At 43.6% G+C, this 47889-nt stretch carries 42 protein-coding genes; 24 read left to right on the top strand and 18 right to left on the bottom strand.

The window, feature by feature from the left end:
* The 3 genes from L1286_RS22600 to L1286_RS22590 form a co-directional block, all read left to right on the top strand.
* Positions 1-2218, top strand: a 2218-nt coding sequence (locus L1286_RS22600) for a non-ribosomal peptide synthetase (RefSeq protein ID WP_235409306.1), incomplete at its 5' end; no start/stop codon positions are given.
* 49 nt (positions 2219-2267) lie between these two features.
* Positions 2268-3824 (top strand): flavin-containing monooxygenase, encoded by a 1557-nt coding sequence (locus tag L1286_RS22595; RefSeq protein ID WP_235409305.1) that lies wholly within the window; start codon positions 2268-2270, stop codon positions 3822-3824.
* A gap of 22 nt (positions 3825-3846) precedes the next feature.
* Positions 3847-4845, top strand: a complete 999-nt coding sequence (locus tag L1286_RS22590) for a cupin-like domain-containing protein (RefSeq protein WP_235409304.1) — start codon at positions 3847-3849, stop codon at positions 4843-4845.
* 72 nt (positions 4846-4917) lie between these two features.
* On the opposite strand, the gene mnmE is transcribed toward L1286_RS22590, so the two are convergent.
* Positions 4918-6282 (bottom strand): tRNA uridine-5-carboxymethylaminomethyl(34) synthesis GTPase MnmE, encoded by a 1365-nt coding sequence (mnmE, locus tag L1286_RS22585; protein ID WP_235409303.1) that lies wholly within the window; start codon positions 6280-6282, stop codon positions 4918-4920.
* Positions 6283-6407: 125 nt separating this feature from the next.
* On the opposite strand from mnmE, the gene L1286_RS22580 reads away from it, so the two are divergent.
* Positions 6408-8576 carry a winged helix-turn-helix domain-containing protein gene (locus tag L1286_RS22580; RefSeq protein WP_235409302.1) on the top strand — a complete coding sequence of 723 codons (2169 nt, stop codon included), beginning with the start codon at positions 6408-6410 and terminating at the stop codon, positions 8574-8576.
* Here L1286_RS22580 and L1286_RS22575 read toward each other — a convergent pair.
* From L1286_RS22575 to rpmH, 7 genes are all read right to left on the bottom strand, one after another.
* On the bottom strand, positions 8568-9320 hold the full coding sequence (locus L1286_RS22575) for a TlpA family protein disulfide reductase (RefSeq protein WP_235409301.1): 753 nt from the start codon (positions 9318-9320) through the stop codon (positions 8568-8570). The genes L1286_RS22580 and L1286_RS22575 overlap by 9 nt on opposite strands.
* Positions 9320-9772 (bottom strand): TlpA disulfide reductase family protein, encoded by a 453-nt coding sequence (locus L1286_RS22570; RefSeq protein WP_235409300.1) that lies wholly within the window; start codon positions 9770-9772, stop codon positions 9320-9322. The genes L1286_RS22575 and L1286_RS22570 overlap by 1 nt, the downstream gene beginning before the upstream one ends.
* A 22-nt stretch (positions 9773-9794) precedes the next feature.
* Positions 9795-10466, bottom strand: a complete 672-nt coding sequence (locus L1286_RS22565) for a cytochrome c biogenesis protein CcdA (RefSeq protein ID WP_235409299.1) — start codon at positions 10464-10466, stop codon at positions 9795-9797.
* 355 nt (positions 10467-10821) lie between these two features.
* Complete coding sequence (gene yidC, locus L1286_RS22560; RefSeq protein ID WP_235409298.1) at positions 10822-12453, bottom strand: membrane protein insertase YidC; 1632 nt, start codon at positions 12451-12453, stop codon at positions 10822-10824.
* Positions 12454-12461: 8 nt separating this feature from the next.
* Positions 12462-12725, bottom strand: coding sequence for a membrane protein insertion efficiency factor YidD (yidD, locus tag L1286_RS22555; RefSeq protein WP_235409308.1), 264 nt, complete (start codon positions 12723-12725; stop codon positions 12462-12464).
* 148 nt (positions 12726-12873) lie between these two features.
* Entirely contained in the window at positions 12874-13287 is a 414-nt protein-coding gene (rnpA, locus tag L1286_RS22550; protein ID WP_235409297.1) for a ribonuclease P protein component, read from the bottom strand.
* Between the two features lie 5 nt (positions 13288-13292).
* Positions 13293-13427 (bottom strand): 50S ribosomal protein L34, encoded by a 135-nt coding sequence (gene rpmH, locus L1286_RS22545; RefSeq protein ID WP_005492430.1) that lies wholly within the window; start codon positions 13425-13427, stop codon positions 13293-13295.
* A gap of 682 nt (positions 13428-14109) precedes the next feature.
* On the opposite strand from rpmH, the gene dnaA reads away from it, so the two are divergent.
* The 7 genes from dnaA to L1286_RS22510 all read left to right on the top strand — a co-directional run bounded on the left by dnaA (position 14110) and on the right by L1286_RS22510 (position 23825).
* Positions 14110-15516 carry a chromosomal replication initiator protein DnaA gene (dnaA, locus tag L1286_RS22540; RefSeq protein WP_235409296.1) on the top strand — a complete coding sequence of 469 codons (1407 nt, stop codon included), beginning with the start codon at positions 14110-14112 and terminating at the stop codon, positions 15514-15516.
* 10 nt (positions 15517-15526) lie between these two features.
* Positions 15527-16630: a DNA polymerase III subunit beta gene (dnaN, locus tag L1286_RS22535; RefSeq protein ID WP_235409295.1), complete on the top strand. Its 1104-nt coding sequence runs from the start codon at positions 15527-15529 to the stop codon at positions 16628-16630.
* 18 nt (positions 16631-16648) lie between these two features.
* Positions 16649-17737 (top strand): DNA replication/repair protein RecF, encoded by a 1089-nt coding sequence (gene recF / locus L1286_RS22530; RefSeq protein WP_235409294.1) that lies wholly within the window; start codon positions 16649-16651, stop codon positions 17735-17737.
* Positions 17738-17749: 12 nt separating this feature from the next.
* Positions 17750-20167: a DNA topoisomerase (ATP-hydrolyzing) subunit B gene (gene gyrB / locus L1286_RS22525; RefSeq protein ID WP_235409293.1), complete on the top strand. Its 2418-nt coding sequence runs from the start codon at positions 17750-17752 to the stop codon at positions 20165-20167.
* Between the two features lie 172 nt (positions 20168-20339).
* Complete coding sequence (gene glyQ, locus L1286_RS22520) at positions 20340-21239, top strand: glycine--tRNA ligase subunit alpha (RefSeq protein ID WP_235409292.1); 900 nt, start codon at positions 20340-20342, stop codon at positions 21237-21239.
* A gap of 2 nt (positions 21240-21241) precedes the next feature.
* The gene (glyS, locus tag L1286_RS22515; RefSeq protein WP_235409291.1) at positions 21242-23311 is read left to right on the top strand and encodes a glycine--tRNA ligase subunit beta; all 2070 of its coding nucleotides are present in this window, start codon (positions 21242-21244) and stop codon (positions 23309-23311) included.
* Positions 23312-23375: 64 nt separating this feature from the next.
* A complete protein-coding gene (locus L1286_RS22510) occupies positions 23376-23825 on the top strand; it encodes a hypothetical protein (protein WP_235409290.1) in 450 nt (149 codons plus the stop codon).
* Between the two features lie 37 nt (positions 23826-23862).
* On the opposite strand, the gene tusA is transcribed toward L1286_RS22510, so the two are convergent.
* From tusA to fadB, 3 genes are all read right to left on the bottom strand, one after another.
* Positions 23863-24102 carry a sulfurtransferase TusA gene (tusA, locus tag L1286_RS22505; protein ID WP_235409289.1) on the bottom strand — a complete coding sequence of 80 codons (240 nt, stop codon included), beginning with the start codon at positions 24100-24102 and terminating at the stop codon, positions 23863-23865.
* A gap of 187 nt (positions 24103-24289) precedes the next feature.
* Entirely contained in the window at positions 24290-25456 is a 1167-nt protein-coding gene (gene fadA, locus L1286_RS22500; RefSeq protein ID WP_235409288.1) for an acetyl-CoA C-acyltransferase FadA, read from the bottom strand.
* A 1-nt stretch (position 25457) separates the two neighbouring features.
* Positions 25458-27620 carry a fatty acid oxidation complex subunit alpha FadB gene (gene fadB / locus L1286_RS22495; RefSeq protein ID WP_235409287.1) on the bottom strand — a complete coding sequence of 721 codons (2163 nt, stop codon included), beginning with the start codon at positions 27618-27620 and terminating at the stop codon, positions 25458-25460.
* 336 nt (positions 27621-27956) lie between these two features.
* Between fadB and L1286_RS22490 the strand changes: the two genes are divergently transcribed.
* The 5 genes from L1286_RS22490 to L1286_RS22470 all read left to right on the top strand — a co-directional run bounded on the left by L1286_RS22490 (position 27957) and on the right by L1286_RS22470 (position 34434).
* Positions 27957-29867 carry a transglycosylase SLT domain-containing protein gene (locus L1286_RS22490; protein WP_235409286.1) on the top strand — a complete coding sequence of 637 codons (1911 nt, stop codon included), beginning with the start codon at positions 27957-27959 and terminating at the stop codon, positions 29865-29867.
* 102 nt (positions 29868-29969) lie between these two features.
* Positions 29970-31292, top strand: coding sequence for a Xaa-Pro dipeptidase (gene pepQ, locus L1286_RS22485; RefSeq protein WP_235409285.1), 1323 nt, complete (start codon positions 29970-29972; stop codon positions 31290-31292).
* Positions 31293-31375: 83 nt separating this feature from the next.
* Positions 31376-31990 (top strand): YigZ family protein, encoded by a 615-nt coding sequence (locus tag L1286_RS22480; protein ID WP_235409284.1) that lies wholly within the window; start codon positions 31376-31378, stop codon positions 31988-31990.
* An 83-nt stretch (positions 31991-32073) separates the two neighbouring features.
* Complete coding sequence (locus tag L1286_RS22475) at positions 32074-33525, top strand: TrkH family potassium uptake protein (RefSeq protein ID WP_235409283.1); 1452 nt, start codon at positions 32074-32076, stop codon at positions 33523-33525.
* Between the two features lie 231 nt (positions 33526-33756).
* The gene (locus tag L1286_RS22470; protein ID WP_235409282.1) at positions 33757-34434 is read left to right on the top strand and encodes a PilZ domain-containing protein; all 678 of its coding nucleotides are present in this window, start codon (positions 33757-33759) and stop codon (positions 34432-34434) included.
* A 45-nt stretch (positions 34435-34479) separates the two neighbouring features.
* Here the strand turns inward: L1286_RS22470 and trkA are convergent, their stop codons facing one another.
* Genes trkA through def form a run of 4 tightly spaced genes read right to left on the bottom strand, consistent with a single transcriptional unit; the run spans position 34480 to position 38642 of the window.
* Positions 34480-35856 carry a Trk system potassium transporter TrkA gene (trkA, locus tag L1286_RS22465; protein WP_235409281.1) on the bottom strand — a complete coding sequence of 459 codons (1377 nt, stop codon included), beginning with the start codon at positions 35854-35856 and terminating at the stop codon, positions 34480-34482.
* An 18-nt stretch (positions 35857-35874) separates the two neighbouring features.
* Positions 35875-37158, bottom strand: coding sequence for a 16S rRNA (cytosine(967)-C(5))-methyltransferase RsmB (gene rsmB, locus L1286_RS22460; protein WP_235409280.1), 1284 nt, complete (start codon positions 37156-37158; stop codon positions 35875-35877).
* Positions 37158-38102, bottom strand: a complete 945-nt coding sequence (fmt, locus tag L1286_RS22455) for a methionyl-tRNA formyltransferase (RefSeq protein WP_235409279.1) — start codon at positions 38100-38102, stop codon at positions 37158-37160. Before fmt ends, rsmB begins: the two co-directional genes overlap by 1 nt.
* 30 nt (positions 38103-38132) lie before the next feature.
* Positions 38133-38642 (bottom strand): peptide deformylase, encoded by a 510-nt coding sequence (gene def, locus L1286_RS22450; protein WP_235409278.1) that lies wholly within the window; start codon positions 38640-38642, stop codon positions 38133-38135.
* Positions 38643-38758: 116 nt separating this feature from the next.
* Here def and L1286_RS22445 point away from each other — a divergent pair, with 116 nt between their 5' ends.
* The 6 genes from L1286_RS22445 to hemF all read left to right on the top strand — a co-directional run bounded on the left by L1286_RS22445 (position 38759) and on the right by hemF (position 43814).
* Complete coding sequence (locus tag L1286_RS22445; protein WP_235409277.1) at positions 38759-39871, top strand: LysM peptidoglycan-binding domain-containing protein; 1113 nt, start codon at positions 38759-38761, stop codon at positions 39869-39871.
* A gap of 26 nt (positions 39872-39897) precedes the next feature.
* On the top strand, positions 39898-40977 hold the full coding sequence (dprA, locus tag L1286_RS22440; protein ID WP_235409276.1) for a DNA-processing protein DprA: 1080 nt from the start codon (positions 39898-39900) through the stop codon (positions 40975-40977).
* A gap of 2 nt (positions 40978-40979) precedes the next feature.
* Positions 40980-41453, top strand: coding sequence for a DUF494 family protein (locus L1286_RS22435; RefSeq protein WP_235409275.1), 474 nt, complete (start codon positions 40980-40982; stop codon positions 41451-41453).
* Positions 41454-41745: 292 nt separating this feature from the next.
* Positions 41746-42324: a DNA topoisomerase family protein gene (locus tag L1286_RS22430; protein ID WP_235409274.1), complete on the top strand. Its 579-nt coding sequence runs from the start codon at positions 41746-41748 to the stop codon at positions 42322-42324.
* Entirely contained in the window at positions 42311-42886 is a 576-nt protein-coding gene (locus tag L1286_RS22425; protein WP_235409273.1) for a Sua5/YciO/YrdC/YwlC family protein, read from the top strand. The genes L1286_RS22430 and L1286_RS22425 overlap by 14 nt, the downstream gene beginning before the upstream one ends.
* A 4-nt stretch (positions 42887-42890) precedes the next feature.
* The gene (hemF, locus tag L1286_RS22420; RefSeq protein ID WP_235409272.1) at positions 42891-43814 is read left to right on the top strand and encodes an oxygen-dependent coproporphyrinogen oxidase; all 924 of its coding nucleotides are present in this window, start codon (positions 42891-42893) and stop codon (positions 43812-43814) included.
* 73 nt (positions 43815-43887) lie between these two features.
* Here the strand turns inward: hemF and L1286_RS22415 are convergent, their stop codons facing one another.
* On the bottom strand, positions 43888-45495 hold the full coding sequence (locus tag L1286_RS22415) for a methyl-accepting chemotaxis protein (RefSeq protein ID WP_235409271.1): 1608 nt from the start codon (positions 45493-45495) through the stop codon (positions 43888-43890).
* Between the two features lie 103 nt (positions 45496-45598).
* Complete coding sequence (locus L1286_RS22410; RefSeq protein WP_235409270.1) at positions 45599-46060, bottom strand: group II truncated hemoglobin; 462 nt, start codon at positions 46058-46060, stop codon at positions 45599-45601.
* 26 nt (positions 46061-46086) lie between these two features.
* On the opposite strand from L1286_RS22410, the gene aroE reads away from it, so the two are divergent.
* Together aroE and L1286_RS22400 are read left to right on the top strand one after the other, a co-directional pair.
* Entirely contained in the window at positions 46087-46896 is an 810-nt protein-coding gene (gene aroE, locus L1286_RS22405) for a shikimate dehydrogenase (RefSeq protein ID WP_235409269.1), read from the top strand.
* 2 nt (positions 46897-46898) lie between these two features.
* Complete coding sequence (locus L1286_RS22400; protein WP_235409268.1) at positions 46899-47138, top strand: DUF1488 domain-containing protein; 240 nt, start codon at positions 46899-46901, stop codon at positions 47136-47138.
* Here L1286_RS22400 and L1286_RS22395 read toward each other — a convergent pair.
* Positions 47124-47657, bottom strand: a complete 534-nt coding sequence (locus L1286_RS22395) for a gamma carbonic anhydrase family protein (protein WP_235409307.1) — start codon at positions 47655-47657, stop codon at positions 47124-47126. The genes L1286_RS22400 and L1286_RS22395 overlap by 15 nt on opposite strands.
* Positions 47658-47889: the final 232 nt, after the last annotated feature.

Below are 47889 nucleotides of genomic sequence, written 5' to 3'. Positions count from 1 at the left end.
GGTTGTTGCGCAGCTACAGCAATGTGAGACAGAGAACCGCAAGGTTGCAGGGCTACAATCCACTTCTCTTGCGTATGTGATTTACACTTCTGGGTCAACCGGCAAGCCAAAAGGGGTGATGATAGAACACTGTAATACCATTGCTCTTTTGAGTTGGGCACAGCAGTGCTTTGGGCCAGATGAACTTAAGTGCGTCCTCGCATCCACGTCAATTTGTTTCGACCTCTCTGTATTTGAGTGCTTTGCTCCGTTGTCGGTAGGTGGAGAAGTGGTAATTGTTCAGAATATTCTGGAGTTACCTAATTTGGAGCACTCCCAATGTTTGACCCTAATAAATACCGTACCGTCGGCTGCTGAGTCACTACTTAACGTAACAGGATTGTGTTTTGACAATATGGTGATCAATTTAGCAGGAGAACCTTTAAAACAGAATCTCGTAGATAAGTTATATGATGCGGGTTTCATAACAGTAAATGACTTATATGGACCATCTGAAGATACAACCTATTCAACCTTCGTTACACGTACATATGGCGGAGACATGAGTATTGGAAAACCGATAGCGAATACACAATGCTACGTACTCAACGACAGGTCACTGGCTCCTTTCGGCACCTCTGGAGAGCTATATATTAGTGGTGCAGGGGTTGCCAGAGGGTATTTGAATGACCCTGAATTAACCGCGGATAAGTTCATAGATAACCCTTATTACAACAGTCATGACACCAATAGCTTTGAGCGTCTTTATAAGACAGGTGATATCGTACGCTATTTACCTAATGGGAATCTAAAATACATAGGACGTATTGATTATCAAGTTAAAATTCGAGGGTTCCGGATTGAGCTTGGTGAAATTGAGCAGCAGCTTCTTTCATACAGTGATATCGAAAATGTAACGGTTGTTGCTTCTAACTTGGAAGGAGGAGCTCAGTATTTAGCCGCTTATGTTACTCACACCGACGCGGTTCAAATAAATGCAGATGAGGACAAATTACGAAGCTTCGTGGACACTATTAGGGATCGTCTCGCTCGGGATGTTCCTTCTCACATGGTACCAGCAGCTTTCATTGTACTTCCGCATTTACCTTTGACTCCCAATGGTAAAATTGATCGGGCTGCGCTACCAGCGCCTAGTCAGGCGTTTCAAAAAAATTCTCGAGTTGAGCCGACAACAGAGACAGAAAAGTCATTGTGCAATATATGGAAAGACGTATTGGGAGTCGAACAGCTAGGAATTACGGACAACTTTTTCGATCTGGGTGGTCATTCGCTGTTGATATTACCACTAGTTAAGAGGTTGGTAGAAAACAACCTTCCTAGTTTAGAGATACAGGATCTATATCAAGGAAAAAATATTCAACAAATCGCAAGATCTATTGATGAAAAAAGGAATGCAAAGAAGGCGCATACTTCCACGATTGTAAACTTGAACGACAGTCAGGCCGCGGCAAAAGTATTCGCAATTCATCCGATATTAGGACATGTAGACCCGTATAAAGAATTTGCCCATGCTTTGAGAAAGCATGCAACGGTGTACGGTATTCAATCTCCTTGTATTGCTGGTGAGGAATTTAGGTTCAACTCAATGTTAGAGCTGGCTCAATTATATTTGAATGATATTCGGGCGGTTCAGCCCAAAGGGCCTTATCGAATTATGGGATGGTCAGCAGGTGGGTTAATAGCATTCTACCTGATCCACCTAATACAACAGCAAGGAGATGTTGTTGAATATTACATGAATTTGGATTCGGAAGTTCCTTTTGATGGTACGAAATTAACGCGCAACCAATCTCTGTTCTACTTTTTTGAGCAATTATCCTACGATTGCTTATCAGAACGAGAGTTGGAACAAGTGAAAGTACAGATTGAAGAAAGTGGATCAGAGCAAATCGCAATTGATATGTGTGCTGAATACTTACAGAGCGCAGGGAAGGATATTTTTGAGAGCTTCAAGTTTAACAAGCTGATTCTACAAGCTGGGACAGATTATTTTAGCGCTGAAAGGCCTGTCGTTAAGTTAGATGGAGTTGCTCGAACCGATATTATCGTTTCAAAAAATAAACCTGAAAAAGAAAGATATGAAGCATCTTGGCGCGAACGAGTACAAGGTGATGTCAGCTTTACTAGAGTGTCTGCTTGCCATGAAGAATTATTGGAAGGTGACGTTCTCAAACTTGCCATCGGCAAAGTTCTAGAGGGTTTAACCTTGATGGCTTAGTCATCAAGTGATCTAAATTAAATTACTGAATTAGAAGGAAGTAAAACTAATGGTAAGTAAAAAAGTATGCGTTGTTGGGGCTGGCTTATCAGGCTTATGTACAGTAAAAGAATTGAAAGAAAAGGGACACCAAGTAACTTGCTTCGAAGCCTCTTCATCTGTTGGGGGGAGTTTTTCCTCAGATGCTAAGTCAAGTAAGGTATATGATTCTTTGCTTTTGACTGTGTCGAATTTCTTCATGGCATATTCTGGCTTTCCTATTGATGTAAAGGAGAAAAGACGTTATTGGTCTGCGACCGAGTACCTTTCCTATCTAGATCGTTATGTTGAACACTTTATGCTTTCTGAAAGTATTTTACTCAACACTATGGTGCAAAACATTGAGAAAATTGAAAATAGTTACAATGTAGAAGTGCAAACAGAGCTCGGAAAAGTCAAGTCTTTGCAGTTTGATGCTGTCGTAATTTGTACAGGCACTAACCGGGTCCCTTATATGCCTGAAGTGTTGGGAGCAGCCGACTTTCAAGGGGAAATATTACATACTGCTGATTATACTGAGCCTAGCAGATTTGCAGGTAAGCGTGTTGTATGTGTCGGTGCAGGGGAATCTAGCGCTGACATAATCCATGATATTGCAAATGTTGCTGATGATTGCTCTGTATTGATGCGCTCAAAACCATCAATAGTTGCTCGTTGGATAAATGACGAAACCAACGATGCCTATACTTCTCTGGCGTTTAGTGCTTTGGGCCGTAAAGGAATGAATGCATTTATGCGCTTGAAAGCTAAATCTTTGCTTTTAACAAAACGCAAGTTGTCTAAAAAAGAGAAGATACAATATCAATGGCAGCTTGATAGCCCTGGTTTTATGAATCGGTTTTTGACTAAAAATGATGTTTTTCTTGATGATATAGCAAACGGGCATTTAAAAGCGATTAAGTCCGAAATCAAAAATATTACAAAGGACGCTGTTGAGCTTGTGGACGGCACAAGTATCAAAGCTGATGTGATAATCTTTAATACAGGATATCGACAAGAATTTTCTATTATCGATTCTATTGTGCAGCCCAGCGATTTCCGAGATCTATATAAACACATGTTTCACCCAGAAATAGGTGAGAGCTTAGCCTTTATCGGATGGGCTCGCCCTTCTCAAGGGGGAGTTCCTTCTATTTCTGAAATGCAAGCTCGCTATTTGGCACAGTTACTTTCTGGTGAAAGAACATTGCCACAAGGTCAGGCTTTGCATGTGGAAATTAATAAAGATAAAGACATAGAAAGCAAGCACTTTAAAGATAGTCCCGCTTTAACTAGTTTGGTTGATTACCACGACTACATGAAGTCACTATCAAACCTGATAGGGTGTAGACCCAAAGTGAATGTCTTATTTGCGCCACGGCTGACCTACAAAATGATATTTGGATGTCACCTCTCTAACTTTTATCGTCTCAATGGCCCTGGAGAGAATAGAAAAGAAGCGATCAAGATTATTAAGGGATTACCGACAGCCAGTTCCCTACGCCGTAATACTTGGATAGCAATACTGTTTTTGTTTTTCAAGTTGAAGCCAAGTAAAGCCCAACTTCAATCGGGCAAAGTAAACTAACTATAAACTAAGAAAATTGTTAATGGATGAGCAAAGCGAATATTTGCTTTGCCGTCACGTAAAGGATGTAATTTATATGAATAAATTGAATTGTTTCTATGATTGGGCTGCACCTAGACAAGCGCTTTCTGTTGTAACTGAAATGTCAGTAGATGTGTTTGAGCAGCAAGAATTCAAACCTTTTATTTTTGAAAATCCGACGGTAAGCAAAGAATGTGACAATCTGCTTTCTACTTTACACGACGGTAAAATGGGGCAGGAGAACGTCGAGGTATATGTTTCTGCTGATGGAACCTTTCCTGGTGGGACAATGCCTGAGGGCCAAAATAATCATTCTTGGAAATCCATGACTCTGAAAGAGTGTATGCAGCGAATGAAGGGGGAGTTCGGAAGTTACTTTCATAATAAGGATGAAAAATATTATATTTATCAAGGTCATGAAAATTTGTTAACTTACCTTCCAGATGCCATTGATATTACTCGCTATATACCAGGTGGCAATGTAAGCTCAAAGAACTTTTGGCTCAGTAGTCCTGGGAACATAACTCCAATTCACTACGATATGGGGGATAACTTATTGCTTCAGTTAATGGGAAGAAAGAAAGTTTTAGTATGGTCGCCGAGCAATTATGAACGTTTAAGCCTCAACCCGATGGGCGGGTTACACAACCGCCAAAGTACAATTGATCATTCAAATTGCCGTGGTGATGCTGAGAAAGTGCTGGAGAACTTGCCAGTGTATGAACATTATCTTGAAGCTGGTCAGGCACTGTATATTCCTTTTGGTTGGGCTCATGCAGTGCAAACAGAGACATTGTCTGTTTCGGTAAATTATTGGTGGGATGCTGATTTTATGTCGACGTTGATGCAGACTATGCAAGCGCCTATTCCAGCAGAAGAAAAAGAAATGCAAATTGCAGGTAGCATTGGCAGAGTAAGGCCTGAGTTACTTGGTATGCTGGAAGGTATGAAAAAAGATGGTAGCATTCAGCATATAATGGGTGAGCTTGCAGCGAGTTAGATGCTCAATAAATAGAGTACAAACAAGCAAACCAACCAATGGCACTGTTGGTTTGCTTGTCAAGGAAGTACATCACTTACCGATACAGAATGAACTAAAGATCTTTCCGAGCAGATCATCAGACGTAAATTCGCCCGTAATCTCATTGAGATACTGCTGTGTCAAACGTAGTTCTTCCGCTAAAATTTCACCTGCTACATGCATTTCTAGCTGTGTTTGACCGATTTCCAAATGTGTTGCAGCATGTTCAAGTGCATCTAAGTGTCTGCGACGGGCCATAAAGCCGCCTTCGTTCGCACCGGTAAATCCAATGCATGCTTTCAGATGCTCGCGCAGCGTATCAACGCCAGTATTGGTTTGTGCACTAAGTCGCAGTACTGGATAGTTGCCCTGTTTGCACAGGCCTTGCTGTTCATTGCACAGGTCGATTTTATTGCGGATCACGGTGATCTCCATACCTGAGGGTAATTTTTCCATAAACTCTGGCCAGATCTTCAGTGGATCCGTTTCAAGTGTTTGGGTACCATCGACCATGAATAATACGTGATCGGCACCGCTTATTTCTTCCCATGCACGCTCGATACCGATTTGTTCAACTTTATCAGGGCTTTCGCGTAATCCTGCGGTGTCAATGATGTGTAGTGGCATACCATCGATGTGGATGTGTTCACGTAGTACGTCTCGCGTGGTGCCTGCGATGTCAGTTACGATGGCAGCTTCACGACCAGCCAGCGCATTTAATAAAGAAGACTTACCTGCATTCGGACGTCCCGCAATGACAACACGCATCCCTTCACGCATGATGCTGCCTTGTTTCGCTTGTTGTCTTACTTCTGCCAATTGGGCGATGATGGCTTGTAAGTCACCGGCGACTTTACCATCTGAGAGAAAGTCGATTTCCTCATCGGGAAAATCGATCGCGGCCTCAACATACATACGTAAGTGGATGACTTGCTCCACCAGCACATTGATATGCTTAGAGAAATCTCCTTGTAAGGAGTGAAGGGCGCTCTTAGCTGCTTGTTCGCTAGTTGCGTTGATCAGATCGGCAATTGCTTCAGCTTGCGTTAAATCTAGCTTATCGTTCATGAATGCACGTTCTGAAAACTCGCCGGGCTTGGCGAGTCGGACGCCTTCAATTTGACTGATTTCTTTAAGCAGCATATCAATCACAACTGGGCCGCCATGGCCTTGTAACTCTAGTACATCTTCACCTGTGAATGAGTTTGGACCTTGGAAGAATAGGGCGATGCCTTGATCGAGTTGCTCACCAGCTAAGGTATTAAATGGCAGGTACTCGGCATACCGTGTTTTGGGAGACTTACCGAGAATTTTATCGGCAACGAGTTGCGCTTTGGCACCCGATATACGGATGATCCCCACACCACCGCGACCTGGAGCGGTGGCCTGAGCTGCTATGGTATCTTGTGCAATCATATTGACTCATGCTGAATGACAGTGTTCTGGCCTTAATTGTACAGCAATTGGCTTTTCTCAGGTATAGTGGAGCCCAACGAATAGTGATAATTACTCGAGATGTAAAGATAAGGACAATCTAAGCCGTGTTGTTATTCCGTCAGTTTCGATTCGACCCAGAGCGTTTAGCACTTTATCGTGGGCAGACAGCGATCAGTTTACGGCCCAAAGTTGCGCAGCTGCTCAACTATTTTCTAACTCACCCCAACCAACTAGTAAAAAGAGAGCAGTTATTAAATGCACTGTGGCAACATGGTGAGTTTCGAGAAGCTGCACTTAATCAAAGCATCACAGAGTTGCGTCATGCACTGCAAGATAATGCCAAAAGCCCCATTTATATTAAAACGCTGCCGCATCAGGGCTATGTGTGGATCTGTGCCGTAAAAGCTGACTCTAATAACAAAAGAAGGTTGGGCGTCAAAGCCGCGATTGGATTGGTTGCAATAGCATTATTGGGGGGCGTTTATAGCTATAAATCAGTATCTATACCACCTGCTCAATTACAAGAGAAAGCACAATTACTCATTCATCCAATGCAAAACCATACAGGCGTACAAGCCAATGCTTGGTGGGGATACGCCCTTGAAGGCACTTTGCGTGAGCGTCTCAAGACCAGTTTTCATTTGATCCCCAAAAGTCAGACCCCTGATTATTTGAATAAACCAGAAAAAGTCCCGCCACAGCAATTAGTTCTATCAATAAAGCCCATGCAGCAGCGCTATTTATTACAAGCAAGCATGGCAGGACGGCATGCTCAGGTACTGGTTGAGGAGCTTGATAATAACTTTATTGAGATTGCTGATAAATTGTTGGACTCGCTGACAACAAACACTTCACGCTCAGTTACTAAATTGAATAAGGTCAATGGATTAAGTGATTATTACCGAGGGGTTCAAGCGTTAAATGAACATGGGCCAATATTGGCAAAATCTTACTTCGAAGCGGCGTTAACCCAAACGCCTGATCATTTACCATCTCGGCTTGAATTAGCCCGTATTGCTTGGGGACAAGGGAACATACAACTTGCCAAGCATTACTTCAATGGTATAGATCTCCAAACAGCGCCTTACACTCTACGAGCTCGATATCACCTTTACTTGGGGACATTCCAAAAAGTACTTGGTGAATTTCAACGTGCACGATTGAGTGCGAAAAATGCATTGGTGATGGCTGAACAAAGTCAGCATATAGAGCTAATGGCTAGTACTTATCAGTTAATGGCTGATGTCGCTTGGAATACTTTACAATGGCAAGATTATACCCATGCAATGAGTGCTGCGCATGCGCTCATTGGCAGTCGTTCATTCGCGTATAGTGAAGCACAACGATCGTTTTATTTGGCCAATCCACCAGCTGCTGGACCGCAACAAAAAAATCTTGTGAACTTATCGCAAAGCAAAAAAGTACTAGAAGGTGCCATTCAGTATTACCGACAATCAGCACAACGCATTGAGCTCGCCAGAAGTTTATTTGCCTATGGACAAAATTATCTCGTGCCTGTGTCTGAAAGCGAGTCTAGCCTACTAGAAGCATTAGAAATTGCTAAGGAAAGTGGTGAACAATACCTTACTATGCAAGTGCTTACTTACTTAGGGTTTTACTATATTCAGCTTCATCAGGGTGAAAAAGCCCTTTATTACTTAGAGCAAGTTGCGCTCGTTCAGGCATTTAAACCTGCGCTTGAGCAGCTGAGTCTGCTAAAAGCCATGGCGTATATGGACATAGGTTTAACGACGAATCGACACACCGCGCTAAAAAGAGCACAACAGCTGTTTGAGTCTTTGCTATCTATAGACACGACGTCTGACACGGTACGTGCCAATGTGACTTTGTTGTTAGGGTGGGTAGCGCTGAAGCAAGGAGAAATAGACAAATCTCAAATGCTCACTAATGCGGCATTAGAAGCATATGAGGCCGGTGGGTTGAGTGATGCGATGAGCTATGCAAAGTATACGCAAATGTATATTTATTTGTTGCGTAATGAGCCTGACAAAGCGCTGAAGTTAATGGACTTAGATCGAGATAAAGAAGCACACTTAATGTTATTTTACTCGTCGGTTGCCGCGCATTTGACCAATGATGAACAGCTATTTGTCAAAACGCAGGAGATGCTGGGCAAACTGAATAATAGCCAAGCACTGCTTGATCAACTTGAACGATTTAAATATCAGTCACAAGGGGACGCCAAGCTCATCGCTGAGTTACTTGACGCGCCTTATAGTGTTTACTGCCAGAGTAAGTGGATCTTAGAGTGATAAATAGTACTTTTGCGGCACTTGGGCGCCGCGATAAATGACTTTGCCATTACCATCTTGTACTACCCAGTAAGGTAAGTCGGTTATTTCGAACTGAGTAAATAACTGATTTTGTGCATCGAAAACAATATGATGATTGATATTAAAGCGCTTTTTATAATCTTGAGCACTTTGTTCATCTACATAAAAGGGTTTGATGATGGTGAGTATGCTCTCAGGTTTGTGACGAGCTAACTCGTTGTTTTGTGCAATGCGGTGTTGGCAATCAGGGATATGTTGAAAAGGGCACAAACTGTCGCTAAAAAATAATACTCGATAGTCTTTTTGAATTTGCTGTTTACTCAAGGGTTTACCTGATAAGGTGGTCATTTTCTTATCTATCGCAGTATGGGTGGTGATGTGAGGTGCATGCAAGAGCGTCTCTTTGAGTAGGACATGACCATCTTTAATGATTACACGACTCGGTGTTTGTCTGATTTGATACTGAAACATAAGCTGGTTGTTGATATCGATGATCAGATTTTCAAACGCTGGGTATGCACTTTTGAACTGCGCTAAGCTTGCCTGGTCAATATTGATATCCGGCTGTATATAAGTGCGTTCTCCTTGTGCTTTTGGGAATGATGTGGCTTGGCTATACTCGTCCCAAATGTTAATAAAAACATATTCTTGGACTTGTGCATGGATTTTATACGCAATAATAAATAGCATAATAACGAATATTTTTAATGGTTGTATATACATTATTTAAGACCTCGTAAATGTGCTAATTTTTGTGCCAGTTGGTCAGTAAATAGCCCACTTCGATAGATCTCTTTACCTTGTGCATCAATTAAAATGTGCTGTGGTGTGCCAAGGACAGCGTATTGCCGTGTAATAGTGCCATCACTGTCGAAAACAGTAGGGAAGTTGTAATTGTGCTTGCCTAAGTAGCGCTTTACACCTTCAAGAGTTTGGTTAAAGCCAATATTGACGGATATAACTTGGTACGCGCCTTGGGCGTACTCATGGCTCTGTTGTAGTTTTGGCATTTCCTCCACACAGTATGCACACCAAGTTGCCCAAAACTTTAAATAGGTGACTTTGCCTTGTGTAAAGATGCGCTTCGAATCTAGTGTTTGGGTCTGTAGCGGCGCATATTGTTTGGCATGGATTGAGATACTGAATAAGCACAATAGAAGGAGAGGTATTTTCATTTTAATATCCTTAGTTGATGTATTAAAGCCAGCTTTTACCCGCCTGAATAAGAAAATATTGCGCCATTGCAATGAGAATGAGGCTGGTTAGAGTATTGGTATATGACAGCCATTTTCCGGATTTTGGGAGTTTGATAAGAACACGAGTACTTGTACCTGCAAGTAAAAGCAATGTGCTCATGCCCAAGGCAAAGCTAAATAACAACAGTGCTCCTACCGTTGGTTGCTGATGGGTGGCAACAAACATCAATAAGCCTCCCAGCACGGGGGACGTACAAGGAGCCGCAACTAGCGCACTGACCATGCCCATTACCAATGGAACTGAGCTTGGGTTTTTAAACTGGTGCATTGGCATTGATGGCATCGGGACAATTCCTTTGTTCAGTGCCGCAAAGTAAAGAAGGCCATTGGCAAATAGCAACAATACCCAAGGGTGAGTGGCAACTTGACCGAAAAGGTTGCCACTATAAGCGGCGATAAAGCCAAGAGCGGCATAGATGAGTGAAAACCCTGTGCAATATAATAAAGGGCCAATACGGGTATGTTTTCGTTGTGCAAAGGTCGCAATGGTGACGGGTAAAATTGGATAAACGCAAGGTGTAAAGCTGGTCAAAATACCAAGGATAAAAACCGTTGGTATTTGCCACCAGCCTATACCCGCGGTATTTAATGTATCTAATAAAAGAATTTCCATTATTTAAGAGGCTCATTGATTGGTTATGTCAGTGGCTATGATCTTCCTTCAAATCGCGAATTAGACCTATCAAAGCACTATCAAAACGGCATCAAAATTTATCAAGTGCATGTTATAAAAAGAAAGTTTTTTCAGAGGCTATTTTACCTAATGCTAGCTGAGGGACTTCGCCTAGTTTAAGGAGTTGGCATGTGTTGGTTTAGCCAGGCTATCATATAAGGCAATAAATGGGCGCTCACGTAAGTGGCTCTAAGTAATGAATATCTAGAGGCGGGAAGTTTACTTGTATGTACAACTACCGTACAAACAAAAAAGCCCGCAAAACTGCGGGCTTTTTTATCATTTTATCAGAAACTTAGTCGCGTACTTTAATTCCTTTTTTCTCCATGCCTCGGTAGATGATAAGCATCTGTGCGATAGAGATCAGGTTAGACACCAACCAGTAAAGAACCAGACCTGATGGGAACCAGATAAAGAAAATAGAGAACACGACAGGCATGTATGTCATCATCTTTTGCTGCATTGGATCGGTGATAGTCATCGGCTGAAGCTTTTGAGTCAAGAACATACTTGCACCAAATAAAATGGGCAGCACATAGTACGGATCCATTGCAGACAAATCTGTTAACCACAGTCCAAATTCAGCGTGACGTAGCTCTGTTGACTCTAAGAATACATAGAACAGAGCAAGGAAGATTGGCATTTGTAGCAACAGAGGGAAGCAGCCCCCCATTGGGTTTACTTTCTCTTTGCGGTACATTTCCATCATTGCTTGACCGAACTTCTGACGATCGTCTCCATAACGTTCTTTCAGTTGCTGCATCTTTGGCTGTAATGCACGCATTTTTGCCATGGATGTGTACTGTGCTTTTGTCAGTGGGTAAAGCAAAGTTTTAACAAGAATGGTAATACCGATGATAGATAGACCCCAGTTGCCAAGCACGCCATATAGCATCTTCAGTAATACTAATAGTGGTTGGGAAATAAAGAATAACCAGCCGTAGTCTACAGTAAGGTGTAAATCTTCGTGGATAGCTTTAAGCGTATCCAGATCTTTGGGGCCCATGTAGTAAATTGCAGATAGTTTGGCGTCTGAATTAGCCTGGATATTCACAGGTTCACTTTTAACACCAATGATACCTTGGCCGTTTCTAAGCGACGTGTAGATGGTATTGTTGACATCTTGCTGTGGTACCCATGCACTTACAAAGTAATGCTGGATAAACGACACATAACCGCCTAATGTATTTTCGTTTAGGTTAGACTTAGCCATATCATCAAAAGAGTACTTCTCATATGGCTCGTCCTGAGTACCGTATGCCGTACCTAAGTATGTTTGATCAACCATACTGTCTTTGTCTTGTGCCGAACGCTTGATTTGCGTGTACAGTTGAACTTGTACAGGATTCTCAGTGGCATTGACGACATCGTACTCCATGGAGACATCATATTTACCGGCTTTAAATACATACGTTTTAGTAAACTGTATGCCTTTGTTGTCGATATAGGTTAATGGTATACGAAGTTCATCACCTGACAATGTGTAAGCACTTTGCTCTGTCTGATAAACCGGACGACCTGCACTTGATGCATCTGGGCCATTCAGACCAATCAAACCACTTTGCGCTAGGTACTGCTTGCCATCAAATTCACCTAGAAGTAGGTAAGGTATATCGCTACCATGCGTTTCTGCATGTTGAAGTAGCTTGGCTTCAACAATGTCACCACCTTTTGTATCGATTTTTACAGCTAGTACGTCAGTTGTTACGGTAATAACTGAGCGAACAGCTTGAGTTTGTGCAACCGGTACATCCGCTTCGCTTGAAGCCGGAATATCCGCTTGATCGGTATTTGAAGGTGAAGTGGCCACTTGCGTGACAGCACTGGGCTCGGCCTTGCTTTGAGCTTGCTCGTCTTGCCATTCACTGAATAGCAAAAACGACACCAAAAGCAATCCGATCAATAAAAACGTGCGTTGCGATTCCATAACAGCTCTTATTTCTCGTGTTGTTTATCTTGATTCGATTTCTCAGGGACGGGGTCATCCCCACCTGCGCTTAAAGGGTGACATTTTAATATGCGTTTAACCGCTAACCAACTCCCTTTTGCAATTCCGTGTAAATTAATTGCCTGAATTGCATAACTTGAGCATGTTGGGTTGAATCGGCAATGAGGCCCAAGCATTGGACTGATAAATTTTTGATAACCTCGAATAAGGCTTATCAACAATTTACGTATTACCAACAGCGGATAATCCACAAGTCGTTTACTCTCACTCTTTGTCTTCAAGGCGTGTTTCATAGTTGCGAGATAGACTCGTAGTAGAGTGATTAAAAGGTGAGCTAACCTTACATTAATTAGCTTAAAATAGCCATGATTGGTCGATTATTGGCACGCAAATGTCGCGTTATTTTTTCGCTTTGTTATGCGTAGGGCGCCTTTTATGTGGCTTGGGTTTGGGGGCGCCAGGTTTACAACGTTCGTTGATTTTACGCCAAAGTTTATTAAGCTGTTTTGTAAGCTCTTCATTGCTTTGCTCGTCTACGCCGGTTTTAACCATCAAAACAATATCGATGTTATCAAGTTTGTGGCGATTCAGACGAAAACTTTCACGTGCAAGGCGCTTAATGCGGTTACGTTGACATGCTTTTTTACAGCGTTTTTTTGCAACAGTAAGTCCGAGACGTGGATGACCAACATCATTGGGTTTAGCCAGAAGAGTAAATACAGGTGTTGCTGCGCGAGCAGGTTCTTGAAATATACGGGAGTAATGCGAGGGAGTTAACAGACGTAACTCCCTGCTGAAGCCTAAACCTTCCACTTATATTAAGCAGATAGTTCTTTACGGCCTTTAGCACGACGACGTGCTAGTACTTTACGGCCATTTTTAGTAGCCATGCGAGCACGGAAACCGTGAGTACGCTTGCGCTTAAGTACGCTTGGTTGAAAAGTTCTTTTCATAACTAATCCATCCGATCGGTTAAAGTTAAAACATCCTATGCAGGTCGCGATCCTGGCACAGGTGCCATTGCGAGCGCGAGATATTAAAGCTGATACGCGTGAAAGTCAATCATATTTGTATCGATAAGCTTATTTTATAGCCTAAATGGGTGAAATTAAATGTCTGCTATATAAGAGGGGATTTGTAAGACACTCAAAAGGGGACGTGGCGAGTGGTGTATAAAGTAGATCAATGTGTCGGATCATGTGGGGTGATCGCACGAGTCAGATCGTGATCATTCGCTTGTGGATCAAGTGTGTTGATCTTGGGTAGGTTTTCCACAAGGCTTGGGTGAAAATTGGCAACATCCTCTGGAAAACTAAAATTGATCTCATTTTTTAGGTGAGATCGTGGCGTTTTTTTGATAAGATCTTTGTAAATAAGTGAAAATAAAAATCCATATAAAACATGTGTTTAAGTTTTTTTGTGGATGAGATCTTGTTTTTTAAAAAAGTCAATATTGATGTTGTGGATAAGATCACTTCATAATACTCGGCTTCCACCTGTGAATAATTGATAATATACAAACTTTTCCGTCGATCTTTGAGTTAGCTGTGAATAACTCTGTTGGTTACTTTGTAAATAAAAAAGTAACGCAACATGTATTGATGTACGGGAATAATAACTATTTCGGAGCGCAATGTGTATCTGTCGGTTTGGCAAAGTTGTTTATATGTTTTGCAAGATGAACTGCCGTCTCAGCAGTTCAATATGTGGGTTAGACCACTACAAGCAGAAAGTACCGAAGATACTTTAACCATCTATGCACCAAATCGTTTTGTGTTAGATTGGGTTCGAGAAAAGTACTTAAATCGAATAAATGAATTACTGATTGAGATTTGTGGTGATGAGGCGCCTGAATTGCGTTTTGACGTGGGCAGCAAGCCGATGGCACAAGCACAGCCACATGTCTCAGTCGAAACACATGCAGGAGAAGCACCAGCACAGTCTCCTCAAGTCGCGACGAGAAGTGCAGCACAATCACCAGTTAGTGAAACCAAAGTTGAGCCAGCTCCGAAATCCAGCGTGAAGTCAAACATCAAAGAGAATTACACCTTTGATAATTTTGTCGAGGGTAAATCAAACCAATTGGCAAAAGCGGCAGCTACCCAAGTAGCTGATAACCCAGGCTCGGCGTTTAACCCTGTATTTATATACGGTGGCACGGGCTTAGGTAAAACGCACTTATTGCATGCAGTTGGAAATGGCATTATTGACAAAAAGCCAGATGCTAAAATTGTTTATATGCACTCTGAGCGCTTCGTGCAAGATATGGTAAAAGCATTGCAAAATAATGCCATTGAAGATTTTAAGCGTTACTATCGTAGTGTTGATGCATTAATGATTGATGACATTCAATTCTTTGCAAATAAAGAGCGTTCTCAAGAAGAATTTTTCCATACATTTAACGCATTGCTTGAAGGCAACCAACAAATTATTTTAACGTCGGACAGGTACCCAAAAGAAATAGAGGGTGTTGAAGACCGGTTGAAATCTCGTTTTGGTTGGGGTTTAACGATCGCAATTGAGCCGCCTGAACTTGAAACGCGTGTGGCTATTTTGATGAAAAAGGCTCAGCAAAGTAACATCAATTTACCACATGAAGTGGCATTTTTCATCGCGAAGAAACTCCGCTCCAATGTGCGTGAATTAGAAGGGGCATTGAACCGCGTAATTGCCAATGCTAATTTCACTGGTCGACCAATCTCCATTGAGTTTGTTAAAGAGGCTCTACGCGATTTATTGGCATTGCAGGATAAGTTAGTCACGATTGATAATATTCAACGTACAGTCGCTGAGTATTACCGTATTCGTGTGTCTGATTTATTGTCAAAACGCCGAAGTCGCTCTGTGGCTCGTCCAAGGCAAGTCGCAATGGCGTTATCGAAAGAATTAACGAATCACAGTTTACCTGAAATCGGTGATGCGTTTGGTGGCCGTGACCACACCACGGTATTGCACGCGTGCCGTAAAGTAAAAGAGCTTCGTGAAGAAAGTCACGAAGTAAAAGAAGATTATCAAAACTTGATCAGAACATTGTCATCTTAAGGGTTAAGTGATGCAAATAACGATAGTAAGAGAACAGTTTTTAAAGCCGTTAATGCAAGTGTCAGGTGCGATTGAGCGTAAACACACACTACCTATATTATCTAATGTACTGCTAGAAGTGAAAAATGGTGTGCTCGCAATGACGGGCACCGATTTAGAAATTGAGTTAGTTGCCTCGGTCATTCTGCAAAACGATACCGCCGATGCCAAGCTAACTTTACCAGCGAAAAAGTTGCTGGATATTTGTAAGAGTTTACCTGACAGTTCGGAAATCAACTTGTCTACACAAGAGCACCAAGTGTTGTTGACCAGTGGTAAAAGTCGTTTCTCTTTGACTACGCTCGCGGCTGAAGATTTTCCTAATTTAGAAGAGTGGCAAGGGGAAGTTGAATTTAAACTTACCCGTATGGAGCTGCGCAAATTGCTTGAGGCGACTCACTTTTCTATGGCTAACCAAGATGTACGCTACTATTTAAATGGTATGTCATTTGAAGTAGAAGGTAATGAGATAAAAACCGTTGCGACCGATGGCCATAGATTAGCGATTGCGCAAAAGCAGATCGCTCAATCATTAGGTTCACAGCGTCAATTGATCATCCCCAGAAAAGGGGTGTTAGAGATTATGCGTTTATTGCCAGCTGATGATGAAGAATTGACTATACAATTCGGTGCTAATCATTTTCGCATCATAGATCAGGAAGTTATCTTTACCAGTAAGTTGGTAGATGGCCGTTTCCCTGATTATCGTCGAGTGTTACCTCGAGGTGGGGACAAAATTGTAACGGCAAATAGAGAGTGGTTACGCAGCGCTTTTCAACGTGTGTCTATTTTATCCAATGAAAAGTTCAGAGGGGTGCGGTTAAATCTCAGCAGTGGTGTGTTGAAGATCAGTGCGAATAACCCAGAACAAGAGCAAGCTGAAGAGACTGTTGAAGTGAATTATCAGGGTGATGACCTTGAAGTTGGGTTTAACGTTTCATATTTGTTGGATGTACTTAATACAATAAAAACTGAAGATGTTCAGTTTACGTTGGCGGATTCAAACAGCAGTGCGTTGATTGAGGGCGCTGACGAAGAAGACGCAATGTATGTCGTAATGCCAATGCGTTTATAAGTAAAAGTAGCGCTCTGAATGAGTTTGACACATATTAGCCTCAATGATTTTCGCAATATTGAGGCACTCTCTTTTTCTCCCTCCAAAGATCTCAATCTAATTCTTGGCCAAAATGGCAGTGGTAAAACAAGCTTACTGGAAGCAATTTATTTTTTGTCTAATGGCCGCTCGTTTCGTACAAATAAGTACAAAATGATGATTCGCAGCGAGCAAGAAAAGTGTGTAGTTCATGGTAAAAAACAACTACATAACTTGTCTATACCAATCGGAATTAGTAAAAGCCAATGCGGTGAAACACAGTTAAGGATCCAAGGACAAGCAAGTCGAAAAATAGCTGAACTTGCTCAAATACTGCCTGTGCAGGTCATTACACCTGAAAGCTATGAGTTGTTTTTTGGTGGACCAAAAGAGCGGAGAAAATTCCTCGATCTTGGAGTGTTCCACGTGGAACATTTATTTTACGAAGTATGGAAAAACTTCAATAAGGTTCTAAAGCAGCGCAATGCACTGCTAAGAACCAAGCCCGCTAACTGCGTTGAACAAATTAAGTTTTGGGATAAGCAATTCATCGACCTAGCTGAACAAATAAATATCTATCGAAAAGCTTATATAAGTAGGTTTGAAGGCTATTTTTTTGATAAGATAGGGGGGATTAGCTCTATATTTGATGGCCTTGAAACTCGCTATGATGCGGGCTGGAAAGGGGAACTAAGTGAAGTACTTCAATCACAGCTAGAGCGAGACCTAAAACTTGGCTACACAAGTCGGGGTCCCCACAAAGCGGATTTTAATTTTAGGCTCCATGGACATAGTGTTGAAGGAATCATGTCCAGAGGACAATTAAAACTGCTTTTGTATGCGCTCAAAATTACGCAGAACAATCTGATTGAACAAGAAACTGATAAACAATCAATATTGCTAATCGACGATTTACCATCTGAGTTGAGCTCTGAAACATTAGAATGCGTTGCTAAATTATTGGCTAACTGCGATTCTCAACTGTTTATTTCAGCAATCAGCTCAGAAAGTTTAACGCCTGTTGTGGAACTTCTCGATAAAAAAATTGAGATGTTCCACGTGGAACATGGTCGTTTAATAACAAATTAATTGGAATTTACCATGTCTGATAATTATGATTCATCCAGTATTAAAGTACTGAAGGGATTGGACGCAGTAAGAAAGCGTCCAGGAATGTATATCGGCGACACTGATGATGGAACTGGATTACATCACATGGTCTTCGAAGTAGTTGATAACTCCATCGATGAAGCCTTAGCCGGGTACTGTGACGATATTTTTGTTACGATTCATACTGACGGCTCGGTCTCCGTAAGAGACAATGGTCGAGGAATACCTACCTCAATTCACCCAGAAGAAGGGGTATCTGCGGCAGAAGTTATTATGACTGTTCTGCACGCTGGTGGTAAATTCGATGATAATTCATATAAAGTTTCAGGTGGCCTACATGGCGTAGGTGTTTCTGTTGTTAATGCACTTTCTGAAAAACTACAATTAACTATCCGCCGAGATGGCCAAGTGCATCAACAAAAGTACACAATGGGTGTACCTGACGCGCCATTGGCTGTCATTGGTGAGGCAGAATCTACGGGGACAGAATTACGGTTCTGGCCAAGTCCAGAAACTTTTTCTGATACAAACTTCCACTATGACATTCTCGCTAAGCGCTTACGTGAGCTTTCATTTCTTAACTCTGGCGTAAGTATCATTCTTTCCGATGAGCGTGAAGACAATAAGAATGACCACTTCAAATATGAAGGTGGTATTCAAGCGTTTGTTGAATACTTAAACCGTAAAAAGACACCGGTTCATCAGCATGTGTTTCACTTTACCAGTGAGCGTGAAGATGGCATCAGCGTAGAAGTCTCTATGCAATGGAATGATGGCTTCCAAGAAAACATTTATTGCTTTACCAATAACATTCCTCAACGTGATGGTGGTACACACTTAGCTGGTTTCCGTGCGGCTTTAACAAGAACGTTAAACACCTATATGGAAAAAGAAGGGTTCAATAAAAAGAACAAAACCAGCGCAACGGGTGATGATGCCCGTGAAGGTCTAACTGCTGTGGTCAGTGTTAAGGTACCGGACCCTAAGTTTTCTTCTCAAACAAAAGACAAATTGGTATCAAGTGAAGTCAAAGGGGCTGTTGAACAAGCGATGGCTGAAAAGCTTAACGAGTTCCTATTAGAAAACCCTCAAGATGCGAAAACGGTCGTTAATAAAATTGTAGATGCAGCACGTGCCCGTGAAGCAGCTCGTAAAGCAAGAGAGATGACGCGCCGTAAAGGTGTTATGGATTTAGCTGGCTTGCCTGGCAAATTGGCTGACTGCCAAGAAAAAGATCCAGCACTTTCTGAACTGTACATCGTGGAGGGTGACTCGGCGGGTGGTTCTGCAAAGCAGGGCCGAAACCGTAAAAACCAAGCTATCCTGCCGCTAAAAGGTAAAATCTTGAATGTTGAGAAAGCGCGTTTTGATAAGATGCTTTCATCACAAGAGGTTGCGACGTTAATTACTGCACTAGGCTGTGGTATCGGTCGTGATGAGTACGATCCAGAAAAATTGCGCTATCACAGTATCATTATCATGACCGATGCGGACGTCGATGGTTCTCACATTCGTACACTGTTATTAACTTTCTTCTATCGCCAAATGCCAGAGATCATTGAGCGTGGGTACGTATATATTGCTCAGCCGCCACTTTATAAAGTTAAAAAAGGCAAACAAGAGCGTTATATCAAAGATGATCATGCGTTGACTGAATACTTAACGACACTTGCACTCGACGGTGCATCTCTTTATTCAAACGAAGGCGCAACAGGCATTGAAGGTAATCGCTTAGAAAATTTAGTACATGACTACCAAAAAACAGTTGATGTAATAGGTCGCTTAAAGCGTAAGTACCCAGGTACAATTATGAATCGCTTAGTGTATCAACCGGAGCTCGCTGAAGCTGATTTAACTGATGAGTCAAAAGTGACTGCATGGAGTGAGACACTCGTCGCTGACCTAATTAAGCATGACGATGATGCGACAATATTCTCGGCATCAGTTAGCTATGATGATGAGCGTCACATGTACTATCCAGTTGTGAATATTCGCCAGCATGGTGTTGATAAAGCACACACCTTGAATTATGACTTCATTACTTCTAAAGACTACGCGCGTATTGCTAACACTGGAAAGCAAATTGCGCACATTGTCGAGGAAGGTGGTTACATTCAACGTGGCGAGAAAACGCAGCCGATTAGCAGCTTTGTTGAAGGTCTTGATTGGTTAATCAATGAATCAAAACGTGGCTTGTATACACAACGTTATAAGGGTCTAGGCGAGATGAACCCAGATCAGTTGTGGGAAACAACGATGGACCCTGACGCTCGTCGAATGCTAAGAGTGACAATTGAAGATGCAATTGCTGCTGACCAATTGTTTGCGACTCTGATGGGGGATCAAGTTGAGCCTCGTCGTGACTTTATTGAGCAAAATGCACTGAGGGTTGTTAACCTAGATGTGTAATCTATGCGAATAGAAACAGCATAAAAAAGGAGGGGAAACCCTCCTTTTTTTCTTATAAATGCTTAATTCTGTGCACTGCACACGGTATACTGAGCATAATTTTCAATCATTGAAACTCAAGATAGTGCAGCTAACTTGAGTCCCATGTACCAAATAAATATAAAAGCCAACTATGCAAAAATATGATATCAAAACCTTCCAAGGGTTGATCCTGGCTTTACAGGACTATTGGGCACAGCAAGGCTGTGTAATTGCGCAACCACTGGATATGGAAGTTGGTGCGGGCACGTTCCACCCGATGACCTTCTTGAAATCAATTGGCCCTGAGCCAATGTCGAGCGCGTATGTTCAACCTTGTCGTCGTCCAACAGATGGTCGCTATGGTGAGAACCCGAATCGACTGCAGCACTACTATCAATTTCAAGTAGTGTTAAAGCCATCTCCAGACAACATCCAAGAGTTATATTTAGGTTCATTGGAAGCGTTAGGTATTGATACATTAACTCATGAAGTACGTTTTGTAGAGGATAACTGGGAGTCTCCGACTCTGGGGGCTTGGGGCCTTGGTTGGGAAGTCTGGCTAAATGGTATGGAAGTGACTCAATTTACTTACTTCCAACAAGTGGGCGGTATCGAATGCGCCCCCGTTACCGGTGAGATCACGTATGGTTTAGAGCGCCTAGCCATGTATATACAAGGTGTAGACAGTATCTATGATCTTGTTTGGACAGATGGTCCTATGGGACGTGTCACTTATGGTGACGTATTCATGCAAAATGAAATCGAACAGTCTACATACAACTTTGAACATGCTGATGTTGATGCGTTATTCACGCAATTCGACCAATGTGAAAAGGAAAGCCAAAAGCTGATCGAAGCAGGTTTACCACTCCCTGCCTATGAACAAGTGATGAAAGCGTCACATGCTTTCAATCTATTAGATGCGCGTCATGCAATCTCTGTTACAGAGCGTCAGCGTTACATACTTCGTGTACGCGCGCTGTCTAAAGCATGTGCTCAAGCTTATTTTGAGGCACGTGAAGCACTTGGTTTCCCGCTTTGTAAGGACTGAACATGACAACTGAAAATTTATTAGTAGAAATTGGTACTGAAGAATTACCACCAAAAGCTTTGCGCAAACTGGCTCAAGCTTTTGCAGATAATATGGCTGCTGAATTAGAAAGCCTAGCGCTTGGTCATCAAGGTATCAAATGGTATGCGTCACCACGCCGTTTAGGTGTACAAGTTGCGGCACTTGAAACGCAACAACAAGATAAAGTCGTCGAAAAGCGCGGGCCTGCAATCAAAGCTGCCTTTGATGCAGAGGGCAACCCAACTAAAGCAGCACAAGGTTGGGCACGTGGTTGTGGTATCGACGTGAGCGAAGCTGACAAGCTTGAAACAGACAAGGGCGCTTGGCTACTGCATAAAGCAACCGTTGAAGGTCAGCAGGCAAGTATCTTACTTACAGATGTCATTGCTAAGGCACTAGCGAAGTTACCTATCCCTAAACCGATGCGTTGGGGCGCGAACAAGACTCAGTTTATTCGTCCAGTTCACACCGTTGCGGCACTGCTTGGCAGTGAAATTATTCAGGGTGAAGTACTGGGTAAACAAATCAGTAATGAACTTCAAGGTCACCGTTTTCATCATCCGGCACGTACGACTTTAGCCCATGCTGATGACATTTTTGATACCTTAAAACAAGCCTATGTCATTGCTGATTATGATGCACGCAAAGCTCAGATCCGTGCTCAAATCGAAGCGGAAGCTGCAAAGCTTGGTGCTGCTGTGGCAATGGATGAAGACTTACTTGAAGAAGTAACGTCGTTAGTTGAATGGCCAGTGACGTTGACGGCATCATTTGATGAAGCATTTCTATCTGTACCAGACGAAGCCCTCATCTATACGATGAAAGATGACCAGAAATACTTTCCGCTATTAAATGACAAAGGCGAGCTGATCAATAAGTTCTTATTTGTATCGAACATTGAAAGTAAAGACCCTTCAGTGGTTATCTCGGGTAACGAAAAAGTGGTTCGTCCACGCCTTGCTGATGCACAGTTCTTTTTCGAAACCGATAAAAAGAAAACACTCGAAAGTCGCTTAGAGTCTTTGGGGTCAGTTTTATTCCAAAAACAACTTGGCACGTTAAAAGATAAGTCAGAGCGTATTGCTGCACTAGCGGGTTACATTGCTGACCAACTTGGGGCCGACAAAGATTTGGCAGAACGTGCAGGCCTGCTCAGTAAAACGGACTTGATGACAGAAATGGTCATGGAATTTACTGATGTTCAGGGGGTTATGGGGATGCACTACGCGCGCATCGATGGTGAAGCTGAAGAAGTTGCATTGGCCCAAAACGAGCAGTACATGCCGCGTTTTGCTGGCGATGACTTACCCTCTAACCCGATTAGCTTTGCTGTTGCATTGGCTGACAAGTTCGACACGTTAGTGGGAATTTTTGGCATCGGCCAAATCCCGAAAGGTGACAAAGATCCATTTGCTTTACGTCGTGCAGCAATTGGTGCGTTACGCATCATGGTAGAAAAAGCACTACCACTGGATATTCTAGATATCGTTGCTAAAGCGCAGTTGTTATTCGGTGATAAGCTCACGAATGAAAACGTGGCACAAGATGTGTTTGAGTTTATGTTGGGTCGTTTCCGTGCTTGGTACCAAGATGAAGGGATCAGCGTGGATGTGATTCAAGCGGTGCTTGCTCGTCGTCCGACTCAACCTGTCGATTTCGACCGTCGAGTAAAAGCTGTAAGCCACTTCCGTACATTAGAAGAGGCTGAAGCATTGGCAGCTGCCAACAAGCGTGTTAATAATATTCTTGCGAAGAACAACGTGACCAGTGATGCATCGGTATCAGATGACTTACTACTTGAGGCGGCTGAAAAGCAGTTAGCGGAACAGGTTGCTGCACTTACAGAAGAGCTTGCCCCTGTCTATGCACAAGGGGATTATCAGCAGGCATTGACGCGTTTAGCAAGCTTACGTGAAGTTGTTGATACCTTCTTTGATAATGTCATGGTAATGGCTGATGACGAAGCGGTTAAGCAAAACCGTTTGGCGCTACTTAGTCAGTTAAGCCGCTTATTCTTGAATACGGCAGATATCTCTGTCTTGCAAAACTAAGCAAAAAACGTAATTCTAGCCAGCAACGTTTGCTGGCTTTTTTATTTTATGATCGGTTAGATAAATGCAAAAGAATGCTGCTATATCATTGTTGCTGGTACTTGGTATCGCTGGGTGTGCATCGCCAACTATCACACCTGACCAACCAACTTCTATCCAGCATAATGCGAAAGTAATTGAAAGGGCCATGTATTTACGTGGCGATTTCAGCTTATGGGATGCTGAAGACATTTATCGTCTGCTACCTCAGGGTGAGGGTCGTTATCTTGTTCGGGCACGGTTTATGAGCCCTGGAAAGGTGTACGAGTTTAAGATTGCGGATGAAAAGTGGAGTGAAGGATATAATTGTGGATACCGCTTTCAAGGTACGCTTAAACTTGGTCAACCACTTCCTGTGGACTGCAATACGGTGTACAACTACTTTAGCTTTGCACCCGATAAAAAAGGCTGGTATTCAATTACGCTCGATTATAGCGACAGTAATAACCCTACTTTAATAGTACAGCGGGATTAATGGTGTGTGCTAACAAGGAGCAGTACCAAGCTGCTTCTTATTTACCCTTTTTCAACAAGTAGCGATAAGGCACATTTTCCGTTTCCGTAGCGATGAGCGTGTGATCCATAAACTCACAAAAGCTGGGGATATCACGGGTGGTTGAAGGGTCATCTGCTAATATTAGCAGTGTCTCTCCATGGTTCATCTTTCGAACCATACCTCGAATCATCATAACAGGTTCTGGGCAACGCAAACCAATTGCATCCAATGTGTGGTCGGTGTTTTCAAAGCTCATAATGCAACTCTTGAGAAAATTTAAAGATGCTATTCTAACGCGCTAAGCCTCTCGATTAAAAGAGGGTCTGTTATAAATGACAGGGCGCGCTTGCAAGTAAAAAACAGTGCGCAAGAAAAAGGCAAAGTACTAAAAGTAACTTTGCCTTGGTCACCAAGTTGAATTTGGCTATGACAACAAATTGGCGTTATTTAACGCGCTCAAATACCGTGGCAATACCTTGACCTAAGCCGATACACATAGTTGCTAGGCCGTACGTTGCATCCTTTTCTTCCATTATATGGATAAGAGATGTACTAATACGAGAACCAGAACACCCAAGCGGATGACCCAGCGCAATGGCACCACCATTTAAATTTACTTTTTCATCAGCGACTTCAAGTAGGCCGAGATCTTTCATCACAGGCAATGACTGAGCTGCGAATGCTTCATTCAGCTCAACCACATCAAGATCGTCAACGTCGATGCCTGCTTGTTTAAGCGCTTTTTGACTCGCAGGGACAGGACCATAACCCATAATTGAAGGGTCGCAACCAGCGACTGCCATTGACTTAATGCGTGCTCGAATAGGTAAGCCTAACGCGTTTGCTTTACGTTCACTCATCACTAGCATTGCCGATGCGCCATCCGACAGTGCCGATGATGTTCCAGCTGTTACTGTGCCACTCGCAGGATTGAATACCGGACGAAGTTGACTCAAACCTTCAAGGTTTGTTTCAGGTCTTATGACTTCATCCTGCTCCACTAATACAGGAATACCATTTTCATCATGGCCTTCAGTTGGCAGTATTTCTTTTGCAAAACGGCCCTCAATGCTGGCTGCGTGCGCACGTTGATGAGAGCGCACAGCGAAAGCATCTTGTTGCGCTCGATCTATACCATGTAAGCTAGCAAGGTACTCGGCAGTGAGACCCATAACACCAGCCGCTTGTGCGACTGATGTTGACAACCCAGGGTGAAAATCCACACCATGGGTCATTGGTACATGGCCCATATGTTCCACACCACCAATTAAATAGGTATCACCTGCGCCTGTCATGATCGCACGGGCTGCATCATGTAGCGCTTGCATTGAAGAGCCACATAAGCGGTTAACTGTCACCGCTGGGACCGAGTGAGGAATACCGGCCAACAACGCCGCATTACGCGCAACGTTAAAGCCCTGTTCTAAAGTTTGTTGCACGCAGCCCCAATAAATATCGTCAATCGACTCTGGCGCTACTTGGGGGTTACGCTCTAGAATACCTTTCATTAGGTGTGCACTTAAATCTTCTGCACGACGATGTTTAAATACACCGCCTTTGGAGCGACCCATCGGAGTACGAATACAATCTACAATAACGGCTTGTTCCATGTTACTGGCCCTCCACTTGATAGAACACTTTACCTTCTGCTGCCCATGCACGGGTTTGCTCAGACACTTGATAGATTTCACCTAAGTCGGCATATTTGTCCGCGATGGCAACAAATTCACTTAATCCAATTTGGTCTAAGTAGCGGAATACACCTCCCCTAAATGGTGGGAAACCAATACCGTAGATAAGTGCCATGTCAGCTTCTTGTGGGGACGCGACGATGCCGTCTTGTAGACAAAGTAAAACTTCATTGATCATTGGTACCATACAGCGCTCGATGATCGTTTGTTTTTCAAATGGCTTATTGTCATCACAGATTTGGCTTAGTAATGCAACTGAATCTGCGTCTTTAGATTTCTTTAAACGTCCTTTGCGATCGGGCGCATATTGGTAGAATCCTTTTTGATTCTTCTGGCCAAAGCGTTCAGCATTCGCAAGGAGTGCAACGGGATCTTTTTCTTGGCGAGCCATGCGCGTAGGGAAGCCATCGGCCATCACGCCAGTACAGTGGTTCGCTGTGTCGATACCTACAACATCCAGTAGATATGCAGGCCCCATCGGCCAGCCAAAGACATTTTCCATGACCTTATCGATTTGCGTAAAATCAGCACCCTCGATTACCAGCTTGCTAAACCCTGCGAAATAGGGGAACAGAACTCGATTTACAAAGAACCCAGGACAGTCGTTTACAACGATAGGAGACTTACCTAGTTTCAGCGCATAGTCGACGACAGCTGCAATGGTTTCGTCCGAGGTTTTTTCACCGCGTATAATTTCGACCAAAGGCATCTTTGGTACTGGATTGAAAAAGTGCATGCCACAGAAGTGCTCTGGGTGGCTTAGTGCGGATGCCAATTCATCAATTCGAATAGTCGAAGTGTTTGAGGTTAACACGGTTCCCGTTGGCATTTGCTCTTCTAATGCGGCCAACACAGATTTTTTTATTTGCGGGTTTTCTACCACTGCTTCGACGATGATGTCTGAATGTTCTAAGTCACGATCATTTAGCGTTGGTTTAATTTTGCCTAATGTTGCAACCATTTTGTCGGTTGCCATATGCCCACGCTTAACTTTTTTACCTAAAATAGTGGCAGCCTCGTTCATGCCTAGGTCAAGGGCAGCTTGATTGATGTCTTTCATGACAATCGGCGTACCTTTATAGGCAGATTGATAGGCAATACCACCACCCATAATACCAGCACCGAGCACAGCTGCTTGTTTGATCTCAGTTTGGTTGAGTTTTGCTTGTTTCTTCGCAACGCCTTTGATGTACTGGTCTGCGAGGAAAATACCGGTTTGGGCTGCGGCTTCCGCCGTTTTTGCTAGTTTAGCAAAGTTGGCATTTTCGATTGCCATTGCTTCTGTGCGTGTGTGGTTAGCAGCCGCCTTGATGGTTTTGACTGCCATCACCGGAGCTGGGTAATGGCCTTTGGTTTTGGCCATGACCATCCCTTCCGCCATCGCAAAGCTCATACCTTGCTCAACGCGATTCATTTTTAAAGGGCTAAGTTTAATCTGTCTTTTTGCTTGCCAATCTAGTTTGCCATCGATAGCTTGTTCTAGCGTTTTTATGGCGGCATCACGCAGCATGTCTGCGTCAACGACGGCGTCCACTGCACCAACTTTAAAGGCATCGGGGGCGCGGTTTTCTTTGCCAGTGGTGATCCACGTCATGGCGTTATCAGCACCAATAACACGTGGCAATCTCACCGTACCACCAAAGCCTGGCATGATCCCAAGTTTAACTTCAGGTAAACCAATTTTGGCATTGGGCGTCGCAATACGATAATCGGTAGCAAGTACCCACTCACATCCACCACCAAGGGCTAATCCATTGATAGCTGATAGCGTTGGGAATGGTAAGTCTTCAATTGCGTCAAAGACGTCTGTCGCATCTTTGATCCAACTAACTAGTTCTTGTTCTGGCCTATTGAAAGTAGGTAAAAACTCGAATATGTCTGCACCAACAATAAAGTGATCTTTATCGCTGGTAAAAATAAGGCCTTTTACATCATCACGTGCGCTTAATTCGGCAAGTGCTTGAGCGCAGTCTTGTAGAGTTTGCTGAGAGAGCTTGTTGACCGAGCCTGGCGTACAAAACTTAAACTCAGCGATATTGCCTTTGCAAAATTCAACAACAAAGGACTCGCGTTTGATTAACATACTGGTTCTCCGTGACACTGGTACGATGAGTTGTCATTTCATCCAGTGTGGCGCCTTTAAATGAAAATTGCAATGAAAAATTTACCGCAGATTTACTGAAAACCAAGAATCGGGATGATAAGGTGGCTAAGTGCATGGATTGGACTAAGGTGACTTAAGGTTAGCGCATTCAGTTTATTTAAACCTTTAATCATGCATAACTTTGTAAGTGGGTAATTAACCCTCCGCGCGCTGCGCGTAAAAAAGTTAAGGAAAGTGCCTGAGTGAGTGTTTCTGCATTAATTTTTTCTCTCAGTGCATTGATATACAACGCATTTATGTAAAGTATAGGTCGTTATGAAATTATGGTTCTCTGGTCTTCTTGTCAGTAGTATTTGCGCCTGTTTTTCCATCGTGAGTGCCCACTCATATGCGCAAAAGGCACATCAAGACTTTCTCGATGCTGAGCGTGTTGCTTGGTCTGGTAACCATGCCAGATTCAAACAGTCTCTGGTCGCTTTAGATCATCCGCTCAAACCTTATGTGGAAATGACATTTTATAAACGTCATCCTAAGTTAAAGTATCAGCAAGACATTGCTCAATTTCTATCGGTGTATGATCATACCCCGTTAGATTGGCCGGTGAGAAAAAGCTGGTTAAATTACCTCAAACGCCGCGGTAAGAAAGCACTCTTTATAGAGCATTATCAACAAACGAATAATGCAGAACTAAAATGCACTTACCTGCAATTTCAATTGGACTTAGGGGCGCCCCCAAAAGCCATTTTAGATCAAGTCGCGCCACTTTGGGTGGTTGGGAAGTCTCAACCCAAAGCCTGTGATAAGTTGTTCTCAGCTTGGCAAAAGGCAGGATATCGTTCCCAACAGTTGGTTTGGCAACGTATTACCAAAGCAGCACAAGAAGGGCAAACATCTCTGGTTAAATACCTCAAAACGTTACTTCCTAGAAATGAAGCGTATTTGGCGGATTTATATGTGACTGTGCGCAGAGATCCAAGCGCTTCTGCTGGGTTATATCGTTATAAGCAACGTAGTGTGAAAGAAAGTGAAATTGCCGTCTATGGGGTACGCAGGTTAATTTGGCGAGATCCCACTTTGGCGCTGCGTGCATGGGATAAGCTGCAGGGGATGTTTGATTTTAGCCAAACCCAAAAAGACAGTGTGGCATATCGATTTGCGCTGGCACTGGCATCAAAAGGTCATGAGCAGGCACGCTTTTGGTTGAACAAAGTACCGGTAGACAAACAAGATGTAAAGCTGCGCCAGTGGCTCATGAGTAATATGCTCAAGGAGCAAGATTGGGCCGGCATTGCTGCATTATTTACGGGGATGCACAATCTCAGCAATGGGCAAACTTATTGGTTGGGATATAGCTACTTTAAACGTGGTGACAATGTAAAGGCCACTGCGCTTTGGCAAACGTTGGCGACAAAACGAGACTACTATGGCTTTTTGGCTGCCGCACGCTTGGATTTGCCGCCGGCAATGAATGCCAAAGCGTTAAATGTGGCAGAGCAAACAATGCAAGTGGTGTCGCAAGCCCCCGGTTTCAAAAGAGCCAAAGCTTTGTATGAATTGAAACGGTTTACGCAAGCAAGAAGAGAGTGGAATTACCTAACAAATACCTCCAGTACGGAGGAAAAGCTGGCAGCCTCTTTACTGGCGGCAGAGTTAGATTGGTATGATAGCACTATATATACCTTGGCACAGATCAAGGCATGGAACTATGTCGATCTGCGCTTCCCAATGGCATTTGATGAGTTATTTGAACGTTATAGTACGCGTAATCGAGTGGATTTAGCATGGAGTTATGCTGTCGCCAGACGAGAGAGTAGTTTCGCACCAGACGCCCGTTCAACAGCGGATGCGTATGGTTTAATGCAATTGCTGCCAAGTACGGCAAAATATGTTGCAAAGAAACGGGTTACTAAGCAACAGCTCATGAAACCAGCTACCAATATTCGGTTAGGCACGGATTACTTGGAATACCTTAAGCGCAAGACACGTGGCAATGAGATCCTTGCAACGGCATCGTATAACGCAGGCTATCATCGCGTTAAACGCTGGGTACCGAGCGAGGCAATGCCTGCCGAGTTATGGATTGAGCTCATTCCATATCGTGAAACAAGAGACTATGTTAAAAATGTCATGGCATACCGTCAGGTTTATCACACTAAGTTGGGCCGAGAAGGGAATGTGTTGGCAGGGATCTTGGATATGAGTATTGGCGGCAAACCCAAGCGTTAGCTGTGGTTAGTCACAATGGAGAGTCTATCGCATGGCATCGTTTTTAGTGCGGTGCTATGTTAGACTCAGTAACAATAAAAATTCAATTAATATGGGTACACCGTGGACACACTAGCCAACTTGTATGCAGAGCATATCACCACGCTTCAAGCGCGCACAAAAACCATCGTAGAACGTGAAGGTTTAGATGGATTGGTTATTCATTCAGGCCAAGCGAAACGTCAGTTTTTGGATGATATGTATTATCCATTTAAAGTTAATCCGCAGTTTAAAGCTTGGTTGCCTGTGATTGATAACCCACACTGTTGGTTGGTGGTTAATGGTGTCGACAAGCCAAAATTAATTTTTTATCGCCCAGTGGATTTCTGGCATAAAGTACCGGATGAACCATGTGATTTTTGGGCTGACTATTTTGATATCACATTATTGGTTCAACCAGAGCAAGTTGAAAAGCTACTACCTTACGACAAAGAGAAATTTGCTTACATCGGCGAGTACCTCGAAGTTGCACAGGCACTTGGTTTTGGTCAAATGAACCCAGAGCCAATAATGAACTTTTTACATTATCACCGCGCTTATAAGACCCAGTACGAGATGGCGTGTATGCGCGAAGCAAACCGCATTGCTGTGCTTGGTCATCAAGCTGCTCGCGATGAATTTTATGCTGGTGGTTCTGAGTTTTCGATTCAGCAAGCTTATTTAAATGCCACGTCTCATATGGAAAATGACACGCCGTATGGCAATATCGTTGCATTGAACAAGCATTGTGCAATTTTGCATTACACGCACTTTGAGCGCCAAGCGCCGAGTCAGCACTTGTCATTTTTAATTGATGCGGGCGCAAACTTTAACGGCTATGCGTCGGATATTACACGTACCTATGATTTCGCTAAACAAGGTGAGTTTGCAGAGATGGTGGCCGCGTTAAACACGCATCAAATTGCACTGGGTGAGTCACTTGAACCTGGCAAGTTATATGGTGAATTACACATAGATTGCCATCGCCGCATCGCGCAAATTTTGGCTGATTTCAAAATCGTTAACCTGAGTGCAGAAGACATTGTCGCAAAAGGTATTTCGTCAACGTTCTTCCCACATGGTTTGGGCCACCACATCGGACTACAGGTTCACGATATGGGTGGTTTTATGGCAGATGAACTTGGTACGCACCAAGCGCCACCTGAGGGTCACCCATTCTTACGCTGTACAAGAAAGATTGAAGCTGGTCAGGTGTTTACCATCGAGCCTGGACTTTACTTCATTGATTCACTGTTGGCTGAACTGACAAAAACAGAGCATAACCAGCATGTCAATTGGGACAAGGTAGAGCAGTTTAAACCATATGGTGGTATCCGAATCGAAGACAATATTATTGTTCATGAAGACCGCCTAGAAAATATGACACGAGACTTTAAGCTCGATTAATGTTCTATGTGTCATTCATATCTTAAAAACTAACTTTTAAAAGGAGTCTCATGAGGCTCCTTTTTTCGCAATAACATAAGTGTATGTCAGAGTATAAAATCCCAAGTGAAACAATTCGTTATCACGAAGAAATTAAGAAAAGTACCTTCATCGTGCATATTGCTCATACGCCCACCTTGGAAGATGCTAAAAAGTTTATTCGCAGCATCAATGACGCATTTCCTGATGCTAGGCACAATTGTTGGGCACATGTAGCGGGGGCACCTGGTGGTAGTCATGTTTTAGGTTTCTCAGATGATGGGGAGCCTAATGGTACTGCGGGCAAGCCGATGCTGAATGTTTTGATGGGCTCGGGTATTGGCGAGGTCACCGCGGTGACGACACGCTATTTTGGTGGAATAAAGCTCGGCACAGGTGGTCTGGTACGCGCATATGGCGGGACCTTGAATAATGCGCTAAGAGAGTTGCCAACGGGACTGAAAGTACCTGCTGCCATATTAGTTGGTGTATCAGATTATGCTATGCAGGGCGTGATAGAGCAGCACCTTGCAAGCGTATATCAAGTGCTCGATATTCAACACGCGTTTGCCGCCAAGATAGACTGGCACATTGAAATTGATGCACGTGAGGCTGAGGCGGCCATTCAATCTATCTATGATTTAACGCATGGCAGTGTGTCATTTAAAATACAAAAGTGATTGATTTCACTTGTTACGTGGTTTACTAACGCCTGTGGGTAGTAGACAATCAAAACTAATCATAACAACAAGCGATCTGCGTTATGCAATTTCGTACCATCATAAAAATTCTCGGCCAACTTGTTGCGCTGTTTAGCATTACTATGGTGCCACCCGCGATAGTATCTTTGATATACAAAGATGGCGGGGGGGTGCCATTTGTACTTGCTTTTATATTCAGTGTACTCATTGGTCTATTGGCTTATTACCCTAATCGCAAGGAAAAAGGCGAACTCAAAGCCAGAGAGGGCTTCTTAATTGTAGTGCTGTTTTGGCTGGTACTGGGATCATTCGCGTCGGTACCCTTGATCTTCCTTGATGAGCCTAACTTATCCTTTGCGGATGCCGTATTTGAAGCCTTTTCTGGACTCACAACGACAGGGGCGACGGTCTTAACAGGGATCGAATATTTACCTAAGTCGGTACTGTTTTATCGCCAGCAATTACAGTGGTTAGGCGGTATGGGGATCATTGTTTTAGCTGTTGCTGTGCTGCCTATGCTAGGGGTTGGTGGCATGCAGTTATATCGAGCCGAAACGCCGGGCCCTGTTAAAGACTCAAAAATGACGCCACGGATTGCCGACACCGCAAAACACCTTTGGTATATTTATGTGGCGCTTACAGCTGCCTGTACAGCCGCATATAAAGTAGCCGGGATGGGCTGGTTTGATGCGATCTGCCATGCCTTTGCTACTATCGCGATCGGCGGCTTCTCCACTTACGATGCGTCTATTGGGCATTTCGATAGCCCTATGATCAACTTTATTTGTGTGGTCTTTTTGTTGATCGCAGCGATAAATTTTTCACTGCACTATGCCGCTGTGGCAAGTCGCAGTGTGCGTGCATACCTAAGAGATCCAGAATTCAAAGTCTTTCTATTTATTCAATTGGCACTGGTGGTAATCTGCTTTGCGGTACTGTCTTCAAATCAAGTTTATAGTGATGGTGACGAAACGCTTGATCACGCCTTATTTCAAGCTGTGTCGATTAGCACAACAGCGGGCTTTGCAACGGATAGTTTCTCAGCTTGGCCGCTATTTCTGCCAATACTGTTAATTTTTTCTAGCTTTATTGGTGGTTGTGCGGGGTCGACTGGAGGAGGTATGAAAGTGGTACGTGTATTCCTATTGTATCTGCAAGGAATACGAGAGCTGAACCGCCTAGTTCACCCTAGGGCGATATACTCCATCAAACTCGGTCGCAAGGCACTACCTGACAAAGTGGTGGAAGCTGTTTGGGGATTCTTTTCAGCCTATGCATTAGTGTTTGTTATCATCATGATCGCATTACTTGGAACGGGTTTAGACAATATAACGGCGTTCTCCGCGACCGCTGCTTGTTTAAATAACTTAGGACCGGGTCTCGGCGATGTGGCTGCCCATTATGGTGATATCAGTGATTCTGCAAAATGGATACTGACATTGGCCATGGTGTTTGGTCGTTTGGAAATATTCACGTTATTGGTGCTATTTACCCCGACCTTTTGGCGCGGTTAATCGACTCATTTTCAATAAATTAGTTCTGTTTTAGCCCCATGGATGGGGCTAAAAGCCTTCCTCATAACAAAGCATGAACTCGTCTTTATTTTTCATGACTATTTCTTATTTGCATGAAACTATTAAAGTTTTTATTCATTTCGACGATAAAAGTACAGCAGTTAAATTATGGTGACATAAAATTTTGTCATGCTGCTAAAATTAATAGAGAGCAAGTGAAGGGCTTTTATCATGACGAAAAGTGAGTTGGCAGAAAACCGACTGCAGGTGCTACAAATGCAAGCGGGTAGTATTGTTGATATGGAAATCGTGTTGCCAGCGAATCGAAAGCGCATCAAAACTGAGTTTGTCGGTGCATTAGAGAATCAATTTATTATTCTCAACCAACCAAGTCACCAACGTTTAGGTGCTGCTTTAGATTATGTCAAAGAAGGCACCGAAGTTATCGTCCGCGCTTTACCCGAAGAAGCTGATGGACAAATTATCGCGTTTAAAGAAACCATAAAAGCGGTGACTACACATCCGGCACGGCTAATTTACCTCTATTATCCAAATGAAGTGCAAACCTATAAGTTACGTGCACAAACCCGTATTCCAACCTTGATACCCGCGGTACTCAATGTGGAAGGGAAAAGTGAAGTCGGCGTGATCAAAGATATCTCGCTGGCGGGTTTGATGTTTGATGTGCAAAGAACGCATCTACCTGACGAGCTCAAAGAGTTAACCTGTGAAATATTGATCGAAGGGAAAGAATCTCAAAAGGCTGTACTGACAGGCAAAGTCTGTCGTGTCAAAGAAAGCCATGAGGACATTATCTCATTGGGTATCCACCTAGAAAGTCAAGATAAAGAAGTCCAAGCAATTCTAAAAGACTATTTAATTGATATATCAGCACTCAACCATGAATAGTGATTAAGCAAAGTAGGCATGTTTGAGTGCAAACATGCCTGTCTGTCAGACAAATAGTGCACTGACTTGGAATAGCTTCTCTACAACACCAATTTGTTTTTTATCAATTAAAAACATAATGACATGATCACCCGATTCGATGAGGGTATGGTCGTGAGCGATCAACACTTCTGAGTCGCGAACGATGGCGCCGATGGTGGTACCATGTGGAAGCTTAATATCGCGAATAGCACGGCCAACCACCTTTGATGTGTTTTCATCGCCATGGGCAACGGCTTCTATGGCTTCGGCAGCGCCTTTACGTAATGAGTATACATTGACAATATCGCCACGTCTCACATGGGTCAGTAGGGCAGAAATTGTGGCTTGCTGTGGAGAAATGGCAATGTCAATTTCACCACCTTGCACCAAATCAACATAGGCACTACGTTGGATCAGTACCATGGTTTTTTGGGCACCCATACGCTTAGCTAACATGGCGGCCATGATATTTGCTTCATCATCATTGGTGACCGCAATAAAGACATCAACTTGCTCGATATGTTCTTCGGACAGTAGCTCTTGATCCGAGGCATCACCACAAAATACCACTGTGTTATCAAGCATTTCAGAAAGCTGAGAAGCGCGACTGTGGTTTCGCTCAATCAACTTAACACTGTGGTTCTTCTCCAATGAGCGCGCCAGGCCAGCGCCAATGTTACCGCCCCCGGCAATCATAATTTTCTTATACGATTGCTCGAGTTTTTGTAGCTCATTCATGACGGCACGAATATGCTTGGTGGCGGCGATAAAGAATACTTCGTCATCGGCTTCAATGACTGTCGTACCGAGCGGTTTGATGGCTTTGCCTTGACGGTAAATCGCGGCAACGCGTGTATCAACATTCGGAATATGCTCTTTCAATGCAGATAATGCATACCCTACGAGTAAACCACCATAATAAGCTTTGACCGCAACCAATGAGAGCATACCATCGGCAAATTGCAATACTTGCAATGCTCCGGGGTAATCGATCAAGCGGCGGATATATTTGGTGACCAGTTGCTCAGGCGCAATGTAATGGTCCACAGGTAAATCATCGTTATGGAAAAGTTTTTCTCGATAATCAAGATATTGCTCGGAGCGGATCCGAGCAATTTTAGTTGGCGTATTGAAAATACTATAGGCGACCTGACATGCGATCATATTCACTTCATCAGAGCTGGTAACAGCGATGATCATATCGGCATCTTCTGCACCAGCTTGTCGTAAGACCTCTGGGTGAGCACTGTGCCCATTCACACCTTGCAAGTCGTATTTGTCTTGCAATTCGCGAAGGCGCTCCCCATCGATGTCTACGACGGTGATTTCGTTTTGCTCACCGACGAGATTTTCAGCGAGTGTGCCACCAACTTGTCCTGCACCTAAAATAATGATTTTCATAGCTCAAACTTACAGTTTTTATTGTTTTTGCAACTTGGCGTAATAGAAGCCGTCCGTAGTACCTGGCAACAATTGCAAACCGGGCTGTGCTGCGTTGTCTTTCTCGTGCAGTGCAATATGCTGTGCGTTGTCGGTACGCGCTAAAAAAGCTTTAATTTGCTCTTGGTTTTCATCCGGAAGGACCGAACAAGTGGCATACACTAATGTGCCGCCCGTTTTTAGTAGCGGCCAGATATTGTCTAAAATTTTAGACTGCAGCGCGGCCAATTCGTCGATATCTGCAGCCCTTCTCAGCCACTTGATATCTGGGTGACGACGTATCACACCGGTTGCAGAACAAGGCACATCTAACAGAATGCGATCAAATTGCTCACCTTGCCACCAGTCTGAAGGCTGATCGGCTAAACCGTGTACGCAGTCTGCTTGCAAAGAGAGGCGATTGAGGTTGTCGGTAACACGCTCTAGTCGCTTCGCATCCGCGTCGAGTGCGATCACCTGTGCGTTAGCCAGTTCTAGAATGTGACACGTTTTTCCACCGGGTGCTGCGCACGCGTCTAAAATAAGGTCGCCATCTTGAGGGGCGAGTAACCTTGCAGCCATTTGTGCCGCGGCATCTTGCACCGAGCTTGCACCAGTTGTGAATCCAGGCAATTCTTTTACATCGACTGGGCGAGTAAGCAATATGCCATCTTCAAAATCGTCATTGACGCTGTGTGCGATGTCCGCTTTATTCAGTTTTGCAGCGTAATCTGTGGTGGAGCCTTGCTGTCGATTCACGCGTAGCCACATGGGGGCTTGTTGCTGGTTTGACTCCAAAATAGCTTGCCAATCTTGGGGATAAGCCGCTTGTAGCTTTTTAATAAACCAGCTCGGGTGATTGTATTGGCAAACTAGAATGGCATTGGCGCTTGCTTCTAATTCCGCTTGCTGGCGCTGAAAGTTACGTAATACGGCATTCACGAGGCTTTTCATACCTGGCGCACGTAACGGATTCAGCGCATTCACGGTTTCTGCAACTGCGGCATGCGCGGGGACACGCATATGCTGTAATTGATAGAGTCCCACGTATAATAAGAACTGAAATACTCGACGTTTGCCACGAAGAGGTTGATCCAATAAATTTTGGCAATAGTGTTCTAGGCTAGGCAAATAACGCAATACGCCGTAACACATTTGCTGTAACAGCGCTCGGTCTTTTGGTGGCAACTGTTGGCTAGCATAAGGAAGCTGCGCGGTCAGCGAGTTTCCTTTGTCAACAACCTGAAATAACGTTTGCGCAGCCAGCGCGCGTACATTGGCCATTATGTGCCCACCTTATTGCCGGGTGCGACCCAGTCCGCACGGCCATTTAAAAAGTCTTGTGCAGTCATTGGCTTTTTACCCTGAGGTTGTAACGTTGTAATTTGCAGTGCATCTTTTCCACAGGCTATCACGATCCCTTGTTTTGAGGCGTCTATTACAGTGCCTGGTTCGCCTGTTTGCGCAACGACCTGAGCTTGCCAAACTTTTACCGTTTGTGATTGCATTTGCGTGAAGCACATTGGCCACGGGTTAAATGCACGAATATTGCGCTCAATTTGCGCCGCGTCCATTTGCCAGTCAATCTCAGCTTCTTGCTTTGAGAGTTTCTTAGCGTAATTGGACTGCGCATCATCTTGCTTTTCTGGGGTAATTTCACCAGCCGCTAACTTGTCTAGTGTGTCGACGAGCGCACTGGGACCGAGTTCCGCTAACTTTGCGTATAAGCTCGCACTGGTCTCGGTAGTGTCAATTGGACAGGTTGCAATATGCAGCATGTCACCGGTATCTAACCCTTCATCCATTTGCATAATAGTGACACCTGTTTCGTCGTCTCCAGCCCATATTGCGCGCTGAATAGGAGCTGCACCACGCCAGCGAGGCAGTATTGAGCCATGCACATTTAAGCAACCAAGTTTTGGCGTTTCTAAAATAGCTTTAGGTAATAACAACCCATAAGCAACAACCACCATCACATCTGCGTCAAATACAGCCAATTGTGCCTTGGCTTCATCGTTCTTTAATGACGCTGGTTGCACGACGGGCAATGCGTGCTCTAATGCCAACGTTTTTACTTCGCTGGCTTTTAGTTTTTTACCACGACCAGCGGGTTTATCTGGTGTGCTATATACAGCAACGACTTCGTGATGTGAGTCGATTAATGCTTGGAGGTGACGCGCGGCAAAATCAGGCGTGCCCGCAAATACAATACGCAGTGGGTTATTCACTAGTAAACTGTCCAATTAAATTATGTCTGACTATGCTTTAGCCGCTAGGCGGGCTTCTTTTTCAATTTTCTTTTTGATGCGTTGGCGCTTGAGAGGCGACAAATAATCAATGAATAGCTTTCCAACCAAATGGTCTAATTCGTGCTGAACACAGTTAGATAGTAGCTCTTGCGCATCAAATTGATACTCTTCACCGTTTTCATTAAGCGCTTTCACAGTTACCTTTTCTGCGCGGTCTACTTTAGCGTATGAATACGGAACAGATAAACACCCTTCTTCGCACACCATGTTGCCTTCAGATGCGATGATTTCAGGGTTGATTAATACATAGGGCTCATTGCGTTCTTCCGAGACGTCAATCACAACAATGCGTTGATGAACGTTTACTTGAGTGGCTGCAAGCCCAACGCCATTTTCGTCATACATGGTTTCAAGCATGTCTTTGACGATTTGACGGATTTCGTCATTTACTTCTTCAACGGGCTTTGCGACAGTACGCAAACGCTCATCAGGAAACTTAAGCACTTCTAACTTTGCCATAGATACCTTTTACAGTCTTTCTAAATGGGGTAATGTATGCTCTTATTTTAGCCATTCACGTTCCCCTTTAACAGGTTTTGGTGGATAATATCTAAAAATAACTCAAGGAAGCATGCATGAAATCTCAATTTGCCGCCTTATTCATCGCTGTTGTTACCGCGTTCCCTGCTATTGCAGACACATTAACGGTTAAAGCAGATGCGCCTAAGCGCTATGTGGTAAAAAAAGGGGATACGCTCTGGGACATTTCGAGCTTGTACTTACGGAGTCCATGGAAGTGGCCTGAGTTATGGCAAAATAACCCACAGATCAACAATCCTCACCTAATCTATCCGGGTGATATTCTCGCGCTCGAAGTAGACGAAAATGGTCATCCTGTTCTACGAATTGACAAAGGGGTAAGAAAATTATCCCCACAAGTGCGTATTATTTCAGCGAAAGGAGATGCAATTCCGACATTGCCGTTGTCGGTTTTGGAGCCTTATTTGAAATTTGATCAGGCATTGAGCAAAGACGATTTGAGTGATGTGCCGATTGTTTTGGGATCGAACAAAAACTTTAAAATGAGTATCACCGGGCATTCACTTTATGTGAAGGGGGATTTACTGCAAGGTGGCATTTATGGAATTTATCGATTAGGTGAACCATACAAAGATGGTTATACCACCTTGGCCTATGAGACCAAGCTGGTGGGCACGGGTAGAGCAGTCAAAGCAGGTGATATTCAGGATGGGTTGCCCAGTACCCTGAGGGTAGATGGGGTTAAACAAGAAATTAAAGCGGGCGACTTTGTCATGCCAATTGCGCAAGGACAAGACCACAAAGCCGCGTTTAAAATGAGCAAGCCGACTATCTCGATTGACGGTAAAATTATTGCCAGTGCAAATCGCCATACTGAGTTTGGCGCCATGTCAGTTGTGGTGCTTAACTTGGGAAGCAGCCAAAAGCTGGTAGAAGGGAGCGTACTGAATATCCTGCGTCAGTCTCCAACGGTGATTGAAAACGAAGAGGGCCCTAAATATTTAGAAGACTCTAGTAGCTTAGATAAGTTGATTGGTGATATCGGGTCTTTATTTGGGGAAGAGAATAGTGAAGATAGCACAGTCTGGCATATGCCCAGTGAAAAAGTGGGCGAACTGATGCTATTTAAAGTCTATGACAACATTAGTTATGCCATGATCACCAAGACGACGCACCCTATCAGAGTGGGGGATAGTGTCGCAAACTAATTATATTGAATGCTCAAGGAGGGAGCATGAGTACACTATCTTTACGACAGGCATTGGCTTTTAAGCTGTGTCAGGGCCTCGGTGTGACAACCTTACTGGCGCTGAAACAAAAAATAGCGCTGGCCAAGCTCTTTTCGCTTAATTATTCCGACTTACTTCAGCTGGGGCTTACCGAGGCGATTTCACAGCAACTGTGCAATATAGATTGGCAGCGGGTTGATTTAATTTTGACTCAGTGTGAAGCCCAGAAACTACAAATCATTCATTATTTCGATCCCAATTACCCTGTTGCGTTGACGCATATTTGTAATCCACCATGGCTATTATTTTGCAGAGGGAACAGCGCATTATTGAATTGCCCACAGATAGCTGTTGTAGGCAGTCGCGCAGCATCGCGCACGGGACTTGAGATTGCATATGATTTTGCACAGCAGTTGAGTCATTCAAACTTATTGGTCACGTCCGGTATGGCTCGTGGGATTGATGGGGCGGCGCATCAGGGGGCAATGGATACTGGCGAGGGCACCGTCGCAGTCCTTGGTACGGGTGTTGATGTGATATATCCGCAACGCCATCGTGATTTGTATTGGCGCATCGCCGAACAAGGTTTACTAATTAGTGAATTTTTGCCTGAGACTCGGGCGCACGCGAGTCACTTCCCAAGGCGCAATCGGATTATTTCGGGTCTCTCATTGGGGGTGCTATTAGTGGAAGCCGAAATTAAAAGTGGTTCGCTCATTACTGCCCGTTATGCGTTGGAGCAGAATAAAGAAGTTTTTGCCATACCAGGGTCAATTCGTCATCGTCTGTCACAAGGATGTCATTTTTTACTCAAACAAGGCGCTAAACTCACGGAGCATGTCAGCGATATTCTCGAAGAGGTGAGCTTTTTACCCGAAAACAGTCTATATATTATAGAAAGTGCAGAACCAAAGGAGAGTTGCCCCATTTTGCAAAATCTCGGCTATGAGGTAACAGACGTCGACACCTTAGTGCTGAGGACCCAGTGGCCAGTAGAGCAGGTACTTGCCAGACTATTGGACTTAGAGCTTGAAGACAAAGTAGAACGTGTATTAAACGGCTACATCAAATTAGCGAGGGGTTAAACATGTTTGATATCCTAATGTATTTATTTGAAAACTATATTCACAGCGAAGCGGATATCTTCGTAGAGCAAAATCAATTGACCGATGAACTAGTAGGGGCTGGTTTTAATCAAGACGAAATTTACAAAGCGCTTGATTGGTTGGAGCAACTAGCAGATTTACAACACAGTGACGAATTTCCATACCTAAACGCAAAACCAGACTCAGCCATTAGAATTTATACAGAAGAAGAAAGTCGAGTATTAGATGTGGAATGTCGGGGTTTTCTCATGTTTGTTGAGCAAATAGGGGTTGTGGACAGTACCACCAGAGAAATGGTGATTGATCGTATGTTAGCGTTAGAGAAATCGTCTATTTGTTTAGATGATCTTAAGTGGGTGATCCTAATGGTGCTTTTCAATGTACCGGGTAAAGAGCATGCTTATGCGCAAATGGAAGATTTGATTTTTGAACAACCTACCGGGTTATTACATTAGGTGCTAGCCTACACTACATTACCTTTATACATCGCTGGTTGGGTGACCTCTGTGTGAGGTTGCTCAACGCATAACAAGCTGTTTTGATAATGACCTTGCCACTCGATGCCAACACACTGTCGTGATGATCATTGAGAGAACTTTGACATATCAGTACCTGAGATATGCTTGAAACTAAAAGCGCGCGGTTTCTGTATACTGAGCGGACATTGTGAAATTGATTGTACCTATTTAACTAAACGCCTACACAGAGTAAAATAGCGCAAAGTGTGCGCAACCCAAGGTTATTCCGATGAGCAAAATTGACCACTCACTTTTTAATGCCAATCAGCATGCATTAGAAAAAGAATATGAAGTCTGTCCAAAGTGCGGCTCTGAGCTGGTGGTCAAGCATTCCAAAAGTGGGGCATTTCTTGGCTGTGCCAGCTATCCCACTTGTGACTATATGCGCTCTTTTGCACATCATGACAGTCATGACATTAAAATTCTGGATGATGCCGACTGCCCCGAATGTGGCAAGCACCTAGTAATTAGAAATGGTCGCTACGGTATGTTCATTGGATGCACGGGTTATCCAGAGTGTCATTTTATTGTGCACGAAGATGAAGAAGAGTCTGAATCTTTACCATCGTGTCCTAAGTGTCAAAAAGGTCAACTACAAAAACGTAAGAATAAATACGGCAAGTTTTTTTATGCTTGTGATGCGTACCCCAAATGTAAGTACAGTTTGAATCAGCACCCAGTTGCGCATCAATGTACACAGTGTGACTGGCCGGTGATGGTGCAAAAACAGCGCGCGGGTAAAGCTATGCTACAATGTCCGCAAAAAGCTTGTCAGCATATGATTGAGGATCCCTATGAGTCACAATGAAACACCCAACGAACAGCCACAATCGGCAATTGAAGCGTTACAGCAAGGCGAGTTGATCTGTTATCCGACAGAGGCAATTTTCGGTCTGGGTTGTGATCCGGATAGTGAGGGTGCGGTACATAAATTATTGGCTTTGAAAGAACGCCCGATAGAAAAAGGGTTGATCTTAATTGCGGATAATTTTGCTCAGTGTTTGAATTATGTTGATGACGCAAAAATCCCTATGGACAAGCGCGCTGAAATTTTCTCTGCTTGGCCTGGTCCGGTCACTTGGGTATTACCTGCGAAATCGACAACCCCGAAATGGTTAACGGGTGAGCATACAAGTATTGCCGTTCGAGTGACCGATCACCCGGTTGTAAAGCAGCTCTGTCAGACATTTGGAAAACCTTTAGTCTCAACCAGCGCTAACTTCAGCGGCGAAACGCCTGCAATGACTATCGAAGACGCGAAAGCAATGTTCAATGAGCGTGTTGGTTTTTATCAAGAAGGGGAGCTTGGCGGACGTACTTCTCCAAGCCAAATCCGTGATGCAATGACAGGCAAAGTCTTTAGGAGCTAATCAGGTGAATAACGTCAATTTAGAGACAGTCAAAGCATTCCTACTGAAATTGCAAGACGACATTTGTCAAGGCTTAGAACAAGCGGATGGCAGTGGTAAGTTTGTTGAAGATAATTGGGCACGTGCAGAAGGCGGCGGTGGTCGAACACGGGTCCTAAGAGGTGGTGATATCATTGAGCAAGGGGGCGTAAACTACTCACATGTCTATGGTGCGTCTATGCCCGCATCAGCAACAGCCCATCGACCAGAATTGGCAGGGCGCAGTTTTCATGCTTGTGGTGTGTCTTTAGTGATCCACCCAAAAAACCCGCATATTCCAACAAGTCATGCAAATGTGCGCTTTTTTATCGCTGAAAAAGAAGGTGAAGCACCAATTTGGTGGTTTGGTGGTGGTTTTGATTTAACCCCTTTTTACCCTCACCTAGAAGATGTGAAACATTGGCACAAAACGGCCAAGGATCTCTGTACGCCTTTCGGTGAAGAGGTGTACCCAAACTATAAAAAGTGGTGCGACGATTACTTCTACTTAAAACACCGGAATGAGACTCGTGGTGTTGGAGGGTTATTTTTCGACGATTTAAATGCGTGGGGCTTCGATAAGAGCTTTGCGTTTATGCAAGCTGTCGGGGAAGGGTTTTTACCTGCTTACACGCCCATTATTGAGCGCAGAAAAGCACAACCATTTACCGAACAAGAGCGTGAGTTCCAATTATATCGACGTGGTCGTTACGTTGAATTCAACTTAGTGTGGGATAGAGGAACGTTATTTGGCCTACAAAGTGGTGGCCGTACAGAGTCGATTTTAATGTCTATGCCACCTTTGGCACGTTGGGAGTATGACTTTCAACCTGAATCAGGCTCAAATGAAGCACGTTTATACGAACACTTTTTGAAGCCACAAGATTGGTTGAATATACATAGTTTGTGAGTGGCGTGTAACGTGTCTTAAGTCACAAAGAAAAAGGAACCTTGAGGTTCCTTTTTTTACATAACCAATCCAGTTAATCTAATTTAAAGCCTCTGACTTGCTCATCGAGCGAACGGGCTAACTCCAACAGTTCCTCACTGACCTGTTTACTACCATGGGCATCCACTAGGGATTGCTCTGCATTGTCTCTTATCGCAATCACGCTTTGGTTTATTTCTTCCGCCGCTAAGTTTTGTTGCTCGGTAGCATCCGCGATCTGTACATTCAGTGCGTTGATTTCATGCATTTGCGATGAAATATCCTTTAGCGCTTGAGCGACTTGCTGTACCTGTTGCGCACGATCATCGGCTTCGGAGCAAGAGGCATTCATTGCGTTGACAGTTTGTTCCGCTTCTTGTTGTAGTTTATCTATGGTCCTGCGAATTTCATCTGTAGAGTCATGGGTGCGGGTTGCAAGTGTTCTGACTTCATCGGCAACAACGGCAAAGCCTCTACCAGCTTCGCCTGCTCGGGCGGCTTCGATTGCCGCATTGAGTGCCAACAAGTTGGTTTGTTCGGCAATACTACTGATCACTTCCAACACCTTACCCACAGCCAAGGTTTGCGTTTGTAATTGACTGACTTGGTTCGAGGCATGCCTAATATCTTGTGCTAATTGGTTGATGCTTTGTTCAGTCGTATGCGCTATCGACATACTTTGCTCGGCAAGGTGATTACTGCTATCTGATTTTTCTGACGCAAAGTGCGTAGTATTTTTAACTTCGCTTGATGAGCTTTCTAGTTCGTTTATTGCCGCAGCAACGGAGTCTGTGCCTTGTTTTTGTGACTGTATTGCGGTCTCAGTTGTTTCAGCTGCTGTATAAATGTGTTCGGCCGAGTGAATAAGAACTTTTGAAGAGCGAGATACTTCGGCAATACTGTCTTTAAATGCGGCCATCATTTTATTGAAGTTTGTGGCCAACCGACCTAGTTCATCGTCTATCTCATCATCAATACGTAAGCTTAAGTCTTGATTCGTCGTTGCCAGTCGCATGGTTCTTCCGAGGTTTTTCAGCCTGACAATGAAGAGTTTGCGGAACAAAATACCGAGAATTAAAAATGCGGTGGCAAATATCGTTGTTAAAATTGCAGTGCTTAATAAGGTGTTTTCATGCACCGTGTCATCAATTTCCTCTAACGAGTAGCTTATTTTTACGGCGCCTAACACGTCACCTTCTTGTGCTTGGTGACAGCCTAAGCAGTTAGTCCCTTTATAGTCTGCACTGGCGACCATGGGCTTCAAATACGTCATCACCCGTTTATCACCGTGTTGCTCAATAACCAGCAATTCCTCACCATTGAGTGCAGCTTGTTCTGATTCCGATTGTGGCGATTCATTTGGATTGCCTTGACCATATAAGGCATTCACTTTTTCACCCCGAATAATATGTGCATCTTCTATATTATCGTGGTTACGTAACTTGTCACCGAGTATGTGGCGATTTGCCATCGTGCCTGTGAGCATCATGGTGTTGATGGAATCGAAATAATTATCTGCAAGTAGCTTAATATTGGTTTCGACTGTTTTCTCTGCAAGGGACTTTTGTTGGTTGCTGTTGCTTAAGATACTAGCAATGAGTACCAACACCCCGGTAATGGCGAGTAGGGCATATATTTTATGTTGAATAGACTTCACACGCATGGCACCTAATTTGAATTAAGTGTCTATTATGCGTGCGAACTCTAGTTTGAGATTTGACTCAGCGCAAATGTAACTTGTCTAATGCAATTATTTAAATAGCACTTTAGTCTTGGTTAATCATATGTGTCGCCAGCTGCGCGAAAGATTTTCTTAAGCCTTCTCTCAATAGCGGGTTGTCCACTTCGATGTCTAATGCCTTATCCATACAATACATCCATTGATCACGTAGCGCTTGATTAATAGGAAATGGCATATGTCTCATCCGAAGGCGAGGATGACCATATTTCTCGGCGAATAAATCTGGACCACCTAACCATCCACTGAGAAATTCAAAAAAGACTTGGCGGATCCTATCTAGTGGAAGTGGATGCATATCATAGAGAGGCTTGGCATAAGGATCGCTTTCCATAATGTCGTAAAAACGATTTGCTATGGCCAATGTACCTTGTTCACCACCCAATATTTCATAAGGAGTGCGCTCAGGAGTGGGGGCATGATGATTTTGTTGTGTAGTCTGATCTTCACTTGCATCTTTGCTAAAGATACGTTTAATTAACTGCTTCATTCACTATCACTATTGTTAGGCTAAAAATGGACAAATACGCGGTTTTTGGTAACCCGATAAAGCATTCTAAATCGCCAGAGATTCATTCGCAATTTGCATCTCAGCTCAATGAGCATATCGTATATACTGCGATACTTGCACCAGAAGACGGCTTTGTGAGTAGTATCAAAGACTTCTTTGCAAACGGAGGCAAAGGTGCAAATGTTACCTTGCCGTTTAAAGAGGTTGCGTTTGAATATGCAGATACACTTACTGAGCGAGCGAAATTAGCAGGTGCAGTGAACACGTTAAAACTCCAAGATGATGGCTTGGTGTTAGGTGATAACACCGATGGCGCGGGCTTGGTTGCTGATCTACAGAGGCATCAAGTTTCGTTGCAAGGTGGCACGGTGCTGTTATTGGGTGCTGGTGGCGCAGCAAGAGGGTGTATATACCCTTTGCTCAAAGCCGGTGTGAAACACATTGTAATTGCAAATCGTACAGCATCGAAAGCGCAGGCATTGGCTGAGATATTCTCATCTTATGGCAAGGTAACAGCCGCTGCTTTAAACGACATACCGGATTTAGTGTATACCGGCGTAATCAATTCAACCTCTTCGAGTGTGACTGGTGATATACCAAATATATCTCCTCAGCTGGTTGCACAGGCCACATGGGGGTATGACATGTTCTATAGTGCAGAGCGTACTAGTTTTTTGACTTGGGTCGCGAATAACAATGATACTTGCTATTTAATGGATGGGATTGGGATGCTAATCGGCCAAGCGGCAGAAGCTTATTTTGTTTGGCGAGGTCAATACCCTAATGTTAGCCCTTTGCTAGAAAAGGCGAAATAAAGATGAATCAAGCAATACTATTCAATGATGATATCCACTTTGATGCGTCACGTCGCTGTTTGGTGTTTACGGCTATGGTGTCTGGCATGATAGTGCCTTGTATAGTCACTGTGCCTGAAACAGAAGCTGAACCCTTGATACATTTTAGAAAGTTTCAATTTGATTATGAAATGCAAGCCGAGCAACTAATCGAGGATGAACGTTACTCAGCATCGGGTGAGGTAGAGTTAACCTTCTTGTAGATATTCCTCTTTTAGTTCTACGTAGTTTTGTGCTGAGATTTTCAAAAATGCGCGCTCTTGCTCAGTTAAAGGGCGTGCTTGCTTTACTGGACTACCGACATACAAATACCCTGACGCTAATACCTTGTTAGGTGGTACTAATGCCCCCCCACCTATAATGACGTCATCTTCAACCGTGACATTGTCCATTACGATTGCACCCATACCTACTAAAATTCGATTGCCCAATTTACAACCATGTAGCATGACTTTATGCCCGACAGTGACATCATCACCAATAATGAGCGGGTAGCCTTCTGGGTTTGTCGCACTTTTGCGTGTTAAATGCAGAACACTGCCATCTTGTACGTTTGTTCTGTCACCAATTTTGATGTAATTGACGTCACCCCTCGCCGCGACCAATGGCCAAACGCTACTATCTTTGCCAATGGTTATGTCACCAACCAGTACGGCACTGTCATCAATATACACCCCTTCGGATAACTGAGGCGCAATACCTTTATATGTTCTTATCATGATCTAAGGCTCTAAAAAGAAGATTTATCTAGTTTAGAGTTTAATTTTCAAAATCTCTATAGTGCTTAAACACAACTTTTGTACGCTTAATGTTCTATTTTGACGCATTTAGGTTGATAACTATACGAACAGCGTATTTTTATAACTTTTCTCAAAAAAGTGCTTGCACTATTTCGGGAGTTCCCTATAATGCGCACCCACTGACACGGCGGGATGCAGCGAAAAACGCAAACCA

Source organism: Pseudoalteromonas sp. SMS1 (assembly GCF_021530565.1).
Taxonomy (GTDB): Bacteria; Pseudomonadota; Gammaproteobacteria; order Enterobacterales; family Alteromonadaceae; genus Pseudoalteromonas.
This window is presented reverse-complemented; position numbering and strand designations above follow the sequence as displayed.

Coding starts and splice junctions, on each gene's coding strand:
- L1286_RS22595 (WP_235409305.1), top strand. CDS start 2,268: ATGGTAAGTAAAAAAGTATGCGTTGTTGGGGCTGGCTTATCAGGCTTA.
- L1286_RS22590 (WP_235409304.1), top strand. CDS start 3,847: ATGGATGAGCAAAGCGAATATTTGCTTTGCCGTCACGTAAAGGATGTA.
- mnmE (WP_235409303.1), bottom strand. CDS start 6,282: ATGATTGCACAAGATACCATAGCAGCTCAGGCCACCGCTCCAGGTCGC.
- L1286_RS22575 (WP_235409301.1), bottom strand. CDS start 9,320: ATGTATATACAACCATTAAAAATATTCGTTATTATGCTATTTATTATT.
- L1286_RS22570 (WP_235409300.1), bottom strand. CDS start 9,772: ATGAAAATACCTCTCCTTCTATTGTGCTTATTCAGTATCTCAATCCAT.
- L1286_RS22565 (WP_235409299.1), bottom strand. CDS start 10,466: ATGGAAATTCTTTTATTAGATACATTAAATACCGCGGGTATAGGCTGG.
- yidC (WP_235409298.1), bottom strand. CDS start 12,453: ATGGAATCGCAACGCACGTTTTTATTGATCGGATTGCTTTTGGTGTCG.
- rpmH (WP_005492430.1), bottom strand. CDS start 13,427: ATGAAAAGAACTTTTCAACCAAGCGTACTTAAGCGCAAGCGTACTCAC.
- dnaN (WP_235409295.1), top strand. CDS start 15,527: ATGCAAATAACGATAGTAAGAGAACAGTTTTTAAAGCCGTTAATGCAA.
- recF (WP_235409294.1), top strand. CDS start 16,649: ATGAGTTTGACACATATTAGCCTCAATGATTTTCGCAATATTGAGGCA.
- gyrB (WP_235409293.1), top strand. CDS start 17,750: ATGTCTGATAATTATGATTCATCCAGTATTAAAGTACTGAAGGGATTG.
- glyQ (WP_235409292.1), top strand. CDS start 20,340: ATGCAAAAATATGATATCAAAACCTTCCAAGGGTTGATCCTGGCTTTA.
- glyS (WP_235409291.1), top strand. CDS start 21,242: ATGACAACTGAAAATTTATTAGTAGAAATTGGTACTGAAGAATTACCA.
- L1286_RS22510 (WP_235409290.1), top strand. CDS start 23,376: ATGCAAAAGAATGCTGCTATATCATTGTTGCTGGTACTTGGTATCGCT.
- tusA (WP_235409289.1), bottom strand. CDS start 24,102: ATGAGCTTTGAAAACACCGACCACACATTGGATGCAATTGGTTTGCGT.
- fadA (WP_235409288.1), bottom strand. CDS start 25,456: ATGGAACAAGCCGTTATTGTAGATTGTATTCGTACTCCGATGGGTCGC.
- fadB (WP_235409287.1), bottom strand. CDS start 27,620: ATGTTAATCAAACGCGAGTCCTTTGTTGTTGAATTTTGCAAAGGCAAT.
- L1286_RS22490 (WP_235409286.1), top strand. CDS start 27,957: ATGAAATTATGGTTCTCTGGTCTTCTTGTCAGTAGTATTTGCGCCTGT.
- L1286_RS22480 (WP_235409284.1), top strand. CDS start 31,376: ATGTCAGAGTATAAAATCCCAAGTGAAACAATTCGTTATCACGAAGAA.
- L1286_RS22475 (WP_235409283.1), top strand. CDS start 32,074: ATGCAATTTCGTACCATCATAAAAATTCTCGGCCAACTTGTTGCGCTG.
- L1286_RS22470 (WP_235409282.1), top strand. CDS start 33,757: ATGACGAAAAGTGAGTTGGCAGAAAACCGACTGCAGGTGCTACAAATG.
- trkA (WP_235409281.1), bottom strand. CDS start 35,856: ATGAAAATCATTATTTTAGGTGCAGGACAAGTTGGTGGCACACTCGCT.
- rsmB (WP_235409280.1), bottom strand. CDS start 37,158: ATGGCCAATGTACGCGCGCTGGCTGCGCAAACGTTATTTCAGGTTGTT.
- def (WP_235409278.1), bottom strand. CDS start 38,642: ATGGCAAAGTTAGAAGTGCTTAAGTTTCCTGATGAGCGTTTGCGTACT.
- L1286_RS22445 (WP_235409277.1), top strand. CDS start 38,759: ATGAAATCTCAATTTGCCGCCTTATTCATCGCTGTTGTTACCGCGTTC.
- dprA (WP_235409276.1), top strand. CDS start 39,898: ATGAGTACACTATCTTTACGACAGGCATTGGCTTTTAAGCTGTGTCAG.
- L1286_RS22435 (WP_235409275.1), top strand. CDS start 40,980: ATGTTTGATATCCTAATGTATTTATTTGAAAACTATATTCACAGCGAA.
- L1286_RS22430 (WP_235409274.1), top strand. CDS start 41,746: ATGAGCAAAATTGACCACTCACTTTTTAATGCCAATCAGCATGCATTA.
- L1286_RS22425 (WP_235409273.1), top strand. CDS start 42,311: ATGAGTCACAATGAAACACCCAACGAACAGCCACAATCGGCAATTGAA.
- L1286_RS22415 (WP_235409271.1), bottom strand. CDS start 45,495: ATGCGTGTGAAGTCTATTCAACATAAAATATATGCCCTACTCGCCATT.
- L1286_RS22410 (WP_235409270.1), bottom strand. CDS start 46,060: ATGAAGCAGTTAATTAAACGTATCTTTAGCAAAGATGCAAGTGAAGAT.
- aroE (WP_235409269.1), top strand. CDS start 46,087: ATGGACAAATACGCGGTTTTTGGTAACCCGATAAAGCATTCTAAATCG.
- L1286_RS22400 (WP_235409268.1), top strand. CDS start 46,899: ATGAATCAAGCAATACTATTCAATGATGATATCCACTTTGATGCGTCA.